This window comes from Glutamicibacter nicotianae, from assembly GCF_002797775.1.
GTDB classification, from domain to species: Bacteria; Actinomycetota; Actinomycetes; order Actinomycetales; family Micrococcaceae; genus Glutamicibacter; species Glutamicibacter nicotianae.
Genome location: NZ_PGEY01000001.1, coordinates 230,686 through 288,187, shown reverse-complemented (window position 1 = coordinate 288,187; position 57,502 = coordinate 230,686). Strand labels below are relative to the sequence as shown.

Annotated in this window: 51 protein-coding genes (2 of these 51 running past the window's edge); 21 read left to right on the top strand and 30 right to left on the bottom strand. The window is 62.1% G+C overall.

Features of this window, described 5'->3' with window-relative positions:
- Both ATK23_RS01275 and ATK23_RS01265 read left to right on the top strand, forming a co-directional pair.
- Positions 1-1,337, top strand: partial view of an ABC-F family ATP-binding cassette domain-containing protein gene (locus tag ATK23_RS01275; RefSeq protein ID WP_066140330.1) — the 3' portion only. The gene continues 454 nt to the left of window position 1, outside the view; only the last 1,337 of its 1,791 coding nucleotides appear in the window; the start codon falls outside the window, past its left edge; it ends in the stop codon at positions 1,335-1,337.
- Positions 1,338-1,911: 574 nt separating this feature from the next.
- A protein-coding gene (locus tag ATK23_RS01265; protein ID WP_100339223.1) for an IS3 family transposase occupies positions 1,912-3,122 on the top strand; the annotation gives its coding sequence in 2 pieces (ribosomal slippage) (positions 1,912-2,158 and positions 2,158-3,122; 1,212 coding nt in all).
- A 152-nt stretch (positions 3,123-3,274) separates the two neighbouring features.
- On the opposite strand, the gene ATK23_RS01260 is transcribed toward ATK23_RS01265, so the two are convergent.
- Complete coding sequence (locus tag ATK23_RS01260) at positions 3,275-3,709, bottom strand: NUDIX hydrolase (protein WP_066139716.1); 435 nt, start codon at positions 3,707-3,709, stop codon at positions 3,275-3,277.
- Positions 3,710-3,817: 108 nt separating this feature from the next.
- Here ATK23_RS01260 and ATK23_RS01255 point away from each other — a divergent pair, with 108 nt between their 5' ends.
- The gene (locus tag ATK23_RS01255; RefSeq protein WP_066139719.1) at positions 3,818-4,096 is read left to right on the top strand and encodes a putative quinol monooxygenase; all 279 of its coding nucleotides are present in this window, start codon (positions 3,818-3,820) and stop codon (positions 4,094-4,096) included.
- On the opposite strand, the gene ATK23_RS01250 is transcribed toward ATK23_RS01255, so the two are convergent.
- The 6 genes from ATK23_RS01250 to ATK23_RS01225 form a co-directional block, all read right to left on the bottom strand.
- Positions 4,083-4,592: a GNAT family N-acetyltransferase gene (locus ATK23_RS01250; RefSeq protein ID WP_066139722.1), complete on the bottom strand. Its 510-nt coding sequence runs from the start codon at positions 4,590-4,592 to the stop codon at positions 4,083-4,085. The genes ATK23_RS01255 and ATK23_RS01250 overlap by 14 nt on opposite strands.
- Before the next feature lie 32 nt (positions 4,593-4,624).
- Complete coding sequence (locus ATK23_RS01245; protein WP_066139725.1) at positions 4,625-5,995, bottom strand: NAD(P)/FAD-dependent oxidoreductase; 1,371 nt, start codon at positions 5,993-5,995, stop codon at positions 4,625-4,627.
- Between the two features lie 154 nt (positions 5,996-6,149).
- Positions 6,150-7,082, bottom strand: coding sequence for a 4-(cytidine 5'-diphospho)-2-C-methyl-D-erythritol kinase (locus ATK23_RS01240; protein ID WP_066139728.1), 933 nt, complete (start codon positions 7,080-7,082; stop codon positions 6,150-6,152).
- 2 nt (positions 7,083-7,084) lie between these two features.
- Positions 7,085-7,969, bottom strand: a complete 885-nt coding sequence (rsmA, locus tag ATK23_RS01235; RefSeq protein WP_038989867.1) for a 16S rRNA (adenine(1518)-N(6)/adenine(1519)-N(6))-dimethyltransferase RsmA — start codon at positions 7,967-7,969, stop codon at positions 7,085-7,087.
- A 100-nt stretch (positions 7,970-8,069) separates the two neighbouring features.
- Positions 8,070-9,236, bottom strand: coding sequence for a resuscitation-promoting factor (locus ATK23_RS16660; protein ID WP_066140337.1), 1,167 nt, complete (start codon positions 9,234-9,236; stop codon positions 8,070-8,072).
- A 259-nt stretch (positions 9,237-9,495) separates the two neighbouring features.
- Positions 9,496-10,452, bottom strand: coding sequence for a TatD family hydrolase (locus ATK23_RS01225; protein ID WP_066139731.1), 957 nt, complete (start codon positions 10,450-10,452; stop codon positions 9,496-9,498).
- A gap of 209 nt (positions 10,453-10,661) precedes the next feature.
- Here ATK23_RS01225 and ATK23_RS01220 point away from each other — a divergent pair, with 209 nt between their 5' ends.
- The 3 genes from ATK23_RS01220 to ATK23_RS01210 are packed head-to-tail and all read left to right on the top strand — an operon-like array spanning position 10,662 to position 15,377.
- Entirely contained in the window at positions 10,662-11,624 is a 963-nt protein-coding gene (locus tag ATK23_RS01220) for an AAA family ATPase (protein ID WP_066139734.1), read from the top strand.
- 10 nt (positions 11,625-11,634) lie between these two features.
- A complete protein-coding gene (locus ATK23_RS01215; RefSeq protein WP_066139738.1) occupies positions 11,635-12,951 on the top strand; it encodes a DUF58 domain-containing protein in 1,317 nt (438 codons plus the stop codon).
- Positions 12,951-15,377 (top strand): transglutaminase TgpA family protein, encoded by a 2,427-nt coding sequence (locus ATK23_RS01210; protein WP_167550494.1) that lies wholly within the window; start codon positions 12,951-12,953, stop codon positions 15,375-15,377. Before ATK23_RS01215 ends, ATK23_RS01210 begins: the two co-directional genes overlap by 1 nt.
- A gap of 520 nt (positions 15,378-15,897) precedes the next feature.
- Here ATK23_RS01210 and ATK23_RS01200 read toward each other — a convergent pair.
- From ATK23_RS01200 to ATK23_RS16655, 3 genes are all read right to left on the bottom strand, one after another.
- Positions 15,898-16,875: a DUF2599 domain-containing protein gene (locus ATK23_RS01200; RefSeq protein ID WP_157066350.1), complete on the bottom strand. Its 978-nt coding sequence runs from the start codon at positions 16,873-16,875 to the stop codon at positions 15,898-15,900.
- 293 nt (positions 16,876-17,168) lie between these two features.
- Positions 17,169-17,690 carry a hypothetical protein gene (locus ATK23_RS01195; protein WP_066139751.1) on the bottom strand — a complete coding sequence of 174 codons (522 nt, stop codon included), beginning with the start codon at positions 17,688-17,690 and terminating at the stop codon, positions 17,169-17,171.
- Between the two features lie 641 nt (positions 17,691-18,331).
- On the bottom strand, positions 18,332-18,457 hold the full coding sequence (locus tag ATK23_RS16655) for a hypothetical protein (protein ID WP_255209560.1): 126 nt from the start codon (positions 18,455-18,457) through the stop codon (positions 18,332-18,334).
- A gap of 224 nt (positions 18,458-18,681) precedes the next feature.
- Here ATK23_RS16655 and ATK23_RS16760 point away from each other — a divergent pair, with 224 nt between their 5' ends.
- Positions 18,682-19,014: a DUF4129 domain-containing protein gene (locus ATK23_RS16760; protein WP_157066351.1), complete on the top strand. Its 333-nt coding sequence runs from the start codon at positions 18,682-18,684 to the stop codon at positions 19,012-19,014.
- Between the two features lie 84 nt (positions 19,015-19,098).
- Here ATK23_RS16760 and ATK23_RS01185 read toward each other — a convergent pair whose 3' ends face one another.
- Both ATK23_RS01185 and rsmI read right to left on the bottom strand, forming a co-directional pair.
- Entirely contained in the window at positions 19,099-20,586 is a 1,488-nt protein-coding gene (locus ATK23_RS01185; RefSeq protein WP_066139762.1) for an NAD-dependent succinate-semialdehyde dehydrogenase, read from the bottom strand.
- Positions 20,587-20,724: 138 nt separating this feature from the next.
- Positions 20,725-21,585 carry a 16S rRNA (cytidine(1402)-2'-O)-methyltransferase gene (rsmI, locus tag ATK23_RS01180; protein WP_052253577.1) on the bottom strand — a complete coding sequence of 287 codons (861 nt, stop codon included), beginning with the start codon at positions 21,583-21,585 and terminating at the stop codon, positions 20,725-20,727.
- A gap of 68 nt (positions 21,586-21,653) precedes the next feature.
- Between rsmI and ATK23_RS01175 the strand changes: the two genes are divergently transcribed.
- Together ATK23_RS01175 and ATK23_RS01170 are read left to right on the top strand one after the other, a co-directional pair.
- Positions 21,654-23,264, top strand: coding sequence for a dolichyl-phosphate-mannose--protein mannosyltransferase (locus tag ATK23_RS01175; RefSeq protein ID WP_066139765.1), 1,611 nt, complete (start codon positions 21,654-21,656; stop codon positions 23,262-23,264).
- 78 nt (positions 23,265-23,342) lie between these two features.
- Entirely contained in the window at positions 23,343-25,184 is a 1,842-nt protein-coding gene (locus ATK23_RS01170; RefSeq protein ID WP_066139768.1) for an AMP-dependent synthetase/ligase, read from the top strand.
- Positions 25,185-25,255: 71 nt separating this feature from the next.
- Here ATK23_RS01170 and ATK23_RS01165 read toward each other — a convergent pair whose 3' ends face one another.
- Both ATK23_RS01165 and ATK23_RS01160 read right to left on the bottom strand, forming a co-directional pair.
- Positions 25,256-26,599: a TIGR01906 family membrane protein gene (locus ATK23_RS01165; protein ID WP_157066352.1), complete on the bottom strand. Its 1,344-nt coding sequence runs from the start codon at positions 26,597-26,599 to the stop codon at positions 25,256-25,258.
- A gap of 284 nt (positions 26,600-26,883) precedes the next feature.
- Positions 26,884-27,285, bottom strand: a complete 402-nt coding sequence (locus ATK23_RS01160; RefSeq protein ID WP_073706627.1) for a DUF3499 domain-containing protein — start codon at positions 27,283-27,285, stop codon at positions 26,884-26,886.
- A gap of 91 nt (positions 27,286-27,376) precedes the next feature.
- Here ATK23_RS01160 and ATK23_RS01155 point away from each other — a divergent pair, with 91 nt between their 5' ends.
- Positions 27,377-27,835 (top strand): metallopeptidase family protein, encoded by a 459-nt coding sequence (locus tag ATK23_RS01155; RefSeq protein WP_038989879.1) that lies wholly within the window; start codon positions 27,377-27,379, stop codon positions 27,833-27,835.
- Positions 27,836-27,847: 12 nt separating this feature from the next.
- On the opposite strand, the gene ATK23_RS01150 is transcribed toward ATK23_RS01155, so the two are convergent.
- The 4 genes from ATK23_RS01150 to ATK23_RS16650 are packed head-to-tail and all read right to left on the bottom strand — an operon-like array spanning position 27,848 to position 35,347.
- Positions 27,848-28,777 carry a COX15/CtaA family protein gene (locus ATK23_RS01150; RefSeq protein ID WP_066139779.1) on the bottom strand — a complete coding sequence of 310 codons (930 nt, stop codon included), beginning with the start codon at positions 28,775-28,777 and terminating at the stop codon, positions 27,848-27,850.
- A gap of 26 nt (positions 28,778-28,803) precedes the next feature.
- Positions 28,804-31,347 (bottom strand): DUF5719 family protein, encoded by a 2,544-nt coding sequence (locus ATK23_RS01145; RefSeq protein ID WP_066139782.1) that lies wholly within the window; start codon positions 31,345-31,347, stop codon positions 28,804-28,806.
- Complete coding sequence (locus ATK23_RS16510; protein WP_255209566.1) at positions 31,347-34,811, bottom strand: glycosyltransferase family 2 protein; 3,465 nt, start codon at positions 34,809-34,811, stop codon at positions 31,347-31,349. The genes ATK23_RS01145 and ATK23_RS16510 overlap by 1 nt, the downstream gene beginning before the upstream one ends.
- Positions 34,812-34,822: 11 nt before the next feature.
- Positions 34,823-35,347 carry a WhiB family transcriptional regulator gene (locus ATK23_RS16650; protein ID WP_083515535.1) on the bottom strand — a complete coding sequence of 175 codons (525 nt, stop codon included), beginning with the start codon at positions 35,345-35,347 and terminating at the stop codon, positions 34,823-34,825.
- Positions 35,348-35,635: 288 nt separating this feature from the next.
- Here ATK23_RS16650 and ATK23_RS01125 point away from each other — a divergent pair, with 288 nt between their 5' ends.
- The gene (locus tag ATK23_RS01125; RefSeq protein WP_066139788.1) at positions 35,636-36,364 is read left to right on the top strand and encodes a TIGR03089 family protein; all 729 of its coding nucleotides are present in this window, start codon (positions 35,636-35,638) and stop codon (positions 36,362-36,364) included.
- Here the strand turns inward: ATK23_RS01125 and ATK23_RS01120 are convergent.
- Positions 36,361-36,930, bottom strand: a complete 570-nt coding sequence (locus tag ATK23_RS01120; protein ID WP_066139790.1) for a GtrA family protein — start codon at positions 36,928-36,930, stop codon at positions 36,361-36,363. The genes ATK23_RS01125 and ATK23_RS01120 overlap by 4 nt on opposite strands.
- A 176-nt stretch (positions 36,931-37,106) precedes the next feature.
- On the opposite strand from ATK23_RS01120, the gene ATK23_RS01115 reads away from it, so the two are divergent.
- The 4 genes from ATK23_RS01115 (at position 37,107) to manA (ending at position 41,783) form a co-directional block, all read left to right on the top strand.
- Entirely contained in the window at positions 37,107-38,267 is a 1,161-nt protein-coding gene (locus ATK23_RS01115; RefSeq protein ID WP_083515506.1) for a 5-(carboxyamino)imidazole ribonucleotide synthase, read from the top strand.
- 71 nt (positions 38,268-38,338) lie between these two features.
- The gene (purE, locus tag ATK23_RS01110) at positions 38,339-38,869 is read left to right on the top strand and encodes a 5-(carboxyamino)imidazole ribonucleotide mutase (RefSeq protein ID WP_066139796.1); all 531 of its coding nucleotides are present in this window, start codon (positions 38,339-38,341) and stop codon (positions 38,867-38,869) included.
- 17 nt (positions 38,870-38,886) lie between these two features.
- Complete coding sequence (locus ATK23_RS01105) at positions 38,887-40,506, top strand: LCP family glycopolymer transferase (RefSeq protein ID WP_066139799.1); 1,620 nt, start codon at positions 38,887-38,889, stop codon at positions 40,504-40,506.
- Positions 40,507-40,574: 68 nt separating this feature from the next.
- The gene (gene manA / locus ATK23_RS01100) at positions 40,575-41,783 is read left to right on the top strand and encodes a mannose-6-phosphate isomerase, class I (protein WP_066139802.1); all 1,209 of its coding nucleotides are present in this window, start codon (positions 40,575-40,577) and stop codon (positions 41,781-41,783) included.
- Positions 41,784-41,870: 87 nt separating this feature from the next.
- Here manA and glpX read toward each other — a convergent pair whose 3' ends face one another.
- Entirely contained in the window at positions 41,871-42,905 is a 1,035-nt protein-coding gene (glpX, locus tag ATK23_RS01095) for a class II fructose-bisphosphatase (RefSeq protein ID WP_066139805.1), read from the bottom strand.
- Between the two features lie 156 nt (positions 42,906-43,061).
- Here glpX and ATK23_RS01090 point away from each other — a divergent pair, with 156 nt between their 5' ends.
- The 3 genes from ATK23_RS01090 to ATK23_RS01080 all read left to right on the top strand — a co-directional run bounded on the left by ATK23_RS01090 (position 43,062) and on the right by ATK23_RS01080 (position 45,975).
- Positions 43,062-43,736, top strand: a complete 675-nt coding sequence (locus ATK23_RS01090; protein WP_066139808.1) for a DUF4245 domain-containing protein — start codon at positions 43,062-43,064, stop codon at positions 43,734-43,736.
- Between the two features lie 81 nt (positions 43,737-43,817).
- Positions 43,818-44,432, top strand: coding sequence for a carbonic anhydrase (locus ATK23_RS01085; protein WP_100339307.1), 615 nt, complete (start codon positions 43,818-43,820; stop codon positions 44,430-44,432).
- 130 nt (positions 44,433-44,562) lie between these two features.
- Positions 44,563-45,975 carry a class II fumarate hydratase gene (locus ATK23_RS01080; protein ID WP_066139813.1) on the top strand — a complete coding sequence of 471 codons (1,413 nt, stop codon included), beginning with the start codon at positions 44,563-44,565 and terminating at the stop codon, positions 45,973-45,975.
- Positions 45,976-46,108: 133 nt separating this feature from the next.
- On the opposite strand, the gene ATK23_RS01075 is transcribed toward ATK23_RS01080, so the two are convergent.
- The 3 genes from ATK23_RS01075 to ATK23_RS01065 all read right to left on the bottom strand — a co-directional run bounded on the left by ATK23_RS01075 (position 46,109) and on the right by ATK23_RS01065 (position 47,700).
- Positions 46,109-46,627 (bottom strand): GNAT family N-acetyltransferase, encoded by a 519-nt coding sequence (locus tag ATK23_RS01075; RefSeq protein ID WP_245858266.1) that lies wholly within the window; start codon positions 46,625-46,627, stop codon positions 46,109-46,111.
- A gap of 97 nt (positions 46,628-46,724) precedes the next feature.
- Positions 46,725-47,192 (bottom strand): NUDIX hydrolase, encoded by a 468-nt coding sequence (locus ATK23_RS01070; RefSeq protein WP_066140340.1) that lies wholly within the window; start codon positions 47,190-47,192, stop codon positions 46,725-46,727.
- A gap of 4 nt (positions 47,193-47,196) precedes the next feature.
- Positions 47,197-47,700: a prepilin peptidase gene (locus ATK23_RS01065; protein ID WP_066139819.1), complete on the bottom strand. Its 504-nt coding sequence runs from the start codon at positions 47,698-47,700 to the stop codon at positions 47,197-47,199.
- Positions 47,701-47,782: 82 nt separating this feature from the next.
- Here ATK23_RS01065 and ATK23_RS01060 point away from each other — a divergent pair, with 82 nt between their 5' ends.
- Complete coding sequence (locus ATK23_RS01060; RefSeq protein ID WP_066139822.1) at positions 47,783-48,601, top strand: hypothetical protein; 819 nt, start codon at positions 47,783-47,785, stop codon at positions 48,599-48,601.
- Here the strand turns inward: ATK23_RS01060 and ATK23_RS01055 are convergent.
- The 5 genes from ATK23_RS01055 to mca all read right to left on the bottom strand — a co-directional run bounded on the left by ATK23_RS01055 (position 48,598) and on the right by mca (position 54,401).
- Complete coding sequence (locus ATK23_RS01055) at positions 48,598-49,914, bottom strand: RNA 5'-3' helicase PhoH2 (RefSeq protein WP_066139825.1); 1,317 nt, start codon at positions 49,912-49,914, stop codon at positions 48,598-48,600. The two genes, ATK23_RS01060 and ATK23_RS01055, sit on opposite strands and share 4 nt — an antisense overlap.
- Before the next feature lie 267 nt (positions 49,915-50,181).
- Positions 50,182-50,943, bottom strand: a complete 762-nt coding sequence (locus ATK23_RS01050; RefSeq protein WP_066139828.1) for an isoprenyl transferase — start codon at positions 50,941-50,943, stop codon at positions 50,182-50,184.
- Positions 50,944-51,061: 118 nt separating this feature from the next.
- On the bottom strand, positions 51,062-53,176 hold the full coding sequence (locus ATK23_RS01045; RefSeq protein WP_083515509.1) for a thioredoxin domain-containing protein: 2,115 nt from the start codon (positions 53,174-53,176) through the stop codon (positions 51,062-51,064).
- A 32-nt stretch (positions 53,177-53,208) separates the two neighbouring features.
- On the bottom strand, positions 53,209-53,490 hold the full coding sequence (locus ATK23_RS01040) for a hypothetical protein (RefSeq protein WP_066139833.1): 282 nt from the start codon (positions 53,488-53,490) through the stop codon (positions 53,209-53,211).
- Positions 53,491-53,534: 44 nt separating this feature from the next.
- Positions 53,535-54,401: a mycothiol conjugate amidase Mca gene (mca, locus tag ATK23_RS01035; protein ID WP_066140344.1), complete on the bottom strand. Its 867-nt coding sequence runs from the start codon at positions 54,399-54,401 to the stop codon at positions 53,535-53,537.
- A gap of 239 nt (positions 54,402-54,640) precedes the next feature.
- On the opposite strand from mca, the gene ATK23_RS01030 reads away from it, so the two are divergent.
- Together ATK23_RS01030 and greA are read left to right on the top strand one after the other, a co-directional pair.
- Complete coding sequence (locus ATK23_RS01030; protein WP_052253530.1) at positions 54,641-55,060, top strand: DUF4307 domain-containing protein; 420 nt, start codon at positions 54,641-54,643, stop codon at positions 55,058-55,060.
- Between the two features lie 290 nt (positions 55,061-55,350).
- Positions 55,351-55,848, top strand: coding sequence for a transcription elongation factor GreA (gene greA, locus ATK23_RS01025; RefSeq protein ID WP_038989900.1), 498 nt, complete (start codon positions 55,351-55,353; stop codon positions 55,846-55,848).
- A gap of 72 nt (positions 55,849-55,920) precedes the next feature.
- Here greA and ilvA read toward each other — a convergent pair whose 3' ends face one another.
- Both ilvA and ATK23_RS01015 read right to left on the bottom strand, forming a co-directional pair.
- Positions 55,921-57,192: a threonine ammonia-lyase gene (gene ilvA / locus ATK23_RS01020; RefSeq protein ID WP_066139836.1), complete on the bottom strand. Its 1,272-nt coding sequence runs from the start codon at positions 57,190-57,192 to the stop codon at positions 55,921-55,923.
- A gap of 3 nt (positions 57,193-57,195) precedes the next feature.
- Positions 57,196-57,502: the 3' portion of an AI-2E family transporter gene (locus ATK23_RS01015; RefSeq protein WP_066139839.1), read on the bottom strand. 1,013 nt of this gene lie beyond the right edge of the window; the window shows 307 of its 1,320 coding nt (coding positions 1,014-1,320); the start codon falls outside the window, past its right edge; its stop codon occupies positions 57,196-57,198.

Sequence of the window (57,502 nt, the reverse complement as noted above, 5' to 3'; positions counted from 1 at the left end):
ATTTGGACGTCGAGGGCATCTCCTGGCTCGCCAAGCACATCAACAACCGCTGGTCCAAGAACTCCGGCGGCCTGATGGTCGTCACCCACGACCGCTGGTTCCTCGACGCGGTCTGCACCACCACCTGGGAAGTGCACGACCGCCTGGTCGAGCCGTTCGAGGGCGGCTACGCCGCCTACGTGCTGCAGCGCGTGGAACGCGACCGCATCGCCGCGGTCACCGAATCCAAGCGGCAGAACATGATGAAGAAAGAACTGGCCTGGCTGCGCCGCGGCGCACCGGCCCGCACCTCCAAGCCGAAGTTCCGCATCGAGGCGGCCAACCAGCTGATCGCGGACGTTCCGCCGGTGCGCAACCCGCTGGAACTCAAGCAGATGGCCACCAGCCGGCTGGGCAAGGACGTCATCGACCTGCTGGACACCGAGGTCTCCTTCGGGGACAAGCAGGTGCTCAAGCCCTTCACCTGGCGCATCGGGCCCGGCGAGCGCACCGGCCTGCTGGGGGCCAATGGCGCCGGCAAGTCCACCCTGCTTGGCCTGATTGCCGGCACCGTGGCGCCCACCAGCGGCAAGATCAAGCGCGGCCAGACCGTCAAGCTGGCGGTGCTTGACCAGCAGTTCCGCGAGCTGGAGCAGATCGGCGAGGACCTGGTCCGCGAGGTCCTCGGACGCTTCAAGACCACCTTCAATGTGGACGGCAAGGACCTGACCCCGGCGCAGCTGCTGGAACGCCTCGGCTTCTCCTCCGCGCACCTGTCCACCAAGGTCCGCGAGCTCTCCGGCGGCCAGCGCCGCCGCCTGCAGCTGCTGATGATCCTCATGGGCGAACCGAACGTGATGATCCTCGATGAGCCGACCAACGACGTCGATACCGACATGCTGGCCGCACTGGAAGATCTGCTGGACTCCTGGCCGGGCACGCTGATCGTGGTCTCCCACGACCGCTACCTGCTCGAACGCGTCACCGACCAGCAGTACGCCATCCTGAATGGCACCTTCCGCCACGTGCCTGGCGGTGTGGACGAGTACCTGAAGCTGCGGGCCGCCCAGGGATCGCCCGGCGGATCGAATCCCACCCAGGCTTCTGCCCAGGCTGGCGAGAAGCCTGCTGGCCCGTCGGGGGCCGAGCTGCGTGCCGCGCAGAAGGAACTGAATGCCAATGAACGCAAGGTAGGCCAGCTGGAGGAAAAGATCGCCAAGGTCCATGCCAAGATGGCCGATCATGACCAGAGCGACTACGAGGGCCTGGCCAAGTTCACTGCCGAGATCAATGACTACCAGTCGCAGATCGATGAGCTGGAAGAGCGCTGGCTGGAACTGTCCGAGCTGCTCGGATAGCTTCTGCGCACGTTGACTCATCGGCAGGGTCCGGAAACGACCTTTATTGGTTCAGGCGTATGCTTTGACGCATCAAACGTGGTTGGCGGCTGAATTGACTAGCTCAACGAGGTCGCTGGGGTAAAAAGTCACTGGCTGTGTCTCTAGCTCTTCCGTTGACCACCAGCGGTATTGCGTCATCGCTGCGCGTTCCACCTCCGTCCATCCGTTGTGGTTTAGAGACAGTTGGTCGGTGCGGGCTGCGAAATAGTGCACGGTCTGAGACAGTAGCACTCCGTGATTTAAGAAGGTGGCATCGCATCCTCACTCCGACATACCGACGCAGCTGATGGAAGCTTGAAAGGGGGCTCGCCTGGTACTCCCTGATCCATGTGCCGCCAATGGAACTCCCCCCAATCCTTTCCGAGCTTTCCCGCGTCCTTACACCGCAATGACATCGACTCATCGGTTTCTTTGAGGGTAATTCCGCAGAACCCTTTGATCATGCGATCACGACTGCTTACTACTGGTCAGTAGAACAGATGACTGAGCTGTCATGAAGTTGTGAGACACGCGTTCGTAGGAGAATGAGTGCATGTCCAAACGTCAGCAGTTCACTCCGGAGTTCCGAGCCGAAGCAGTCGAACTAGTGATCTCTTCCCAGAAGAGCCTGGTCGAGGTCGCAGCCTCTCTAGGCATCAACGAAGGAACCCTGGGCAACTGGGTCCGCACTTATCGCACCGAGCACCCCGAAGCGGAAACCGAGGAACGCGGACCAGTGGAATGGGCCCAGTACAAGAAGCTACGCAAGGAATTGCTGCAGGTGAAACGGGAGAACGACTTTTTAAAAGATGTCAGCGCCTATTTCGCCTCGAACAGCAAGAAATAAGCGCAGTCTTCACCTTCATCAAAGCCCATACCGGCCAGTACCCGGTGAAGTGGATGTGCCAGAAACTGCAGGTTTCCAGGGCATCCTATTACCGGTGGCTTAACCCCTGCGAGGAGCTGAGCGAAGCCCAAGTACTGCGCATGCGCCGTACCGAACTGATCCACACCGAATTCGAAGCGTCCAACCAGGTTGCTGGGGCCGGGCAACTGGTGGACCTGCTCCGCAACAACCAGAACATGCAGATTCCGAAGTCCACGGTCCTCTCGATCATGAAAGACCTGGGAATCCAGGCCAAACGGATGAGCGCGTTCAAAACCACGACGGTGCGTGACCACCAAGCGCGAACAGCGCATATCAAGAACCATATGGTCGACAAGCTCGGCCGGCGGGACTTCCGCTCTTGCCGGCCTGGGGCGAAGCTGGTTGGCGATATCACCTACCTTCTCACCGGAGAGGGCTGGCTGTACTTGGCGACGGTCATCGATTTGTCTTCGCGTCAGATCGTGGGCTGGTCAATGGGCGAAAACATGCAAACCCAGCTGGTCATCGACGCCATGGAGCTTGCCGCGTCGCGGGGCTTTATCCAGCCTGACAGCGTGTTCCACTCGGACCATGGCACGCAGTACACCTCGGACGCGTTCCAGGGGTGGTGCGCTGCCCACGGCGTACGGCAATCGATGGGGCGCACCGGGGTGTGCTGGGATAATTCCGTGGCCGAGTCAACGTTCTCGACAATCAAGAACGAAATGTACCATCACCGGGCGTTTACCAGCAGCGTGGCAGCGCGGACCGCGGTGATGGAATACATCGAAGTCTGGTACAACCGGAAACGACCGCATACAGCCAATGGAGGGCTCAGCCCCCAAGCAGTTCTGGACTCGTATTGGGAAAGGAATTCTCTGGCCCTTGCGGCTTGAGAATATTTAGAAAAGATCAAAGATCGTGTCTCAGAAACTTGACCAGCTCAGTCTATGAAAGCACGTATTTTAGGGTGTTCCGTGTACCCTTCCCGCTAAAATACCCGGTCAAGGTGCCCTGTACGGAAGTCAAAACGACCTTCTTTGATTCGTCAGATTCCGCCGTTGATACGTCCAATGAATGCCGCCTGCCCACCAGCAAGTACGTGAGACTGCTTAAGGCCAATCCAGTTAAGCTCAAACGGTGTTGGCTCCCCAACACCGTCGTGGGTCTCTTGCCATTCCCACTTTTCAGGTACTTTGTCATCGTCGACAGTGAGGTGGAAATAGTGGCGCACATGAATTGCATCAGCGTATGGGCGCATATCGTATTCACCCGCACCCAAGTAGCTCACGATCCGAAGGTTCTTCAGCCCTGTTTCTTCGTAAGATTCACGCAGGACGGCTTGGTCAGGCCGCTCTCCTGGCTTGATAGTTCCGGCAGGAACCTGCAAACCGGTCTGCTCTAACGGGAAGTCAGCATGACGAATTACCAAAACACGGTCATTCTTGACGATGTACGCTATGACTTTCTGCGGACGATCCATATTCGGCTTTCGTTTAGACTTATCAGAACTCAGTAGTAATGCTATCCGGCCCCAGCATCACTGAGAATTTTCTCCCAGTCTGCCACCGATCGTGGCAGACTTGCTGGTATGGGAACCGTGATCTTGGAGGGCCGGCTGCTGTGCAAGGATGCGGCCGAAGCTGAGGTAGTGAAGAAATTGCTGCCGAAGCATATCCTCCTGACCAAGGCCGAGCCCGGCTGCGTCTCCTTCTCTGTCACGCCAACCGAAGATCCCTGGGTCTGGCTGGTCCACGAGGAATTCGAAAACAGTGGCGCCTTTGAAGCCCACCAGCAACGGGCCGCGGCTAGCAAGTGGGGCCAGGCCACCTCCGGCTTGCAGCGGATCTATACGATCAAGAGGCTATAGCCAGCCTCATCTTGAATCCCACATGCGACGCGGTGAAGCCCAGCGCCTCGTAGAATCGGTGCGCATCGGTGCGCTGCGCATCGCTGGTCAATTGGACCAGCTGGACATTCTTGTTCTCGGCTTCGGAAATAGCCCAGCGGATCATTGCAGTTCCCAGTCCCCTGCCGCGCAACGCGGAGGACACGCGCACTGCTTCGATCTGCATCCGCGTCGCTCCCCTGCGTGCCAGTCCCGGCAAGAGGGTCAGCTGCATCGTGCCGACCAGTGTTCCGTCCTGGGCTTCCACCACCATCAGCGAATGCGCCGGGTCCGCATTAATTTGGTTGAACGCGTGGAGATACTGTTCCATATCCTCCTCGGCGCCCTGATGCTCCGCTCGGCGAATGTCATCGTCTGCCATCAAGGCAATGATCTGATCGAGATCCGCTGCTTTCGCTTCGCGCAGCAGGTAGTCCTGGCCGCCGGCCCACAAGCTTCCGCGCTTTGCCGTTTCCATGGCCACAGCCTAGGCCTTGCAAGGCCAAGCCCTCAAGGCTTCCCGGTGATCTTGTCGGCCAGTACTGCCAGTGGAGACGAGCTGGCACGCCCCTTCAGCTCGCTTCGATCTGCCGCGCCATAGGCCGCATACAGGCCCTTGGTTGCCAGCCAGCGCAACGGTTCCGGCTCCCATTTGCGCACCTGGTGGTTGACCCACGGCAGGCTGGTCAATTCAGTGGTTTCCCCGAGGATCAAGTCGCGCAAGGTGCGTCCGGCAAGATTCGTCGTGCTGACCCCGGTGCCGACATAACCGCCGGCCCAGCCAATGCCGGTCGCCGGATCCAGTCCCACGGTAGCCGCCCAGTCGCGAGGCACGCCAAGCACCCCGGACCATGCATGGTCGATTCCTGCGCCACGGGTCTGCGGGAACATGCGGTGCAGGATTTCCTGCAATCCCTGGACGGTGCTGTGCGGCGTCACGCCGTCGGTATCCGTGCGCGAACCGTACTTGTATGGGACGCCCCGACCACCAATGGTTATGCGATCATCCGCGGTGCGCTGGGCATACATGTACACGTGGGCGTAGTCCCCCAGCACCTCGCCGTGATTCCATCCCAATTCATCCCACACGGACTGCGCCAGCGGTTCGGTGGCGATCAGCGAAGAATTCATCGGCAGCCACAATCGCTTGTGCCCGGCCAGCCCGGCGGTGAACCCTTCGGTGGCACGGACAATGTATTCGGCGTCCAGCGTGCCGCCGTCGTATTCGACGCGGTGCGGGCGCAACGCGGTGGCACGGGTGTTTTCATGGATCCGGACGCCGAGCCGCTCCACCGCGACGGCGAGACCGCGGACCAGTTTGGCCGGGTGGATCCGGGCGGCATGCGGATGCCACACCCCTGCCCGGGCGTTGGCAACGTTGACCTTGCGGCGCACCGCGTCGGCTTCCAGCAGCTCGGTGTCCGAGTGCTGCCATTGCGCAGCTGCCACAGCGTCGGCACGCAGCCGTCTCTCCTGAGCCGGGGTGTACGCGACTTCAAGTTCTCCGCCTTGCAGGATATCTGCGTCAATCCCTTCGGCGGCACACACCTCGATGACCTCGGCAACGGTACGGTTCATTGCCAGCTGGAAGTCGTTGACCGCCTGCCTTCCATGGGATTTCAGGTAGCGTTCGCGACCGGCGGTGATGGTGTTGGTGAGCCATCCCCCGTTGCGTCCCGAGGCGCCGTAGCCTGCGTGCCGGGCTTCGAGGATCGTGATGCTCAGCTCCGGGTTGGCCTTGGCTAGGTAGTAGGCGGTCCACAGGCCGGTGAATCCGGCACCTATGATGGCCACGTCTGCGCTGCCATGGCCGCGCAGCTGCTGGCGTGGCTCTGGCAGTCCGATCTCTTCCCACCAGTGCGAGACGCGTCCGTTGAGCATGTTGTGTTCCGCCCCAGAGTCATAAATGAATAGTCTTCAATAATTGATTTGGGATTCAGCCTAGGGCCATGCCGAAGCCGCAACAAGGGGTCGGGAGCAAATGATGAAAGCTCTCCCTGCCCGGCTCAAGGCCAGACAGGGATTTTTCGGAGGATTATTCTGCGAGGGTGATGTGTGCTCCAGGTGCTGGTGCGGTCACCGGGATGGTAGCCACACCCACCTCGTCGCCCAGCTGGGCCATGACCTCCTCGGCATGCTCGGCGTCCTTGACCAGCAACGCCAAGGTCGGGCCTGAGCCGGAGACCATGGCGCGCAGCGCGCCGGCGCCTTCTGCCATATCGCGCATGGTGCCCAGCTCCGGGGCCAAAGCCAGGGAAGCCTGGGTCAGGTCATTGGCCAGCACCCGGGACAAGGCTGGCGCGTCCGAGGCCATCAGCGCCTCGATCACCGCAGGATCGATTTCCTGCGGAACTTCGATTTCCATGCCCGCACGCAAGCGATCGAGCATGCCATAGACGCGCGGAGTCGACAGGCCATAGCTGGCCGGAATCAGCACCCAGTGGGTCTTGGCGCGGGTCAGCAACGGGGCCAGCTTGTCGCCGATGCCCAGTCCAATGGCGGCCCCGCCCATCAAGGCGAAAGGCACGTCGGCACCGAGCCGTGCGCCCAGGCGGCCGAGTTCCTCGCGGTCCAGCCCGGTGCCCCACAATTCGTTGCAGGCCACCAAGGTGGCCGCGGCGTCGGCGGAGCCGCCGCCCATGCCGCCGGCGATGGGAACGCGCTTGGTGATGTGCAGGTCCGCGCCGAGGCTGCAACCGGTGTGCTCGCGCAGCAGCTGGGCCGCCCGGTGCACCAGGTTACCGGCGCCCAGTGGGAAATTCTCCGGTTCGGAAACTACCGGGGAATTCGGTTCCAGGCTCAGCTGCAGCTCACCGTCGGTGCGCAGCCTCGCTTCGATCTGCTCGGTCAAGGACACCGCGACGTAGAGGCTGGCCACCTCGTGGTAGCCGTCTTCGCGCGGAGGGCCGACCTTGAAGTAGCAGTTGATCTTTCCCGGTGCGGTTGCAATAACGCGCTGCTTGGACATGCCTAGGCCTCGCTCGCCGGAGCTTCAGCCGGAACATCCTGAGCGGCCCTGGCAATGTCGATGTATTGCTCGATGTCCAGTTTCTCGCCGCGTTCCTTCGGATCGATGCCGGCGGCCACCAGGATCTGTTCTGCGCGCGCACCGGATCCGGCCCAGCCGGACAGGGCCGCGCGCAAGGTCTTGCGGCGCTGGGCGAAAGCCGCATCGATGATGGCGAAGACTTCTTCGCGGTCCGGGGCATCGCTGCGGTCCTTGTCGCGGGTGAAGCCCACCAGGCCAGAATGGATCTTCGGAGCTGGCCAGAAAACATTCATGCCGATCACGCCCGCCTTGCGCATGGTTCCGTACCATGCGCCCTTCACCGAAGGTACGCCGTAGATCTTGCTGCCTGGGGTGGCGGCCATCCGGTCGGCCACTTCGTCTTGCACCATGACCAGGCCGTTGCGGATGGACGGGAAGTGCTCCAGCAGGTGCAGCACCACCGGGACGGCGACGTTGTAGGGCAGGTTGGCGACCAGCGAGGTGGGTTCGCCGGGAAGTTCGGTGACCTTCATGGCGTCGGAAAGGATCACGGTCAGGTCGTCTTCGCGGCCCGGGCGGAATTCGGCCATGGTCTGCGGGAGGCGCTTGGCCAATGGCGGATCAATTTCCACGGCCACGACCTTGGCGGCGGCGTCCATGATGCCCAGGGTCAGGGAGCCCAGGCCCGGGCCTACTTCCAGCACCGTTTCCGAGGGGTCGACCTTGGCGGCGGCGACGATGCGGCGGATGGTGTTCCCATCAATCACAAAGTTCTGCCCCAGCGTCTTGGTAGGGCGGATTCCCAGCTCTTCGGCCAGACGACGGATTTCGGTGGCCCCAAGCAGCGGCAAAGATTCCTTAGACATCACAGATCCAATTCTAGTTCAGCTAGATTCATCCAAACATAACAACGCGACGCGTCCACCGTGATGGTGGACGCGTCGCGTTGCTGCTTGGCTTATGTCTTTAGCGCAGGCCCAGCTTGGCCGAGCATGCTGGCCAGTGGCCCCAGCCACCGGAACGGCGCAGTACCTCAGCCGCGGCGATCTGCTCCTGCGGGGTTGCCTGGTGCGGCAGCGGTGCGTACTGGGTGCCTCCGACTGCACGCCATGAGGAAGCGGAGAACTGCAGGCCGCCGTAGTAGCCGTTGCCGGTGTTGATCGACCAGTTGCCACCGGATTCGCATTTGGCCAGTGCTGCCCAGGTTGCGGAGATGCCGCCCGGGGTTGGCGTGTTCTTGGAGGAGGAGGATTCCTTCTTCTCTTCCTTGGTGCCCACGCGGATTTCCTCGGCCACTGGGTTCTTGGTGACCTTGGACTTGAGGACTTCTTCCTCGCCCTTCTTGCCGTTGCGGGTTTCCTGGCGCAGGGTCAGCTGGCGCTCGCCCTTCTTACCTTCGGTCTTGACCTCGGTGTCGCCCTTGTCCAGCGAGCTGTCCTTGATCTTCTTGGTCTCGAAGTCGATGTCGCGGGTTTCGTCCCAGGTCTTCACGGTGACGTCGATGACCTCGACGGTAATGCCGGCTTCCAGCTTGACGCTGTCCTTGACGTTCTTGTCGGTTTCGTCCTTGATCTTGACGTTGATCTCGTCGTTGCCGTCGACCTCGATCTTTTCCTCGGCAAGCAGTTCCTTGACGGTCGAAGCGGTCGTTGCGACCTTCTTCTTCTTATCCTTGACGACCAGGGTCATTTCCTTCGGCGTGATGACTTCCAGGTCATCGCTCAAGGCGGCCAACTGCATGTCCTCGTCCAGAGATACCTCGGAACCCTTTTCCAGGTCGAGCTGCTCGACAACGTCGGCAACGGTCATGCCGGTGGTGTGCACTACACGCTCGGTGCCATCCACGGTGACTTCAATCGACTTGTTGCGCTTGATGTCAACCAGCTGCTGGTCGACAAGTTCGGAATCCAGTGCTGCGGAGATCTCATCGCGCTCAGCCAAGGTGACATCCTGCTGTTCCAGCAGTGCGCCGACGGTGGCGGCACGGGTGGTGATTTCCTGGCGCTGTCCGTCAACCGACATGACAACCGACTTCTGTCCGGAAATGTAGAAAACAGCGCCGGCGATAACCACGGCTACGGCGAGCGCCTGCGCCAGGTATTTCACCCAGGTCTTCTTGAGCAAGTGAGTCACGGTAATGAGATCCCCATCGTTTGTAGGCCCGCTTCCGCCGATTCCGTCCAGAATCATCGGTGGGCCCGGCAGTGTTCGCTGCCTGTCCTTCAATCAAAATTGCGCCGTGTTTCCACCTGCTGCAAAGCGTTGAGGATCAGGCTGTCCCGAACACGCCTTGCCGAAAACAGGCAGGGGCGGTACCGGACATCTCATCCACCGTAACCGAATTGTTATATTTGTGGCAAGTGTCCTGTAACGAGACACACAACCGGCGGGTCTAGAATTCTCCGTACACTTCCCGGGTATTCGCATCGATCAGGGTGCAGAATTCTGCCAGCTCGATTCCCTTGTTTTCCGCCAAGAACCTAGTCGTGTAGGGAATCATGTAACTGGCGTTCGGGCGGCCACGGAAGGGGTGCGGGGTCAAGAACGGCGCATCGGTTTCCACGAGCAGCAATTGCGGATCCGCCAGCGACAAAGCCTCGCGGAGATCGTGGGAATTCTTGAACGTCACGGTTCCGGAGAACGACATGTACCAGCCGTTGTCGTTGCAGACCCGGGCCAGTCGGGCATCACCCGAGAAGCAATGGAACACCACTTTCCCAGGCAATGGCGCATCCTTGAGCACCCGCACCACATCCTCGTGGGCATCACGGTCATGGATCTGCAGCGCCTTGCCCTGCTCCACCGCAATGCGCAGGTGCTCGCGGAAGGAATGCTCCTGGGCGCCCCGTCCGTCTTCGCCGGTGCGGAAGTAGTCCAACCCGGTTTCGCCAATGGCACGTACCCGCGAATCCGCGGCGAGCTCCTCGATCCGGGCAATTGCCGCTTCCAGCTCTCCGCGCTCGGCCAGGCGCGCGGCATCGTTGGGGTGGATGGCCACCGCGGCCAGGATATTCGGGTACTGGTTGGCGACTTCGACCGCGTACTCGGATGATTCCACGTCGCAGCCGACTTGGATCAGCCCCTTGACACCTACGGAGGCCGCCGCGGCCAGCGCATCGGCAGCCTCGACCTTCACGGTTCCATCCAGGAAATCCAGATGCGTATGGTTATCGACCACGGGCACCGGCAGCGGCTCGGGCGCTGGCGGGTAGTGCAGGTTGCGCTGGCTTCCGCCATTTTCGTTGCCCGTGGCGCGCGCCCGCTCCCCCTGGCCTGCTGCTGTAGCTTGCTCCGCGGGGCGGTAGGCCTCGGGAACCAAGGTGGGATCAGTGTGCTTCTTCTTGGACACGATAATCCTTTGCGCGTGGGTACTGGGATGGAATCTGTGGTTAATTGTGGCACCACTAGGCGCATTGGCAACAATCAGGCGCTCATCCCGCGGCAGTTAGGCTCTGTTACTGGATAAAAGAACCCCATATGATGTGATGCAAGACCCAATTGAATGCATCCCGGGACGGTGGATCTTGTCCCTGGTTCATTCTCCAGGAGGAACTGCGCATGAGTGCTAACCGAACAGTGCCGTCGCTCGATTCGGCATTCCAGTCCAATTGCCAGCGCATTTTCGACGCTGTCCAAAGCGTCATCACCGGAAAGCCCGAGGCTGTGACCAGCGCGTTGACGGTCCTGCTGGCACAGGGCCACCTGTTGCTGGAAGACGTTCCCGGTGTCGGCAAAACCATGCTGGCCAAGTCATTGGCCCGCAGTGTCAACGGTTCGGTGCACCGCATCCAGTTCACCCCGGATCTCTTGCCCAGCGATGTCACCGGCGTCTCGGTGTACTCCCCGCAGACCCACGAATTCACTTTCCATCCCGGGCCGGTCTTCGCCAATATCGTCATCGCCGATGAAATCAACCGCGCGAACGCCAAAACCCAGTCGGCACTGCTCGAATGCATGGAAGAGCAGCAAGTCACGGTCGATTCGATCACCCATCGGCTGGAGCAGCCATTCATGGTCGTGGCCACGCAGAACCCGGTGGAGTCCGAAGGCACTTTCGCTTTGCCCGAGGCGCAGCGCGACCGATTCATGGCACGGCTGTCACTGGGCTATCCGCAACGCGACGCCGAAATCACCATACTGACCGGCCGGCATGAATTCGACCCCTTGGAAGCGCTGCAGGCAGTGGTGCAGCTGGAGGATCTGGGGCACATGATCGAGCAGGTGAAAGCGGTAACGGTCACCGAACGGCTGGGTGCCTACGTGGTGGACCTGGGCCGGGCCACCCGCGAGCATCCGCAGATAGCGCTCGGCGCTTCGCCCCGCGCGCTGATCCAGTGGGTTCGCGCTGCCAAGGCCCACGCAGCGATCCATGGGCGCGACCATGTCTTGCCGGAAGACGTCCGCAGCGTCGCCGAGATGGTGCTGAACCACCGTCTGATCCTGACCCGGCGAGCGGTGGCGGACGGGTTGGGTGCCAGTGCGGTAATCCAGGAGCTGGTTGCCAGCACCCCGGTGAACTAGCGCCGCAACCATGGAGAAGATCCCCCGCTATGATTCGCGCGACGCGCTGTCCTGGACGCGCACCGTAAGCGCGGATACTGCATTGCGCCGCTGGCACCTTGACCTGTTCACGGTGCGCGGCTGGTGCACCGCCGGGGCAGGCGGGCTTCTGCTCTTCCTGGCCTATCTGCTAGGCCGGCACGAAATGATGGCCTTGGGCCTGAGCCTTCTGGCCTTGGCTTTGGCCAGCTGGGGTTTGGCCATGCGCCTGCGCGGCCGCACCAATATCCACCGCGAGCTGCTCTCGGAGGTTCCCACAGTCGGCGAGGTCAGCAAGTTCCGCTTGTCCTGTGCTGAGCGGTCCACCATCCAAGAGCGATTGCCCGAAGATTTCGGTCCCGGCCCACGGCTCCAAGCTCCGGGATCCATAGAGTACGAATTGGTGTTCCGCACCCGCGGGATCCATCTCATGGGCCCAGCCCAGCAGATCGTCGTTGACCCGCTGGGGCTGATCCAGGGCATGGTGCGCACCGGTGAGTCATTGCAGGTTCCGGTGCGCGCGCAATTGCATGAGCTGGATCGTTTCGCCTCGCTCGGAGAGCGAACGCTCACCGGCGATGCGAAGTTCTCCCGGAGCACCACCGCCGATTACTACGATGTCGCGACCCGCGACTACCAGCAGGGCGACTCCATCCGCCAGGTGCATTGGAAGGCCAGCGCCCGCCACGCCAAGCTCATGGTCCGCCAGGAGAACCATGTGGCAACCGCCCAAGCCCTCCTGGTCTTGGATACCTCCTTCGAGCATTGGAACCACAGCGGATCGGATCTGCGGATCTCCCTGCCGCAGGCTCACGCTGAAGCGCTGACCAGCAGCCGCCGCTTTGAAAACGCGTTGTCCTTGGCCAGCAGCATCGGCCTGAGATACGCCACCAGCGGCTACCAGCTCGCCTTCCGCAACCTCGCCGGGACCTCCTTGGCCCAACGGGACCCGCATAGCATCTCCGAGCTTGGCGCACTGAACAGTTTCGAGGATTTCCATGCCGCGACCACGGAGCTGTCCTTGGACAACGGCAGCGTTGAAGCCAACGGTCCCGAGATCCTGGGCAGCACCCTGCACAAGGAGCTGCTGGGATTCCGCGAAGAACCGGTCATCATGATCCTCGGAGAACTCGATGCCCCGCAGGCAGCCTGGCTGGCGACGCTCTCACGCACCGTACGCCATGTTGAAATTTTCCTGCTGGTCAGCCACCCTGAACGCTATCTGGCGATCCAGCATGAACTGGCACGCACCAGCTGGAAGGTGCATATCCTTCCCGGCAATATGGCAATAGACGAGATGTGGGGATGATGAGCGCTAGCCTTGCTGTGGCTCACGGTCAATCCCTGGAGCCCGAAAATCACGTTCCGCGCCCCGGTCCTGCGGCCGCGATGCGGCTCTTGCTGCTGCGGGTGGCCGCTGCCTGCTGCCTTGCAGTCGCAGTCTTGGCCGGGACCGCCTCGCTGTCCGGGGTCATCGAAGGTTCCGGCTGGTTCCCGGCCATCGTCGCACCGGTCTTCGCCGTGCACCTGTGCGCCGGGCTGCTGCGCGCAGTCCGCGGCGTGCGCTGGGCCGCCCTCCCTGCCGCCGCTGGCATCGCCGTGGCATCCATCGCGCTCAGCCCTGCCAGCGAAATCAACATCTATGGGGTGCCGTTCGCCCAATGGGTCTGGTCTGCGCTGGCTGAAGCGGGCATGCAATTCGCTACGCAGGTTCCTCCGGTAGCCAATTCCCGTTATGTGGCGTTCAGCATCTTGTGCTTCACCCTGGCCATCAGCCTGCTCGTCGAGCTGCTGGCCAGCTTCCGGCGCACCGCCATGCTGATCATCATGCCCTTGTCCCTGGCACCTGTCATTGCCTCGCTGTTCAAGCAGGAAGGTGCGGGAATCGGCTATCTCTCGCTGCTGGTGCTGGGAGTTCTCGGCTACATAGCGCTGATTCCCTATCTTTTCGCCCCTGCATCGTCCAAGCACTCTCAGCCGAAGCTTCCCACGCCCAGGTCGCTAGGCATTCTCGGCATCAGCGCGATGACCTGTGTCGGTGTGCTCTTGGCAGCCAGCTTCTGGATGCCTGGTTTCCGCAGCGGCATGTTCCCCGAGGGGCAACGGCCATCCGGCGACCTGCTGGCCAGCAATGTCGATCCGCTGATCAACCTCGGAAGAGACCTCCGCTCTAACAGCGGAGCTCCCATCCTGGACTATTACACCACCGCTGGAGAAGCGCCCTACCTGCGCACGCAAGTGATCAAGGATCTTTCCACGGACCGCTGGGAACCAACTGAGGGCCTGATGCAGCACACCCTTGACGGCACGTCAGCGGTGACACGGAATTTCAGCACGTTCAACAGCACCAGCGAAGTACTGCGCATGAGTTGGCCCGAAGGCATCAGCAGCCCCGTGCTCCCCCTGCCCAATCAGACCTATTTCGTGCAGGGCATCGTCGGAGACTGGAACTGGACCCACGAAACCTCGGTGGCCAGGCTCACTGGCGACGCCATGGCAGCCACCAACGACATTTCAGTGGCCTACTCGGATCTGGACATCAGCACGCAAATGGTCCGCAATATCGGGCACTTCGGAATTGATGCCGGGGACCAGCTGGCCGGTGAATACCTGCGTCTTCCGCAAGATCCGGACGACACCCTGGAACCGCTGTTGCAGCAAACCCTCGATGAGGCCTTCGGCGACGAGGGGAAACCGGCCAATGACATCGATGCCGCCGTGGCCTTGCAGCATTTCTTCCGTTCCGGGAATTTCGTGTATTCCGAACGCACTCCCCTGCGCGAAGGCTACGACGGGGCCAATCGCCGCGTCGTTGAAGCGTTCCTGACCCGGCGCCAGGGGTACTGCGTGCACTTCGCCTCGGCCATGGCCCTGCTGGCCCGTGAAGCCGGCATCCCATCGCGTATTGCCGTGGGGTACGCACCGGGCGAAGCCAACGGGGAAACCCTCGAAATCACCGGGGACACAGCCCAGAGCACGCCGGAACGCCGTCTGGCAGAAGGTACCGAGCTCACCGGCTACACCGTCAGCGGAAAGCAGTCCCACGCATGGCCAGAACTGTATCTGAACGGGCTGGGCTGGATTCCCTTCGAACCCACACCTGGGCGCGGCTATGCCCCGAGCTACGCGCCGGAACCAACGCGCACCGCGGCCCCGCAGGAAAGCACGGCACCGGATGTCCCCACCGAGCGCAGCAACCCTAGCCTGCCTGCCAGTGACAGTCCTTCCGCCCAGGCGCAGCCCGCAGAGCCCGTGGAACAAGGCGCGCAGGCTGCGTGGCTGGTGCCGGCCATCGTGCTGCTGGCCGCCGTGGCGCTGGGGATCGCCCCGTGGCGCCGCCAACGCCTCCGCGAAGAACGGCTGGGACGCGTGCGCCAAGGCGGGGATGACGCCGCGCCAGCGCTGCTGGCCGAGCTGCAGGCCATCGGGGCCGATTACCGGGAACCAGCCGGCAACCACGAGTCAGCCGGCGACTACACCACCCGGCTGGGCGAAGACCACCCCCAGATCGCCAAGGAACTGCAGTCCTTGAAAACTGTCATCCAGGAAAGCTTCTACGCCAACCGGCATCTGGGCGCTGATGATGCCGCCGCGTTGCTGGATGCCTTGCATGCGGTCCAAGCCAATTTGCGTGGCGAGCTGACGGTGTTGCAGCGAATCTCGGCGTTCTTGTTCCCTGCTTCGGTGCACCCGCGCCATTCCCGCGCGGTCAGGTCCACGCGAGCCAAACTGTAGCACCTGAGTTGCATCACCCGTTAGTGCACACCCCGCAACTGCGCTAACACTTCCGCAGCTCAAGTCAGAGGCTTAAGGCGAGAGGAGCTGCGAAGGTGGCTCATATAGCGGCAAATAGCAAGCCTCAGCCTTAATCGCCGTTTCAACCACGTCGGCGGCTTCGCTGCGGGAATAACTTATCCCAGCCGAAGCAACGATGCGCAGTGGGCGCACAGAAAAGGCTGACGGAGGACACCTGAGTCGTGCTTCTCCGTCAGCCCTAGATCTAACTATCTGCTGTTCCGCCGAGTTGCAATCCAGGCTGGAAGTGAGATTACGGTCCCAACGATTCCAAGTCCGAAGATAACCCAAAGAGGCGTGCTCATGACGTTTTGCACGTTATTCTCGTCGATCATGACACCTGCATTGAACAGGGCCACACCGCCGCATACAAGGGCAGTCAAGCTGACCCCAAGCGCTGTTAGCCAGTAGTACTTTGTTTTTGCCAGCATATTTGCTCCTTAGTGGCTTCGGATGACGGCTAGTTGCAAAGGTTCTTTACGTAATCTAGGTATGTGTTTCGAATCTTGCTTGGTTCGAGATTCCAGGAGCTTTTGGTGAACGCTGCAACCTGGTGACAGCGGTACTGCCAGTACATGCGAGTGGTGTTCGCCTTGGCCCGATTGTACTTCTTTTTGTTGAGAGTCTTGGTCGGAGTCTTGGCGAGCGTTTCCTTCCAGCCAGCAGAGATCGCGGGCTGGAACCCAACATTGAATCGATTCCACCCAGTAGGGACGACTGACAAGGACACGACGCCAGACCGGCTAATCCACTTGACGCTCTTGATGAGGTCCTTACCCCACATCGGATCCGCCACAATAGGGTATTCGAACCCTTCGTGATCGACTACCTGGGTTACCGTTGAACCTGCAAATTCAAAGTGCGTTGGTACTTTCGCACCGGTAGCGTCGACGGCCCATGCCGGAGCAATTCCACCAAGGATCTCGCCGTCAAGACCAACAAAATGGGCACCGCCTTCGTAGGCCGAAATCTTAGCTCCTTCCGGCAAGGAGAACTTGTATTCGTATTCCGACGGCGCACTCGCATCTTCAATGACGGTGCTCACTTGAACCGAACCATCCGACTTGACTGCGGGAATAGTCGTTGATCCGTCGCCATTATCGAATGCGGTCATTCCGTTATCAAGAGCTGTTCCCTGCACTGCCGACTGGTCGTTAGGCAGGGTGAGCCCGATTTCCAGTCCATCTGAGCTTGTGAGCGTGAGCTCCTCATCGAGCGATGTGGGAAGCTGGATTTCTGTCTCGTTGACGCTGAACAATGAACTTGAGTCGTTCGCAGGTACGGCGTTGGCTTCAAGCGGATGTACGCCATCCTGAATTGCTGAATCGCTTACCTGCTCCAGCGCATCAAGAGTTTTCCCGGCAGCGTCTTGAGTCTGCGCGTAAGCCGGTGACGAGCACAGTCCTGCAACAAGTCCTGCTGTAATGCCGATGCTCAAGAAGGATTTCCGTTTCACGGTTGCTCCCTTTTCCAGTAGTCGAATCTCTAGACTAAACGATTTGAAAGAAAATTCAACTTAATGGGCATACTAATTCAGATCAGGTCGACGGGCGCGCTTAGAGAGGGCCCTAAACCTATCGAGCCCGAAAACTCGCTGGCAGAACGACATTGATGAAGCTGTCTGCACCCGTGTCAAAATTCAGTTCACGTACGAAGTGCGTACCCCTGCAGGACACGAGGCATCGGAACGCAGCTAAGGCCCGAGCCCATGTGGGAACCGAGCTTCACGCCTCAGAGTCTTGTGACGACAATGCTAATAATCGTGGCTACAAGGGTGGCACCCGCAGCGACCAACGTCCAGACGAGAACTCGCTTGTTGAACTTCTCGCCAGCAATGTTCGCTACCATCTGTTTTCGCGTGAGCTCATTTTGCGCGGCCATGAGTTCAGCAATTTCGATTGTCACCTTCGCTGTTTCCTCATTCCATTCGGTCTCTTCCGCCCTGAATTCCGCCATTTCATCAACGATCTGCTCGGAAAGTGACGCAATCGGCGGCCAATGGAGCTCAGGATACTCTGGACGAGCCGACATTTTTTTGATCCAGGATTCATCTGCGTACGGCTTACCCTGATCCAGACCGAAGTTGCCCCTTGGGGTTTTTCGCTCAAAAATATCCGCAACCGCATTTTTCCAAGGTTTCGCCATATTCAACGAGATGTGCGGGGCTATGGCTTTGAACCCTGTTTGAATCGATATCATATCCTGCATACGCTGCATAAAAGCCTTGGCACTGGCTAAGTGCTCGGCGGTCACTGCTTTTACTACTGTAGCTTCTTGTTCGGCATTTCCGTCTGAGTCCGGTTCGTCCGCTGCGGCCTTGACTTCCAGATAGCGTTCAGAGGTCAGCCCATGCTTCGGCTAGTTCAGTCATTTCCTCTTTGGCCCGTTCCTGGATTTCACTCAGTTTTATTGGCTGACACTTCTGGTATTTTTTGGCTCTTCATTTTCAGGAGTTTCAGTCATAGCCTAATCCTAGGTCTCAAGGTCGAATAAGGAATCCGAATTACAGCGACACTATCTAGTGACTTCAGCATTCCATTCTCGGTGTTGTTGGCGGTAGTATCCGCCGGCGTGGCCTAGGTGGATGCCGTAGCAGTGTTGGCACCGGTTGGGCCTGGACCCTGCGTCTTTGTAGTACTCCCTGTTCTGTTTGGCTGCTCGGCGGCTCACGAAGATGACTTTGCCGGTGGTCATGCAGCGGCCAGCGTAGGAGAACTTGTTTTCCCTGGCGGCTCGTTGCGTGGTGTGCCGGCGCCTACCCACCTTGTCCTCATGACCCTGCTCGGTGATTGGTCGGTTGAGGTTCAGCTCGGTTGGTGTGGGTGTGGCTTCGATGATGACGAGGCCGCTGTATCGGGTGCAAATATTGGCTCCGGCACCACGGATGGTGAGGGTCACCCCCGGGGGGTGATGTAGTCGAGTCCGCCGGCGACGGTGCGCCCTTCGGTGCGGCAGGTGGCGGTGATGGTTTTACCGAGGTCGGCCCCGAACAGATATTTGGCTTCGCGGGTGGCGGTCATTCTTGTTCCAGGATTTGGGTTCCTCAATTTTCGACGATTTGAACTGCGGTGGCACCGCTTTTTGTTCGTACGGTTCTGATGAAAACGCTCATGGTGGCAAGAATATCGGGGGTTCATGCCCGCTGTTAGTGCACACTTTCATGATTACCCAAGGGTAGGTGTACTAGTCACGAACGATGGGGGAAACCGATCAGAAAAAGTGATACAACTCAGGAGCGCCGGCACTGCTTGCCGAGCTACAGGCGATCGGGGCCGATTACCGGGAACCAGCCGGCAACCACGAGTCGGCCGGCGACTACACCACCCGGCTGGGCGAAGACCACCCCCAGATCGCCAACGAATTGCAGTCCTTGAGAACTGTCATCCAGGAAAGCTTCTACGCCAACCGTCATCTGGGCGCTGATGACGCTTCCACGCTGCTGGATGCCTTGCACACGATCCAGTCCAATCTGCGCGGCGAGCTGAGCCTGATCCAGCGCATCATGGCTATCTTGTTCCCGGCCTCCATGCACCCGCGCCATTCCCGCGCGGGCAGGTCCACGCAAGCCAAACTGTAGCAGACCGATGTAATCGGGCGAGGGTTTAACCGGCCAACGCCCAACCGGAACGATCCGGTTGGGCTTTGGCAGGAGCTGGAGAATCTACTTCTTGGCTGCGTATGGATCGGCAATGCCGATGTACTGCACGGTGGTGTATTCCTCCAGGCCTTCGGCGCCGCCTTCGCGGCCCAGGCCCGATTGCTTCACGCCGCCGAAAGGCGCCGCGGCGTTGGAGATCACGCCAGCGTTGAATCCAACCAGGCCGAATTCGATCTGCTCGGAAACGCGGAACATGCGGTTCAGGTCCTGCGAGTAGATGTAGGAAGCCAGACCGTATTCGGTGGAGTTGGCCAGCTTGATTGCCTGGGCCTCGTCCTTGAAGGTGGTCACTGGTGCCACTGGGCCGAAGATTTCCTGGGACAGGATCTTGGCGTCGTTAGCGACATTGGCCAGCACGGTTGGCTGGTAGAAGTAGCCCGGACCCTCAACTGGGGCACCGCCGGTGACGGCGGTCGCGCCGGCGGCCACGGCGGCCTCGACCAGCGAGTGGACTTCGTCGCGGGCCTTTTCCTCGACCAGCGGGCCCACGGTGGTGTCGGCTTCGGTGCCGCGTCCTGGCTTCAGCGCCTTCATCGCGGCGGCGAACTTGGCGGTGAATTCCTCGGCAACATCCTCGTGAACCAGGAAGCGGTTGGCCGCGGTGCAGGCTTCGCCCATGTTGCGCATCTTGGCGGCCATGGCGCCCTCGACAGCGGCATCCAGATCGGCATCCTCGAAGACGATGAATGGAGCGTTGCCGCCCAGTTCCATCGAGGTGCGCAGAACCTTGTCAGCCGCGTCCTTCATCAGCTGCTTGCCCACTGGGGTCGAGCCGGTGAAGGACACCTTGCGCAGGCGGTCATCGGCCATCAGCGGGCCAGAGATCTTCGAGGCCGAAGCGCCGGAAACCACGTTCAGCACGCCAGCTGGAAGTCCTGCTTCCATCATGGTGGCAGCGAACAGCTGGGAGGTCAGCGGGGTCAGTTTGGCTGGCTTGAGCACCATGGTGCAGCCTGCTGCTACTGCCGGACCGACCTTGCGGGTAGCCATGGCCAGCGGGAAGTTCCATGGGGTGATCAGCAGGCAGGGGCCAACCGGCTTGTGCTGGACCAGAACCTTGTTCTTGCCCTCAGGGGTGGTGATGTAGCGGCCGTAGTGGCGTACGGTTTCCTCGGAGAACCAGCGCAGGAATTCGGCACCGTAGGTCACTTCGCCGTAGGCCTCGGCCAGCGGCTTGCCCATTTCCAGGCTCATCAGCAGCGCGAAGTCGTCCTTGCGCTCGGTGACCAGGTCGAAGGCGCGGCGCAGGATCTCTGCGCGTTCGCGTGGTGCGGTCAGTGCCCATTCGGCCTGGACAGCGTCGGCCGCATCCAGGGCTGCCATGGCATCTTCGCTCGTAGCGCTGGCCAGGGTCAGCAGCTTCTCGCCGGTAGCCGGGTCAAGCACGTCGAAGGTGCCGCCGTCGGAGGCATTCCTCCATTCGCCATTAATCAACAGGCCGGTTGGTACCTTGGCAAGCAGCTCTGCTTCGCGCTGGGCAGTAATCGACATACGAGCATCTCCTGATAGAAAATAATGAAAACTGATCGTCTTTGATGTCTACGCTATTCCTGGCAGGTGGCAGCTGTAAATCGCCGTCTGCACCATGAAAGCGAGCATTCATTGTGCATTTAGCCTATGCGACTGCGGCTATTTTTCCGCTTCATGACGTGCTGCCAAAACCGCCTCGTAGAGCTCGCGTTTCTTCACGCCGGATTTTTCTGCCACTTCGGCCACGGCCTGCTTCATCCGCATGCCTTCGTCAACCAGTGCTGCAACCTTGGGCAGCAGGTCCTCGATCGAGGCGGCCTCGGCTTCCGGGGCGCCGTGGATGACCACGACAATTTCCCCGCGAACACCATCTTCTGCCCAGGCGCGCAACGCCGCCAGCGAATCCCGGCGGACTTCCTCGAACTTCTTGGTCAGCTCGCGGGCTACGGCGGCCTGGCGATCTGGGCCGAACGCTTCGATGGCAGCGTCAAGGAAATCGTTCAGCCGGTGCGGAGCTTCGAAGAACACCATGGTGCGGTCCTCGGCGAGCAGGGAATCCAAACGCTTGCGACGTTCGCCTGCCTTGCGCGGCAGGAAGCCTTCGAAGGTGAAGCGGCCGGTGGGCAATCCGGACAGGGCCAGCGCGGTGAGCACCGCCGAAGGCCCAGGTACCGCGGTGACCCGGATGCCAGCGCTCATAGCGGCTGCCACCAATGGGTACCCGGGGTCCGAGACCGCCGGCATGCCTGCATCCGAGACCACCAGCACGGTAGCGCCCTCGGCGGCCAGTTCAATCACCTCGGAGCGCTTGTGGGCCTCGTTGTGCTCATGCAGGCTCATCACCTTCGCGGTGATCTTGATGCCCAAGGCATTGGCGAGGTGATGGAAGTTTCTGGTGTCCTCCGCGGCGATGATATCGGCGCTGGCCATGATCTCCCGCAGACGCGGGGAAGCATCGGACAGGTTGCCAATCGGGGTGGCACCCAGGACGATTACGCCCTCATTATCTGAGTTCTGCACATTCTTAACCCTACGCGACGCAGGAAAAGCCCACTTTCTGGACTTTCCACCGGTAGCATGAACTGGTGATGGGCACCTCGGCTTTAGACACTCCGCACACCGGCCACGTACGCTCGGCGCGACAGGCCTTCACCTTCGAGAGCCTGAAACAGCGGCTCCTGCCCGTGGTGGCGCCTGGCGGCCCGCTGATGTGGATCGTTCCGCTCGTCGTAACAGCCATTGCCGGCCTGCTGCGCATGGTCAATCTCGCCCACCCGCACCTGCTGATCTTCGACGAAACCTACTACGTCAAGGATGCTTTCGCGATGCTGCAAAGCGGCTATGAGGGCGAATGGGCCGACGACAGCGACGAGCAGTTCATCGCAGGCAATCCGCAATTGGAAAATGAATCTTCCTTCGTCGTCCACCCGCCGCTGGGCAAGTGGATGATCGGCGTGGGAATGCTCCTGTTCGGCGACTTCAACGGCTTCGGCTGGCGTTTTTCCACGGCCCTGATCGGCACCCTTTCGGTTCTGCTCGTCACCCTGTGCGCCCGCCTGCTCTTCGGTTCCCACCTCCTGGCCGGCATCGCCGGGTTGCTCATGGCCATCGACGGGCATTCAATTGTCATGTCGCGCACCGCATTGCTGGACATCTTCTTGATGTTCTTCGTGCTTGCAGCGTTCTATGCCTTGCTCAAGGACCGGATCCATGGCAGAACCGCGCTGGCACGGAAGCTCTCGGTGCCCGAGGGCAATCGCCCCGATGATTTCCTGCTCATGCATGGCCCCATGCTCTGGTGGCGTCCTTGGCGGCTGATCGCCGCAATCATGCTCGGCGGTGCCGTTGGCATCAAGTGGTCGGCGCTGTCCTTCGTGGCAGTCTTCTGCCTGATGGCGGTGCTCTGGGATTTCGGCGCGCGGCGCACCGCAGGAATCCACAAGTGGCAATCGGCGGCATTCATCCGCGACGGCGTGTATTCCTTCTTCACCATGATGCCGCTGGTGCTGCTGACCTATTTGTCCACCTGGACCGGATGGCTGGTAACCCAGGGCGGACGCTACCGCCAGTGGGCCGAGGAGAACCCCGGCGAAGGCATCAGCTGGCTGCCAGCTCCACTGCGTTCCTTATGGCACTATCACCAGGCCGGCTACGAATTCCATACCGGGCTGAATTCCGAGCACGGCTGGCAGTCCTCGCCGTGGACGTGGCCGTTCGCTGGACGTCCCGTGCTGTTCTACTTCGAAGGCTACGACAAGGGCGTCAACGGCTGCGAGCTGGACCGCTGCACCGAGGTCATCACCGACCTGCCCAATCCGCTGATGTGGTGGGCCTGCACCATCAGCATGTTCCTGCTGATTCTCTGGTGGATCGGCGCCCGGGACTGGCGCGCCGGAGCGATCCTCTCCTCGGTGGCGGCCGGGTTCCTGCCGTGGCTGATGTACCCGGAACGCACCATGTTCTTCTTCTATACCCTGCCGCTGGTCCCGTTCATGGTGCTCGCATTGACGTATATGATTGGCAGGTTCATTCCACGCCATCCGAATTCCGGTGCCGTGTACCGGTCACGCGTCATCGCGGTCACCGCATTCATGGCGCTGCTCCTAGTCACATCGGCCTTTTTCTGGCCGATCTGGAGTGGGGAAATGATCGCGGATGACTACTGGCGCTTGCACGTGTGGCTCCCCAGCTGGGGCTAGGCCGCCCGTGGCTTGGCCACCTGTTTCCATGAAATAGGCCACTAAGACGACCATCGATTTCCAAAGGATAATTCCTCAATGCAAGAAGTGACCGTCGAGCTGCTGACTGATCTGGCACCAGAGGTCAACACGACGAACCTGCTCCTTGATCGCGTAGCACGCGGCGCACAACGCCCGCTGTTCAGCGTGCAGCGAGACGGCACCTGGCATGATCTCAGCGCCGGTGATTTCCTCATTGACGTCAAGCGCTTGGCAATGGTGCTGATCAATGATGGATTGCAGCCCGGCGACAAGGTCGCCATTATTTCCCGCACCCGCTACGAGTGGGCCTTGGCCGAGGAAGCCGTGTGGTTCGCCGGCGGCGTGTCGGTGCCAATCTACGAAACCTCCAGCGCCTTCCAGGTCGAATGGATCCTGCGCGACTCCGGTGCGCGCGTGGTGTTCGCCGAAAACCATGAGCTGCGCGCTACCGTCCGCCAGGCGGCGGCTCAGCTCGGCGAACCGGTGCGCACCCATATCTTCGAGGGCTCCGACGCGGACGATACGACGCTCATCCCCTCCGCCGGTCTGCACCAGCTGATGGTCCCGGCCGATCAGATCGACGAGCAGCTGATCGAGTCACGCCGCGCATCCATGGCTCTCAAGGATGTGGCCACGATGGTCTACACATCGGGCACTACCGGACGCCCCAAGGGTTGCAATATGACCCATTCGAACTTCGCCATGGTGGCGCACAACCTGGCCGGAAACATGCTCGAAGTGCTCGGTGAAGAACGCCGGACGCTGATGTTCCTTCCGCTGGCCCACGTATTGGCTCGTGCCGTCCAGCAAACCTGCATCCGCGGCGGATCGGTGATTGCGCACTCCAGCTCGATGGCCAACCTGGTCGAGGACATGTCCGCGGTCAAGCCCGGCTTCCTGCTGGCCGTGCCGCGCGTCTTCGAGAAGATCCGCACCAGCGCCCTGGCCACAGCTGAACGCGGCGGCAAGGCTGACCTCTTCCTCAAAGCCGAGCAGGCGGCCATCGAGGTCTCCAAGATCCGTGATGCGCGGTCGCGTGGCCTCAAGGCGCGCATGCCGTTGGGCTTGCGTGCCCGCCATGCCATCTTCAGCAAGGTGCTCTACCCGAAGCTGCAGGCGGTTTTCGGCGGCCAGTGCGGTTACGCGATCTCCGGAGCCAGTGCGCTGAATCCGGATCTGGCGCACTTCTTCCGCGGCGCCGGCATCCAGCTGCTGGAGGGCTACGGCCTGACCGAAACCACCGCACCGGCCACGGTGAATCAGGCATCGCGAAACCGCGTGGGCACCGTGGGCCGTCCGATTCCCGGCACCTCCATCAAGATCGCGGATGACGGTGAAATCCTGGTCAAGGGGATCGGAGTTTTCGCCAGCTACCACAACAACCCTGTAGCCACGGCCGAGGTTTTCGACGAAGACGGCTATTTCAAGACCGGCGATACCGGTGTCCTGGATGATGGCGGATTCCTGCAGGTGACCGGTCGCAAGAAGGAACTGATCGTCACCGCCGGGGGCAAGAATGTCTCGCCAGGCCCGCTGGAAGAGATGGTCCGCGCCGGACGCATCGTGGCCCAGTGCGTGCTGGCCGGCGAACAGCGCCCATTCATCACGGCCATGATGACGCTCGATCCCGAAGAGTTGGCAGTGTGGGCCAAGGCCAAGGGCCTTGGGGCAATGACCCTGGCTGAGGCGGCAGTTGATCCTGCTGTGATCGCCGAGGTCCAAGGCTACGTGGATACCGCCAACTTGACCGTTTCCAAGGCCGAGTCCATTCGCAAGTTCGTGGTGCTGGAAGAGGAATTCACCGAAGCTTCGGGGCACCTGACGAACTCGCTGAAGCTCAAGCGCCAGAGCGTTCTCGAGGAATTCGAAGACCGGGTGGAAGCCCTCTACCGCAAATAATTCTCGCTGGAAATAGCCAAGGGGAGCAGTTCATGGTGAACTGCTCCCCTGCTGTTTATGGCCTGTGCCGGCTAGTTGCCAATGCCGAAGGCGCGGGCCTCCTGGCGCAGCCGGGCTGCCTCGCGACGGCGCCCGGTAGGCCAGCAGCTGATGATCACGGCGATGATGGTGGCCAGCACCAGCACGGCAATGGCGATCGCGCTATCGAGCCAGAACTGCTCCGGGTACAGGCGGATCAGCGTATCGCTGACGTTGAAGGTCCAGGTGCCGTCTGAGAAGAACAACGCGTGGAACTGGGTGAAGAAGTTATCCCATCCCATGATCGCAAAGACTGCCAAGGCTGCAATGCCGACCAAGGCCAAGATGGCTCCGGAGAACAACGCACGGCGTACGCCGCCTGCATAGCGCTTGGCCAGATACCAGATCCCGATAATCAAGATGACCGCGAGCACCGCTCCGAGGATGTAGGCGAACCCGATGAGGTTCTTCACGTCCACCATGTGCTGGACCTCCCCCTCGGTGAACATGCTTGAACCGGTGGAAAGCTTCAGCCCGGACAGGTATTCCGGTCCGGCGAAGTTGTTCAGGTAGTCCACCCCGTAGCTGCCGTAGGTCAGGCGCTCTGCATCGGTGAAGCCGAAGGAATCGCTAGGGAATCCAGGGCGGCCGTAGGACAGGGCAAGGAACGCCGGTGTAGCGACCAAGCGGATCGCGGCAATCAGGGTCAGCAACGGGAAGACCAGCGCCACAATCACCTGCGCCGTGCGCCCGAGGGCAGGCTTCGAGTTCAGCGCCCGTTCACGTGCAACCCTGCGCTTCATCGCCGCTTCGGAGGGTTCTGGCTCTGGGGCGTAGCTGCCGAAGACGCGATTGCGCGCTTGGGCGACGGCTGCCTTGGTTGTCGGCAGGGATCCGGTCTTCGGAGCGGCGGACACCGGCGGCACGCTTTGCGCAGTGGAGCTCTTCTCGTCGGCTTGCGGCTCTGCGGTCTTTCCGGCTGTTGCCTTGGCTTCGCTCTGCGCACGCTTCTCGGCTTCGATTTCGTGCGGCAGCTTGATGGCGCGGATGACATCTTCCACCGGCTCTTTGGCTGCCGGCTTGGCGGCGGCCGGCTTGGCCGCAGCTGGCTTCGCCGCGGCCGGCTTGGCCGCAGCTCGCTTCGCCGCGGCCGGCTTGGCTGACGGGGCCTTGGCTGCGGCTGGCTTTACCGGGGCAGGCCGCGCCTTGTCCGCTGGTGCTGGAGCAGGGTCCTTGGCATCGGCTTCGGTCTTGCCTGACATCGCGCGGCGGATAGCCTCCTTGCGAGCCTTTTCCCGTTGGGCAACGGCGTCGGCTTGGGCCTGGTTCTTGTGCTGTTCCAGGCGCGCAGTGAGCTCTTCAGCTTTTTGGCTCAGGCTGGCCTGTGGGCTTGGCACGTTGCCAGTGGCAGCCGGTGCCGGCTGGCCCGTAGATCCTTGCCCTCCAGTAGGGTTCTTCGCCGCCTCAGCCATGAGGAGTCCTCCTGCAATTCGCGCGATGGTGTGCTGTTTTAGGGTCGCATCATGGGCCGAACACGGCCCATGCGCCTTTAGCATATCCAGCACGCCCAGCCATCCGGCGGATTACCACACCAAAAACGGGTTTCAGCTAGGACACAAAGCCGTGGGGGCAAATGCCGCCAACGAACGGAGGCAGCTTCAAGAATTCGTGGGAAAGAGGTCTAGGATTCTTCGTCGGCCGCCGGAAGAACAGCCAAGCGGACCCGGGAGTCGAAGCGCTGGGCACTGGTTTCGCGGGTACGGACCGAATCAATGGGCGAATTCGATGCGTGGCGTGGTTGGCGAACCTTCGGTTCCCGATCGCGGACGGCATTCACCAAGGCGTTCAGTTCGTCCTCCGGTTCCAGCACGTCCGGGATGGCTCCACGGATCAGGTTCCAGCCGCTGGGAACCGTCAGGCGGTTGGCATGCTGGGCACACAGGTCATAGCAATGCGGTTCGGGGTACGTCGCCAAAGGTCCAAGAACAGCAGTTGAATCTGCGTATACGTAGGTAAGAGTAGCGCGGGCCGCTTCACGGCAGGCAGGGCGAGAACAAAGACGAAGACCTTCCACGCTTCCCATTCTACTTCGCCGGCCAGCACATCTGTGGGATCTTCGCCCAATTGCGGGCTTATGGGCATCGGCACAGCGCCCGACGCGCTAGGCTGAATCAATGAGCTCCAAGTTGCCTGATCGTCCCAGCGGTCCGCGGCGCGGCCGCCACGGACGCGGGCGGCGTGGCCCGCTGATGCCCATGCATCTTCCCGCCTACCGTTCGCGCCCGGAAAGATTCGATGATGCGGTGATGGCCAGCGCGCAACGGCTGTCGCAACGCTGGCCCGGAGAAATCGAGAAGATAGATTTCCTGATCGATCCGGTGCCCAGCGGAAAGTTGCTGGAACAGGCTGCCGCGCTGGGCGAGCGGGTGCCGCTGGCATCCTCCAAGCCGGCTGCGCCCGGCCGGCCAGCGCGCATCGTCATTTACCGGTTGCCCATCGAGCAGATTGCGGAGAACGCCGGCGAACTCCTGGACCTGGTCCACCAGTGCGTGGTGCATGAGGTCGCCCAGCTCTGGATGAAGCCGATCTCGGAAGTCGATCCCATGTATTTCCCTGAGGATCCTGACTTCTAAGCGGACATTTCCCTAGCTGTTTTGGGGCTGGATGCCACGTGCCGTTGCATGGGAGGCCAAGCCAACGCGCACGGCGCCGATCCAGACCAGCGCAGAACCTACCAAGTGGGCCACCACCAGCAGCTCTGGCAAGCTGGTCACGGCCTGGACCACCCCGATCAGCCCCTGCCCGGCCAATACCCAGATGAATAGCTTGGCCTTGTGCGCCACAACCGGAACTTGCTGCTGTCTTGCCTGATGCCACAGCACCAGGGCAACAACCAGCGCGCCGACAGCTGCGGCGGCATGCACGATGGTGATCTGCAGCCAGTCGAAGCCCATCCGCGGGACTTCGGCCGAGTCCCCTGCATGCGGGCCTGATCCGGTCACCCCGGTGCCGATGATGACCAGCAGTGCGCTGATCGCCACGAGCCAGGTTCCCAGCGACTTGAGCGAATCATTGCTGGCCGCCTCGCTGGCATTGCCCAGATTCTGGACCTCGTCCCAAGTTGCCGCCGCGGCGGTGAGCAGCAAGGTTGCGGCCAGGAAATGCGCGGCCACGACATAGGGGTTCAGTTTCACCCAAACGGTGATTCCGCCGATGACCGCATTGAGCACGACAAGCCAGAATTGGAACCATGCCCATCGGGTGATGCCCGGAACCGGCTCGCGTTGCAGGCGGGCGGCAATGATGACCCAGCCGACGGCCGCGCACAGCACAAAGGTGAGCAGCCGATTCACGAACTCGATGGTCGCGTGAATTCCCATTTCAGCGGTTGGGGCGATGGAACCGCCGGTGCAGGTTGGCCAGTCCGGGCAGCCCAGTCCGGAACCGGTGACGCGCACGACACCGCCGCCGACGATAATCAGGATCGCCGCGATCATCGCCGAGAGCGAGGCCGCCTTGAGCGAGCGTCGCTCTAGCCTGATCCGCTGCGCCAGCCACGCGAAGGGAGTCGTCAAAGTTCCAGTTCCTTAATGGCGCGTTCCTAGCCGCCGATGTTCACCACAATGCCGTCGCGTCCGGCATTCGCCTGCGGCATGGCAGCCCAGGCGATGGAACGGTCCGAGCCGAGCACCAGCTGGGCCAGGTAGGCGTTGGCATCCGTCGAGAAGATGACTGCCTGGGCGTCGTCGGAGACCGACTTCGGATCAAAGACAATGCTTTGGCCGGCCTTGATCTGCAGTTTCTCTGGGTCCTCCAGCTTGCCGTCCTTATTGACGACCACTGCTTCCACCGCCGAGTCCGCCGCGACGGCGGCGATGGCGAATTTGCCGGTGCCGTTAGCCGACAGCGGCATGGCTTGCGTCCCGGCGAGCACATTGGAGCTGGCCGCCCACGCAGTGTCCGAGGAATCCTTGGGATCAGCGCCGCGGACCATCTTCACCGCTGCGGTGACCGGGGCATCGGATTCGACGACCACCGTGTAGTACCCGCCAGCCAACTGGTTCAGGTTCACGACCTTCGTGGCGTCCGAATCAACGGCAAGGTTCTCGTCGAAGCTGGCAGCAACTTCACCGTCAGCCCCCAGGACCTTCACCTTGAACCCGGCGCCCGAGGAGCCGGTCGCCGAGACATGCAGCTGCGGAACCAGGGATTTGTCGTCCTTGCTCAGCTTGGAAACATTTTCCTTGCTCTCGATCCACACGCCCGGAATCACCTGGCTGTTGGATGCCGTCGCGTTCGCGCCGACCAGTTCAACACCCGATGGGGTCAAGCCGCGCAAGGCGGCCTGCTGGACCGAGGCGGTGATCTTTCCGCCGAGGCTGGTGACCTCGGCCGAAATGGAATTCAAGTCCTGCGCATAGCCGCCGAGCACGATCGCCCGGCTCTCCCCCGCTGCCAGGACAATGTTCTGCAGCGTGGAGGTGTCGATCAGGCCGTCCGGGCCCCGAAGACGCAGGGACACCTGGGCCGTGGTGTGCGTTGGGTTGGCCAAATGCATCACGCTGGTGGATCCGGTGCTGGTCTGCAGGCCGGTGAAGCGCCAGTTGGATGCCGGAGCCTGGCATGTTGCGGCGGCAAGCCCGGCGAGGTCGCCGTCCTTGGCCTGGTAGCTGCGCAGGGCGCTGCCCTTCGAAGCGAGTTGGCCCAGCGGCTGCAACGTGTAGACCTGGGTGTCATCGATATCGTTGGCAGTTGAGATCTTGCTGGCGCGCCCGGTCAGCCCCTCCTCATCGGCGCCACGGGCCTCGGCAGCTTCATCCTCGGCGATGCGCTCGGTCAGCTGACGCGCATCGCTGCCATCAAGCTTGGTGAAGGATGAACCGGGAATGCGTTTGGCCAGATCCGATACGGCAATGCTGCGCAGGTTGCTGGAAACGTCCTTGGCACCGGGGGCGAACTGCGCGTCGGTGCCTTCCACGCCCTTGAGCAGCTGCGGGGTTCCCGGGCAGACGCTGCTGGAGTCGCCGGCGGGCAGGTTCGTCACGGCAGCCGGCAACGACTTCTCGGCCGGTGCCGGGGCAAAAATCGATCCGGCGCCTACGACAGCTCCGGCGGCCACCACCGCAGCCAGGCTGAGCAGTACCGCGCCGGTTTTCTTCCGCACCGGCGCGGACACCGCATCCTTGGAAGCCGCGGTTCGGGCCTTGTCCAGCTTGTGGCGGCGCTCGGCGACCTTGCCGTCTGCAGGCTCCGCCTCCGGCTCGGCTGCCGGATGAGCAGCCGTGCTGGCAGCCGCAGGGGCAGCTTTCGCGGCTTTCCGTGCGCGGACCTTCTCCAACTTCTGGCGGCGCTTGGCGGCTTTCGGATCTTCCGGTTCTTGTGCCGTCGCGGCTTCTTCTCCGGACTGTGAATCGCCGGCTTTGGCCTTCCCTGCGGCAGCAACGGCTGCCGCGGCGGCACCAGCTTCTGGATCCTGGGCGGAGGAGGTCTTCGGCTCAGCCTCGCGCGCAGGTGCAGAATCGGCATTGCCGGCTACTGCCGTTGCGCTCTCCTCCTTGGCAGGCTCCGCCTCGGCGACGTGATCCGGCTTGGCAACCGGTTCTGGGTTGGCTGCTGCATCGGTCTTGCCGGCAGCGGACTCACCAGCCGTTGCCGGCTTGGCGGGCGCGGCTTCGGGGGCCACCGTGCTGGTCTTGTCGGAGTCGTCCTTGGCTGAGCCGTCCTGAACGGAATCAGGCTTGGGTGCCTGTTCCTGTGCTGCGCGCTTGCTTTCAGCCTGCTCGTCGGCCAGAACCGCAGCAGGCGAGGTTACCTTGCTGTCCTTTGCCCCGGAGTCCGCCTCGGGCAGCTGTTCTGGCTTTGGATCTTCCTGCTCAGCGGCCTTGGGCTCAGCCTTCGCGGCCTTAGCCGCCTCCTTCGCCTCGGTCTTGGCCCGGGCTTGGGCCTCCTTGGCGCGAGCCTTCTCCAGCTTGGCGTCGACCTTGGCCCTGGCCTTGGCGGCCTTGGCCTCGGCACGCGAGAGCGTCGCCGACACCGGGGTGGCGTCCTTGGCTTCCGGCTGTGCCGAGACCGGCTTCGGGGCCGGGGTCTGTGCAGTTGGCTGGTCAGCAGAATCCGCTGAGTCCACGTTCTTCTCGTCGCTCACTACTTCTTCTCCTGCTCGGCATCAGCATCCGAAATCCGGTCGCTGAGCTTCGGGGTCAAGTTCTCACGAATCTCGCTGGCGCGTTCGCGTGCCTCTCGGCGGCTCAATGGCATGGACCCTGTGGCCGTCGCCGGGCTCTGGACTTCGGCCGCTGCCAGAACTGCCGAACCATCGGCAAGTTCTTCTTTCTCGCCGCGTGGTTCACGGAAGCGGTATTCGATGTTCCGGTAGTTGGCCAATCGGCGCGAACTTGGCACTGGAATGGCCAGCAACACCGTGATCAGCAGAACTACTGCACTGAGCAGCAGCACCGGAATGGCCATGGAGTCCTTGTGCGACAAGGTCAGCTTGCCGCCCTCGGCAGGAAGCTCGTAGGCCTGGGCCCAACGGGTTTCCGAATCCTCGGGATAGGCCACCGAACGCAGGGATTCGCCATCGACGCTGGCGCGCAGCTTCGGATCCGACGCGGTAGCCAGGACCAGCGTGCGCTCGGAATCCGCGGACGGGATCTGCAGATTGGTGATCTTGCCACGCTGGGTCGACAAGACCGTCACGTCTCCATCGGCGGAGACGATCCGGGCAAAGCCAGCGCTTTGCTGCTCGTCATCGGCTTCGTAGTCCACGCGCCACAGCCAGCCGCTGTCGGTCTGGCCAACCGACGCCAACCCCGTTGCCGCATCCAAGGTGCGTACGGTCGCCGGGACGGATTCGCCGGTTTCGTTCAGCACCACGAAGCCCACGCCCAAGTCGCGCAAGTACTCGCGCGAGTCCAACGCGGATTCGGACAGCAGCATCGCTACGGCATTGCTCTGGACCTTTGCGGTGGCGGAATCTTCATTGCGCTCAGGCTCCAGCAGCGGACCGGCCAGCTGCTTGACCTGCGAGTAGCGGCTGATGCTGTCCAGCGTCTCGCCGGAACCCGAGACCAGCTGGCTGTCGATCTCGCCGGAGGACCGCGGGCTGAGCACCAGGGTGCGCTTCTGGAACTCGGAGCGGCCTGCATCGGCTGCGGTTGCCGGCAGGGTGCGCGGCTGCGAGCCGTGGACCTGCTGGGCCGAGTTCATCGCGGTCAGCGTTTCGGATTCGGCTGCCGGATTCAGCTGGGCGCCGAGCAGCACGCAGCCCGAGGCCAGCACGGCAAGCACACTGAAAGCGGCCATCAAGCTCATCGCCGGACGGGAACCGGCGGCACGCATTGAGCGCGGCTGGTCCTCGTGGCGCAGGGCGGCCAACGCGTTGGCGGCAGCTGCCAGCAGCGCGAACATGGCGAAGGAAACGTACGGGCCGGTGTAGGCGCTCACCGCGGTATGCGAGTCCAGGGTGAAGGGCACAAAGCCGACGGCCCAGCCCGCTGCCAGCGACAGCACCGCGCCCCACAGCAGGCGGCGGGAGTTGCGGCGCATGCTGGCGCTGTGGCTGAACGAAGAACTCAAGGTTCCGAAGACCGCCAGCGCGACGATCGGGGCACCGACCAGCAGGGCTGCGACCAGGGCCCACGGTCCGGCAGGCAGGAAGTCCCAGCCCACCAGAGAGGCGTTGGCGTTGAAGGCTTCCGGGAAGCCCAGCAGCATCTGCCACGGGGCAGCCGGCGTGAACGCATTCGCGGCGCCGGGCTCGGTGAACAGCAGCCGTGCATCGCCCAGGCCGGCGAACAGCAGCGGAAGGTTCCACACGATCGCAGGCAGCGGGATCCACCACAGGCTGCGTGCGCGGCGCACAGAGAAGAAGGCCAGCACGTAGACCAGGATGCTCGCGGTCAGGAAGAAGGAGACGGAGCCGGCGGAGATCACCCAGAGCAGCAATGCGGCGCTGGCCGAGGCGGTCCACGCGGAAACCGACTGCTGCTTCGCGTTCTTCGGCTTCGCGCCCTCGATCGCCACATGGGCGTTCATGGCGCGGATAATCGCCAGGAAGAACAGCGGCAGCAAGATGTGGATCAGCACCGAGCCGATGCGTCCGGAGGCCAGCGAAGAAATCAGTGACGGCAGCAGCGCCCAGATCAGCGCGGCAAGGAACCGCACCGCGCGGGAGCGGCTGACCGCGCCAATCCCCCACCAGGCGGTGAGTGCTGCCAGAGGCATCGCGGCGAAGAAGAGATAGACGGAGGCTTCATTGGCATGGTTGAAGGTCACCAGCGAGAAAAGCCAGAACAGCAAGTCGGAATTATCCGGCGGGGCGCTCAAGCCGGTGGTGATGTTCTGCCACCAGGACAGGGCGTTGGCGCCGATTTCCCGGCTGCTGTTGGACAGCGGGCGCAGCGCGCCGCCGGACAGCGCGGTGGAGCCGAACAGGCTGCGCCATGCGATCAGGGAGGCCGCCGCGGAGAGCAATAGAGCCAGGATCAGCGAGAGCACCGCGGTGGTGCGCGGCGGACGGGCGATCCGCACGAAGTCTGAGAAGTTGTCGCCGCTGGGTTCAACCATGGCGTCGGCGCCACTGCCATCGCCATAGACTTCGCCATCGGCGCGTCCGGTATTCACATTGCGGCGGTACTCGCGCACCTGGGCACCGGAGACCATCAGCTTGCGGACCTGGCGGCGCGGGATCTCGCGGATCTGGGCGACATTGCGGCGCGATGCCGCCAGCTTGCCCGGGGAGAACAGCCCGCGCAGCACCGATCCCAAATGGCCGAACCCGTGGCCCGGATCCTTGGCCAGCAAGGCCACGAGGAAGTGGCCGATGCCGCCGAGCAGCAACCCGATCCACAAGAAGGGCAGCACCGCTGGCGAAGCGAACTTCAGGCGCTGGAAGACCTCGGAGCGCTTGGCTTCGCGCGGACCAGCCAGCGAGTCGACAACTTCGACCTGGTGGTACATCTTGGCGCTGGGCACCACGACCACGCGGTGCCCGGCCAGGCGGTTGCGCCAGCACAGGTCCACGTCGTCGCCGCGGCCCGGGATCGCCGGGTCGAATCCGCCCAGCTGCTCGAAGACCTCGCGGCGGATGAACATGCCGGCGGAGGACACGGCGAAGTAGTCGCTGCGTCCGTCGTACTGGCCCTGGTCGACTTCGTCGATGTCGATCATGGTCAGGCGCTGGGCCTTGCGGTCGACGCTCAGGCCCACCTCCACCAGGTGGCGGGGGTTGTCGATGTCCAGCAGCTTGCATCCGGCAATGGAGACGGACTCGGAAGCCTCGACGGTCCGGGTCAGCTGTTCCAGCGCGTCGGGAGCAGGCATGGAGTCATCGTGGATGATCCACAGCCATTCGTCGCGGTCCGCACGCGCTTCGGGCAGCTGCGACACCGCCACTTCCAGCGACAGTCCCAACGACCCCTCATCGGCCACCAGCAGGGCGGCGTTCGACGGCAAGTTCGCCCGCAGGACCTCTAGCGATGCGTCGGAGGACGATGCGTCGACTCCGACAAAGCGTTCGATAGGCCGCGACTGGTTGCGCAGTGCGGCCAAAGTGCGTGGTAAAAAGTCAGCGCCATCGTGCGAAGCAACGATGGCGGTGACGTGAATTGGCGGACGAATTAGATTGCTCGTTTCCGTAGACGGCGACGTTCACGCTCTGAGAGCCCTCCCCAGATTCCGAAGCGCTCATCATTGCTCAAGGCATATTCTAGACATTCCGAACGGACAACACATGCGCCGCAGACACGTTTCGCGTCGCGGGTCGAGCCGCCCTTTTCAGGGAAGAATGCCTCGGGGTCGGTCTGTGCGCACAGGGCACGGGCCTGCCAGCCCAGCTCACCCTCGTCAACTTCTCCGCCAACACCAAGCCATACTGCCTTGATGGTCTCGCGCACTTCGTCATCTTCATCGAGCTCCGGCGCCCAGGATCCAACCGAGGAGATTCCTTCGGTGTCGGATAACGTGTCGTGTTCTTGCAAGAAGTTGTCGGCCGCGGTCTCCAGATCGGCTGCAACTGCAACCCGTGCGGACTCACCGGCTTGAGGATCGACAAACCAGTCGGATGGTGCGTCCTCCAGCCCGTATTGAGCCGACGCAACAGCCGAGGTCGAAAATTCGGAGTACCCCTGCTCCAGATTCGCCATGGTGATGTTGACCTTTCGATTGGTTTGAGAAGATCGGACCATCACTGCTCCCGATCCATCCGGCAGCATTTATTCCATCGAACTAGCGAAAAGTGATGAACCTGCCGGGACTCACCATCTAATTACAGCCGTGTAACTCCGCTAGAGTCAAGTGGGGAGGTCATTCTAAGAAGACTTCTCAGGAAACTCCCGGCACAACACGCCGTCAAAAGATGCAGATGAGACGGGCATGTCCCGTCTTGGCTGAATTCTCGGTGAATTCTCAGTAATTAAATTTAAGGACACCCAATGAGCAACACCCTGCAATCAGGAACCTTTGTGGAGAATCTCCTCGCGCCGCGGCGCGCTTCGGCCTCGCCGTGGCTTACCTGGTACTCCACCAGCGGGGAACGCATCGAGCTCTCCGGACGGGTATTCGACAATTGGGTCGCGAAAAGCGCCAATCTCCTGGGCGAGGTTTTCGACCTCGAAGAAGACTCGCTCGTGGTGCTTGACCTGCCAGCGCATTGGAAGTCCCTGGTGGTGGCCCTGGCCGCCCTGCATCATGGCGCCACGCTGGTTAATGCCGAGCATGATGATGCCCAGCAGGCAACGCTTTGGGTTACCGCCCAGCCGAATGATGAGCGCATCCCCAACAGCTGTGAAATCCTCGCCGTGAACCCGGCAGCTCTCGCGCTGTCCTTCGGCTCGGATCTCGGCCCGGTCGCAGAAGACTTCAATGCCTCCGTGCGTTCCTATGGCGACCAGTTCTATCCCTCGCCGGTTGCTGGTGATGCAACAGCCATCGCAACCAATGGCGGCGCCCCGATCAGTCTTGCCACGCTCTTCGGTGCCGAGGCGAAGAGCCAAGGAACCATTCTCGTGCGTGCCCAGCTGCCTGTGCTCGACTTGCTGCCTTATGCCATCGGCCAGTGGGCGGCAGGAGATGGAATTGTGCTAGTCGAAGATGGAGTGGAAGTGACCGCGCGCCTGCGCGACGGCGAACGCATCAGCTTCGACTATTCGTCTCAGGACTAGCGAACCACCGTCGGCACGGTGCCGGTATCGCCCTGGCCACCGGAACCCGCTGGTTCGGTGTCGGTATCGGCCTTGTGCTTGCCCAGAACCTCGTGGTCATGGGCAAAGGCTTCTTCCTGGTCCATCTCCTTGCCGAAGACCCAGAAACGGTAGGCGAAGAAACGGAAAATCGTGCCGAGCACCAGGCCGACGACCGAACCTGCGATGAACACCGAGGTCGGATCGGTCAGGCCCAACCAGTATTTGGTGACCCACACGCAGGCCGCTGCAATGCCCAGGCCGATGGCATTCATGATGATGAACATCACCAGTTCGCGCAGCACATTGGCCTGGCGGCGGTGGCGGAAAGTCCAGTAGCGGTTGGCTACCCAGGAGAACATCGTGGCGACGACACCAGCGACGATCTTTGCCTTGACCTGCGAATCGCTCATGGGACCATGCAGGAGCCAGACGTAGATCCCCGAGTCGATGACGAACGCAACGCCACCGACCACGCCGAACTTCGCCACCTCACGCCACAGCAGCGAGATGAGTCCGGCTATTTTGAGTTTGATGCGCTCGAGCAATTGTCCTCCAGGGAATGAAGTTCCCGTCTGGCTAGCAGTAACAAGGCGCGCTCAGCACTGGGAAAAGCGCGCGGTCCTGCCATTTTATCGGCACTTTCTGGAAATTGGCCGAATTCTGAGAGTAATCAGACATCGCGCATGCGATTCTCCACGCCGCTTTCGTTACCCTTGTAATCGTGAGCTTTCCAAAAATTGGTGTGATTGGTGGCGGGCAGCTGGCCCGAATGATGGCCCCCGAGGCCTTGAACCTAGGTTTTGAACTGCATGTTCTCGCCGAAGGTCCGGATGTTTCGGCTGCGCGCTGCGTTCCCGACGCACCGGTAGGCGATTACAAGGACCTCGATACCCTGCGCGAATTCGCCGAGGGCAAGGACGTCGTCACCTTCGACCACGAGCACGTTCCCAATGAATTCCTGACCACCCTGATCAATGAGGGCGTGAACATCCAGCCGCGTCCGGCAGCGCTGATCCATGCCCAGGACAAGCTGGTCATGCGCGAGGCCATCGAGCGCCTCGGCCTGCCCAACCCTGCATGGGCCAAAGTCGACGACGTCGAGGCGCTGATCGCTTTCGGCGAGCAGACCGGCTGGCCTATTGTGCTCAAGACCCCGCGTGGCGGCTACGACGGCAAGGGCGTGCGCATGCTCGACGGCATCCAAGATGCCAAGGATTCCGCCGACTGGTTCGCCAACGGCCCGCTGCTGGCCGAAGACAAGGTTGACTTCTCCCGGGAGCTGTCCGCATTGGTGGCCCGCACCCCTTCGGGCGAGGCCAGGGCGTGGCCGGTGGTCCACACCATCCAGGTCGATGGGGTCTGCGACGAAGTGATCGCGCCCGCCCAGGACATCGACGAGGCTACCGCTGCCACCGCGGCCGAAGCCGCCCTGCGCATCGCCGAGGAATTCGGCGTCACCGGCGTCATGGCCGCCGAGCTCTTCGAAACCCCGGGCGTCGGCGCCGGCTTCGTGATCAACGAATTGGCCATGCGTCCGCACAACACCGGGCACTGGACGATGAACGGCTCGGTCACCAGCCAGTTCGAGCAGCACCTGCGTGCGGTGCTGGATCTGCCGCTGGGGGAAACCCGAGAGCTGGGTGTGACCGTCATGAAGAACTACCTCGGCGGCGCCAACCAGGACCTCTACTCCGCGTTCCAGGCCGCGCTGGCCGCCGGCCCGGAAGTCAAGGTGCACGCCTACGGGAAGTCCGTGCGACCGGGCCGCAAGATCGGCCACGTCAACGTCGTGGCAAACGCAGGGCAAAGCGTAGATGAACTTCGTTCGCAGGCGAACAAGGTGGCCGCGCTGATCCGCGACGGCGCCGGCACCGCCAACTAGCATTTATATTGATCAAGAGCCGCTGCCTGCCGGGCAGCGGCTCTTACTGAAGCACTGCAAGGAAATATCTGATGACTCAAGCACCACTTATCGGCCTCGTAATGGGTTCTGACTCCGATTGGCCGGTGATGCGCCTGGCCGCGCAGGCGCTGGCCGAATTCGGCATCCCCTTTGAAGCGGATGTCGTTTCGGCGCACCGCATGCCCGAGGAAATGATCGATTACGGCAAGAAGGCCCACGAACGCGGGCTGCGCGCAATCATCGCCGGCGCAGGCGGCGCAGCGCATCTTCCCGGCATGCTCGCAGCTGTTACACCGCTGCCAGTGATCGGAGTTCCAGTTCCACTGGCTAAACTAGATGGAATGGACTCCCTGCTCTCCATCGTCCAGATGCCTGCAGGAGTCCCCGTGGCAACTGTTTCCATTGGCGGAGCACGCAATGCCGGCCTGCTGGCCGTGCGCATGCTCGCAGCGGGAACCGATGAGCTAGCCGAGTCGTTACAGGTAAAGTTGCTTCAGTTCGCAGATTCGCTGCGCGAGCAGGCCCATGCCAAGGGCTCGGCTCTGCGCGATGAAGTTGCCAACGAGAATTTCGCCTCCTAGGGAAAGTCCAAAAGTACATGGGTTCTGCCAGTCACCGCGCACCAAGTCCGTTGCGCCAGCCGGAGACCATCAGCTCTCCGCAGCGCAGCAAGCGTGCCCTGATCCTGGTCCTGCTGACCATCTTCTTCCCCGGCGGCGCCCAGCTGGTTGCCGGAAATCGCAAGCTCGGACGGATCGCGGTGTCCATCACCATGCTCTGTTGGGTGGCGGTGCTGGCGCTGGTGGCCCTGTACTTCATTGACCGCTCGATCCTGCTCGGCTGGGCGGCCCACCCGAACTTCCAGCTGTTCCTGATCATCGTGCTCGGCACGCTGGCGCTGGGCTGGCTGATCATGTTCATCAACACCTTGGTGATCATCCGGCCCAAGCTGCTGGCCCCGGGCATGCGTGCCATCGTCACCGTCTTCACCCTTGCAGCCGTGGTGGCCACCAGCGGCCTGTTCGTCTACGGCGCCTCGATGCTGAATACCGGACGCGAAACGATTCAGGCAGTTTTCGACGAGGGCCCGGCCTTCGATCCCATCGACGGCCGCTACAACATCGCGGTGTTCGGCGCCGACTCCGGTGCCAACCGCGACGGTGTGCGCACCGACGTTGCGGCGTTGCTTTCCGTGGATGCCAAGACCGGTAAGAGCCTGCTGATTTCGGTGCCGCGCAACTTCCAGAGCGCACGCTTCGCCCCTGGCTCCCCCATGGAGAAGATCTGGCCAGACGGCTACAACTGCGGTGATGAATGCATTTTCAATTCCATCTACCGCAACGCCGAAATGGAGCATGCCGATGCGTTCCCCGACTCGGTGAAGAACGTCGGTGCGCAGGCGGCCATGGACGCGCTGGAAGGCACCACCGGCCTTCCGGTCCAGGGCTACGTCATGGTCAACATGGCCGGCTTCGAGCAGTTCGTCGACGCCCTGGGCGGCGTCACCATCAACTCCGGCGGCTGGGTTCCGTACAACGGCAAGTACTACGAGAACAGCACCGTGCGCACCCACTGGTTCGCCCCGGGAACCCATGAATTCACCGGCAAGCAGGCCCTGTGGTTTGCCCGCTCGCGCGACTTCACCGATGACTACCACCGCATCAAGCGCCAGCAGTGCTTGCAGCAGGCAATCATCAAGCAGTTCACCCCGCAGACGATCCTGACCAATTTCACCTCCATCATGTCCGCCGGCGAACAGCTGGTGGAAACCGACATTCCTGCCGGCCAGCTCGGTTCCTTCGTCTCCCTGGCCGAAAAGGTGTCCAAGGAGCCGATGGCCCGCCTGACCCTCGGTGCACCGGACTTCGAACGCAGCTTCTCCACCTACCCGGACTTCGACAAGCTGCAAGAGCGCATCCAGTCGCTGATCGCGAAGCAGAACGAACCGAAGAAGGAAAAGAAGAAGGACAAGGCCGAGAAGAGCGAGGATTCCTCTAAGTCCTCGGCTCCGGAAGAAACCACCGAGGCATCTGAAGAGACGTCGGAAACCACCGACGTGAACAATGCTCCGAAGCTCTCCAACAAGGAGGAGCAGGAATTCACCCAGCCAGATGGCAGCCCGATCACCGAGGAATACCTGGTGAATCTCGAAATGGCTGGCTACCGCACGTTGATTTCGGAGATCGCTGCCAACAACGACGAATGCTCGGTTCCATAAACGGTTAAGACCCCCCCCGACCGCCATGCGACCCACTTACCGCTCTTGAAAGGCTATGGTCAAAAGACGTGTTCGAGTTGAAAAACGCGATTAGGGACTACCACTGGGGATCTGCTTCGCAGATTTCCGATCTGCTGGATCTTCCGGCGGAAACCACCCCGCAGGCCGAAATGTGGCTCGGCGCCCACCCCGGGTGCCCGAGCCGGCTCTCCGATGACGGCACCGCGCTCAAAGATTTCATTGCCCAGGACCCGGAGCGCATTTTGGGTTCCGCGGTTGCCGAGCGCTTCGGACGCCTGCCGTACCTGTTCAAGGTGCTCTCTGCGACGCAGCCGCTGTCGATCCAGACGCACCCGACGCTGCAGCAGGCGCAGGAACGCTTCGCCCACGAAAATGCCCAGGGCAAGCCGTTGGATGCCGCCGACCGCAACTACCGCGATGACAACCACAAGCCGGAAATGCTGTTCGCCTTGACCGACTTCGTGGCGCTCTCCGGGTTCCGCCAGCCAGCGCAGATTGCCGAGGACCTGCAGCTGCTGGCAGCGCACCTGCCGGATTCGGCCCAGGCCCCGGTCAGCCAGCTGATCGGCCTGCTGCAGGGCAGCGATCCACTGGCCGCGATTTTCAAGCATGTGCTGACCGCCGGGGACGAAATCTCCCAGCTGGCACGGCAGATCTGCGACGCAGTGGCGGCCAGCGGCGAGCTGCAGCGCAACGTGCATTTCGCCGAACTGGTGTCGATCAACAAGATCTATCCGGGTGACCCGGGGGTCCTGGTGGCCTTGTTGCTGAACCTGATCTTCCTCGAACCGGGCCAGGCCATCAGCCTGGGTGCGGGCAACGTCCACGCCTACCTGCGCGGTTTGGGCATCGAGGTCATGGCCAATTCGGACAATGTGCTGCGCGGCGGGCTGACCAGCAAGCATATTGATGTTCCCGAACTGCTCGATGTCACCATCGCCCAGCCCTCCCCTGCCCCGTTATTGGAGCCGGTGGCGCTGGATACCCACGACCGGCTGTACAAGCCGGACTTCGAAGAGTTCCAGCTGCAGGTTCTCGATCCCACCGAACCTGGCCTGGCTGCCGACCTGCAGTTGCACGGTGCCGCCGTCCTGCTGTGCACTGCCGGCGAATTCCTGGTGGCCACCCGCGAAGGCGAGCACCACATCAGCCGCGGCCAGTCGCTGTTCGTCACCGCGGCCGAGCTGCCGGCCACCGCCACGCTGCAGGGCATCGTGCCGGGCCAGCTCTTCGCCGCCAGCGCCCAGATCGACTAGCCGCGCTGCCGCAAGTCCCCAAACGAAAACTGCGAGCCATGGACTTGTTTCAAGTCCATGGCTCGCAGTTTTGCAAGCAGCTAGCGGCTAGCGGGTGTAGGCTTCCCACTTGTCCTGGTGGTGCTCACCATCGACGAAGCGGATGGTGCCGGACTTGGCACGCATCACGATCGACTGGGTGTGGATGCGGCTGTTCTTGTAGCGCACCCCGCGCAGCAGATCGCCATCGGTAATGCCGGTCGCCGCGAAGTAGCAGTTGTCCGAGGTCACCAGGTCGTTGGTGGTCAGCACGCGGCCCAGCTCGTGGCCTGCGTCGATGGCCTTCTGCTTCTCATCGTCGTCGGTTGGCCACAGGCGGCCCTGGATCACGCCGCCCAATGCCTTGATGGCGCAGGCAGTCACGATGCCCTCGGGGGTGCCGCCGATACCCATCAGAGCGTCAACGCCGGTGCCTTCGCGGGTTGCGGCAATGGCGCCGGCAACGTCGCCGTCCATGATCAGCTTGGTGCGCGCACCAGCCGCGCGGATCTCTTCGATCAACCCGGCGTGGCGCGGGCGGTCAAGGATGGTCACGGTCACCTGGCTGATCTTCTTGCCCTTGGCCTTGGCGATCAGGTGCAGGTTCTGCTTCACCGGCAGGCGGAGGTCGACAAGCTCGGCTGCCTCTGGCCCGGTGACCAGCTTCTCCATGTAGAACACTGCCGAAGGGTCGAACATCGAACCGCGGTCGGCAACAGCCAGCACGGACAGGGCGTTGTTCAGGCCCAGGGCGGTGAGCCGGGTTCCGTCAATCGGGTCAACTGCGACGTCGCACTCGGCGCCGGTTCCATTACCAACCTGCTCGCCGTTGAACAGCATCGGAGCTTCGTCTTTTTCGCCTTCGCCAATCACGACAACGCCATTGAAGTTCACGGTGGACAGCAGGCCGCGCATGGCGTCGACTGCGGCACCGTCTGCGGCGTTCTTGTCACCGAAACCAACCCATGGCGAGGAAGCGATGGCTGCCGCTTCGGTTGCGCGCACCAGCTCCAGTGCCAGGTTGCGGTCCGGCTCCGCGTCGGAAACCGACAGTCGCGGAGAAAGGTGGGCAAAATTGTTCTTTTCGGTCACGAAAGATCCCATCACTGAGTCGTAGTCATTGCGCCTATGCAAACAAGGCCATTCTATCCCCTAGGGTTTTCCCTTTACAGTTCGTGTCGGGCGCGCCTGATCATCGGTGGACGTGCGATTGGGCACTCCAGTTCGAATTACACAGAATCTTCGGGGAGAATGGAAGGCGTGGAACCTGAGAACAACACCGAGAACAACGCCCAGGCAGCCGCCAATGCGGCAAGCGGTACGCAGATGCCTGCCACGGCTCGTCGAAGCCTCGACGATCCCAACGCCACCTTCGAGGACCTGCCGTTCAAGCCGCAGCTGACCGAGAAGCAGGCCAAGCGCGCGAACCAGACCTTCAAGGGCATGGTGCTGTCCATCGGTTTCACTATTGCCATCCTCATTCCGGTGCTCATGCTCAACCCTGCGCCCAAGGACGACGCGTTTGAAAGCGACGTCAACCTGCAGGCCACCGCAGAACAGACGGAGAAGATTTCAGGCTTTGAGATCTTCGCCCCGGAATTGGGCGAGAAGGAATATGCGAACTTCGCCCGCTGGCAGGCTAATACCGCACAGGGCGTCCCCTATTGGGAATGCGGACTGGTTTTCGAGAACAAGGACTTCGTGTGGGTTCGCCAAGCCGCTGAAGCCAACCCGACCTGGATTGCCCTGATCACCGATGCGGCGGTGCCAACCGAGACTCGCACCATCGGCGGAGCCCAGTGGGAAGTGCGCACCAAGGACCAGGGCACCTACCTGATCTCCGAGTTCAAGGACTCCACCGTAGTGCTGTCCAGCGACACCTCTGACGAGCAGCTGAACGTTGTTGCTGAACAGGTTGCCAGCGAACTGGGTTAAGTCACGTTAACGGGGATAGCCAGTCACATATTCGATATTCGAATACATTCCCGTAGAATCTGAGTCATGCACCCAGAATCAATAAAACCATCCATGACTCCTCAAGAGGCGTGGGAAAAGCTCAGCGCAGGAAATTTCCGTTTCGTCAATGACGATACCCAGCACCCTAACCAGGACAGTGCACGACGCGAGAAGCTGATTTCCGGCCAGGAACCCTTCGCTGTCATCTTCGGCTGCTCGGATTCCCGGCTTGCCGCTGAGATCATTTTCGACGTGGGATTGGGTGACATGTTCGTGGTGCGTACCGCGGGCCACGTCCTGGACCCGGCTAGCCTCGGTTCGCTGGAATTCGCCGTCGACATCCTCAACGTCCCATTGATCGTAATCCTCGGGCACAACTCATGCGGTGCGGTCACCAGCGCCATCAAGGTCAAGGAATCGGGCAACATGCCCAAGGGCTTCGTGCGCGACCTCGTTGAGCACATCACCCCATCGGTCCAGGCCGCCGAGCGCAAGGGCATCACCGACGTGAACGGCACCGTCGTCGAGCACGTCAAGCAGACCACCGACCGCCTCGTCGATTTGTCCAGCATCATTGCGCTGGCTATCGAAGAAGGCCGGACTGCAGTCGCGGGCGTGTCCTACCACCTGCACGATGGCCGTGCCCAGCTGGTCTCCAGCCTGGGCCTCGACTAAGAACTCGCAGTTCTCGGGAAAAGCCTTGTAAAACGGCTTTTATTCCCATTTCGGCGAAGCGTCACTGTTGGTTGTGATGTTTACGTCAGAGCCCTGTCCTTTGATTGCGGTTCGGGCGTACTCTGGGCTCATGACTAACAGTGACGATTTCCGCATCGAACATGACACCATGGGCGAAGTCCGGGTTCCGGCTCAGGCCCTGTACCGCGCGCAAACCCAGCGCGCCGTCGAAAATTTCCCGATCTCGGGCAAGACCCTGGAATCCTCGCATATCAAGGCCCTGGCCCAGGTCAAGAAGGCCGCCGCCCAAGCCAATCTGGCGCTGGGGGTGCTGGATGAAGAACGCGCCACCGCCATCGTGGCCGCGGCCGATCAGGTCGCTACCGGCCAATACGATGAGCATTTCCCGATCGACGTGTTCCAGACCGGATCCGGAACCAGCTCGAACATGAACACCAATGAGGTGCTCGCCGAACTGGCAACCCGCGCCCTGGAATCCAAGGGCAGCGGCACAGAGGTCCACCCGAACGACCACGTGAACGCGTCGCAGTCCTCCAACGATGTCTTCCCCACCTCTGTGCACGTTGCCGCTACCGGAGCGCTGATCAAGGATCTGGTCCCGGCGTTGGGCACCCTGGCTTCCGCACTGGAAGCGAAGTCTGCCGAGTTCAAGGATGTGGTCAAATCCGGCCGCACCCACCTGATGGATGCCACCCCGGTCACCCTTGGCCAGGAATTCGGCGGCTATGCAGCACAGGTCCGCTACGGCATTGAACGCATCGAAGCCGCGCTGCCGCGAGTTGCCGAAGTTCCCTTGGGCGGCACCGCAGTAGGCACCGGTATCAACACCCCGGATGGCTTCCCCCAGCGGGTCATCGAATTCCTCCGCGAAGACACCGGGCTGCCCATCACCGAGGCGCGCAACCACTTCGAAGCCCAAGCCAACCGCGATGGCCTGGTCGAGGCATCGGCTGCTTTGCGCACCATCGCGATCTCGTTAATCAAGATCGCCAACGACCTGCGCTGGATGGGCTCCGGCCCGAATACCGGATTGGGCGAAATCGCGATCCCAGACCTGCAGCCCGGTTCCTCCATCATGCCCGGCAAGGTCAACCCGGTCATCTCGGAGGCAACCATCCAGGTGGCAGCCCAGGTCATCGGCAACGACACGGCCATCGCCTGGGCCGGGACCAACGGAGCCTTCGAGCTGAACGTGGGCATCCCGGTCATGGCCTCGAACCTGCTTGAATCCATTCGCCTGCTGTCCAACACCTCGACGGTGATGGCTGAGAAGATGATCGACGGCATCAAGGCCAATGTGGAACGCGCGCGCTTCCTGGCCGAGGCTTCCCCATCGATTGTCACCCCGCTGAACAAGCTCATCGGCTACGAGAATGCCGCCAAGATCGCCAAGAAGGCTGTGGCCGAGGGTCTGACCGTCCGCGAAGCAACCATCGCGCTGGGCTTCGTCGAGCGCGGCGAAGTCACCGAGGAGCAGCTCGATGCGCTGCTGGATGTTTCCACCATGGTGGGCAAGCACTAGCACCGAGCTATTCCAAGCTCAGCTACCGCGGACAGTTGCCGGCAACTGGCCGCGGTAGCTTGCTTAATCAGTTGGTTCGCAGCTAAATGAGCGGCCATGTCTCGTGCAACTACCGCGGGGTGCCTCCAGCGAACTAGCCCAGTTCAATCCAATAGCGTCGCAGGTCCTCCGGGGAGCCGAAGCGAGGACCGATTTCGGAAACCGGAGCGATGCTTTCGAGGACTCCTCCGCAAGCTTCAATAGTTCTCGCCGAAGCAATATTGGAGTCGTTGCACGTGAGCATGACTCGTGGCAGGCCCAGGTTGCGCGCTTGTTCCAAGGATCCGGCGAGCGCGATTCTGGCCAGGCGGTTTCCGCGGGCGCTCGGGCGTATTCCATAGCCGATGTGCCCGCCAACTTCGCGGAGGAAATCATTGCCCAGCTCGTGACGCAAGCTGGCCGCACCCAAGTATTCATCGCCATGCACTAGCCACCGTGTGCTTTGCGCAACGAAACCTTCTGGTGGCGTGAAGTCCGGCTTTTCCAGATCCTTGATCAGCTGGACCCATTGAGCGAAGTCGTCCGCGTTGTGCAGATCCCAGCCGTATGTGGCGGCGAAGAAGACCGAGGCGCCGTCTTGATCCGCTCCCGCCCATTCAGCAGTGCTCCGCATGAAGGAAGCGTGGAGTACGGCAGAGGGTTCAATCAGTTCAATTCCGGTCATGGAGCAAGCCTACGCTCATGCCATTGGCACGTGATTGCAGGAATCATCAGCTGGCGAAGTATCCGCCGGGCCGCGGGTCCAGTGCCCACTGCACAGCCCGCTCATGCAGCGGCGGGAGCTCTGGCCGCTCAGCGAGCTCGAAATATCCCACTTCCAGGTTCTCGTCATCGTTGACCCTCGCATCGCCGGAGAGGTGGCGGGCTTTGAAAACCACATCGAGGTACTGGGCGTGATCCCCATTGGGATAGACCGTTGGCGCGGTCACTCCGACACCCAACAGGTCCGTGATCTCGCATTCAACGCCGGTCTCTTCCAGGACTTCGCGATGCGCAGTGTGCGATGGTTCTTCGCCAGGGTCGACAATCCCCGCCGGCAGGGTCCATTGCCCATTGTCGGCACGGCGCACCAGCAGCACTCGGCTGTCCCGGAAGACAACAACTTTCACCCCGGAGAGCCACAGCGGTTCATGTCCGATACGTTGCCGAAGATGGGTGATGAATTCAGGAGTTGCCATGATTTCATCGTGCCACAAGCAGCACTGCCAATGCTCCAACCAGCATGAAGGGGCCGAAAGGTACAGCTGATTTCAAGGTCAATTTCCGCACCACCATTCCCCCGATCACCCAGCAGGTCGCCAGCACGAAGGTGAGCACGGTTGCGAAGAACAAGCCGGGCACAGAATAATAGCCCAGGTTCAGTCCCAGCACTCCGGCCAGCTTCACATCTCCCATGCCCATGGCGCCGGCGAAGATCAGCGTAATGAGCAGATATCCTCCGCCCAGCAGCAGCAACCCCAGCAGGCCCATGAGCACGCCGTGAGCATCAGAACGGAGGATGCCCAGCAGCACGACCACCACGGTGCTGGCCGCCAGCCAGTACGCGATAAGCCGATTGGGCAGGCGATGCGTTGCGATGTCTTGCCTGGCCAGGAGGAACCCGAAGCCGGCAAAGCAGGCCAGCTGGACAACGACTGCTGCCGCGACCCCCGGGCCTTCCTGGGCTACGTTCCAAATTTCTGACATATGTAGAGCATAGGCATGTCCACGCCTGTGCGGCAGAGGGTGTTCCCCTTGTGAATAATTCTTCCGCTTCTACAATTAGGGTATGGACGTTCCTGCAGTTCCACTTCTTTTCCCCGGGCAGTCTGCCCCTGAATCCGCTGCTCGGCGCCGTTTCCGCGCCCTGGCCCGTTCAGCCCCTTGGCTGAGCACCTCGCTGCAGTTCCAGGTCCAGGTCCCGGGCGAATACGCCAAGCCGGAAGATGGCTTGGAAGGAACGCTGACCGCCATCATCCGCCAGCGCGAAGCCATTGCCGTGCGTTCGGCAGATGGGCAGCTGGTGTACCAGCAGGAGAAGTTCACCGCGGACCGCAGCCGCGGCTATGTCGCTGCCACGAATTCCTCCTGGAAGCTGCCTGCCTCGCTGACCTCCCCGGTGTACACCTCGGACCAGTTGATATTGCGCCGTCCAGATATTTCCGGCTTCAACGGGCTGCTGCCACTGGAGCATTGGGAATCGATGCTCGATCCCGTGGAGCTTGCCGGAACCGAGCCCGCCTCGCATGATCTGGCATTCGACCACCCCACCTACATCCACGAGCTGGCCGAGATCACCCACGACGGCCGGCCAGCGCTGGCCGCCGTCCTCACCGCGGGGCATACCTACCAGCCCACGCTGGCCAGCGCTCCCCTGGTTCCCGAAGGCGCTCGGACCCTCCTGGTCCTGGATCTGGCAACCGGCGTCTGCCTGAACCGCCGGGTGCTGGCCGCCCCTTCCGGAATGCCGCCGGCCCCGGAACTCTCGCTCCAGGTTCTCGCGCACAACGAGTACTACATCGATTCGCTGTTCACGGCCCCAGCTCCCACGCTGACCGATGTCCGGGCACCGATTCCGTGGGAGCTGCGCAGCGAACGCCGGTCCTAGGCCAGCGTCGGAGTATCCAGCAGGTTGGTGACCAGCGCGGCGATGGCAGAGCGTTCCGATCGGGTCAGGGTCACATGCCCGAACAGCGAGTGCCCCTTGAGCTGTTCCACCACCGCGGCGACGCCGTCATAGCGTCCCACATGCAGGTTGTCGCGCTGCGCCACGTCATGGGTGAGCACCACCTTGGAATTCTGCCCGATGCGCGAGAGCACCGTGAGCAGCACATTTCGTTCCAGGGACTGGGCTTCGTCGACGATGACGTAGGAATCATGCAGCGAACGCCCGCGGATGTGGGTCAGCGGCAGCACTTCCAGCATCCCGCGTTCCACCACTTCATCGATGGCGTTCTTCGACACGATCGACCCGAGGGTATCGAAGACCGCCTGGGCCCACGGTCCCATTTTCTCCCCTTCGGATCCGGGCAGGTAGCCCAATTCCTGGCCGCCGACAGCGTACAGGGGACGGAACACGGTGATCTTCCGGTGCTCCCTGCGTTCAAGCACCGCTTCCATCCCTGCGCATAGTGCCAATGCGGACTTGCCGGTGCCGGCGTTGCCGCCCAGCGAGACGATGCCCACGGAAGGGTCCATCAGCAGGTCCAGGGCGATGCGCTGCTCGGCGCTGCGGCCGTGCAGTCCGAAGGCCTGCTGGTCTCCGCGCACCAGCTTCACGGTGTTCGCATCCACCTTGCGGCCCAGGGCGCTTCCGCGCGGCGAGGTGATCACGAAGCCGGTGTTGATCGGTTCATCGGCTGCCGCAGGGTGGTTCAGCAGCTGCTCGTGCTCGTAGAGCTTGGCCATGGTCTCTTCGTCCAGTTCCAGCTGCTGGGTGCCGGTCCAACCGGTTGAGGCGATCAGCTCATTGCGGTACACCTCGGCAAGGATCCCCATGGCCGAGGCCTTGATGCGCATCGGCAGATCCTTGGTCACCAGGGCAACGTCGAGGCCTTCATCCAGCAGGTGCTTGGCGACAGCCAGGATGCGTGAATCGTTATCGCCTGAGCGCATGCCCACCGGGAGGACCTCTGGGGCAATATTATTCAATTCGATGCGCAGCGTTCCACCGGTCTTGGACACCGGTACCGCCTGGGCCAGCCCGCCATGGCTGGCGATCAAGTCATCAAGCAGCCGCAAGGCCTGGCGTGCGAAGAAACCCAGATCCGGGTCCTTGCGCTTGTGTTCCAGCTCGGTGACTACGGTCAGCGGAATCACGACATGGTGCTCATCGAAGTGGAACATGGCTTTCGGATCGGAAAGCAAGACCGACGTATCAATGACGTAGGTTCGTACACCCTGTTCGGCTGTTCGTGTCATGGCAGCGCACCCATTCTCGAATCCGGCGTGGGGACTCTCCCCACGCGTCAGTGGGGAATCCCGGCACCGGATGCCCAAGGCGATTCCGGATAGCAATCCGGCTGGCGCTGCATTTGGTCATCTAGTGTGGAACCCTTCGCTCAGCTGGGACTTGATGCCCCGGCCTTATGATCACCTTAGACCCCGAAACGCCACCAAGAGACGACGCACACACTACGTTCAGGTAACGATTAGTTGAACAGCCGAGCCTGGCGCAACGCGCTCGGCTCAGGTTCCGAAGCGGCGCTGGCGGTCAGCGAAGTCGCGCAGGGCGCGCAGGAAGTCGACGCGGCGGAAATCCGGCCACAGCGCCTCGCAGAAGTAGAACTCCGAGTAGGCGCTTTGCCAGGTCAGGAAGCCGGACAGGCGCTGCTCGCCGCTGGTGCGGATCACCAGGTCCGGATCCGGCTGGCCCTTGGTGTAGAGGGCCGATTCGATGTCTTCGGTAGACAGGCCCTCGGCCAGCTCCTCGATCGTGCGCCCATCCTCGGCGGCCTTGCACAGCAACGCCTTGAACGCATCGAGGATCTCGCGGCGCCCGCCGTAGCCGATGGCTACGTTCACATGGACGCCGGTGCGGTTGGCAGTCACGGTTTCCAGGGCGGCGAGCTTCTGCGCCAAGTCCTCGGGCAGCAGGTCCTTCGCTCCCACCTGCTGGACCTTGACCCGGTTGGTCTCGCCCAGCCGGTCCAGGGTCGAGCCGATGACCTCCAGCAGGTCGCGCAGCTCGCCGGCTTCCCGGTTGAGATTGTCGGTGGAGAGCATGTACAAGGTGACCATCTTGATATCCAGGTCCTCGCACCAGTCGAGGAATTCCAGGATCTTGTCGGCACCGGCCTGGTGGCCCGCCATCGTCGGGGTGCCGGCCAGCTTGGCCCACCGGCGGTTGCCGTCGACCATCACGCCAATATGGTGCGGAAGCTTGTCGGCAGGAAGGGACTTCGCCAAGCGCCGTTCGTAGTAACGGTACGCAAGGTTCGGTAGCTGCACCTTGTCCCTTCCTTTCGGTAGATTCCAAAACTCTAGGTTCTAAATCTACCGCTAATTATCACGAAGCGCGGGCATCTGCCCGCCGCACCGCGTCCACGGCGGGCTCTTCGCCCTGGGCTCAGGCGTCCTTTCCCGAAGCGAACAGCGAGAAGAATCCGTCCATCCCGGCCACTGGCATCTGGCACAATTCCTCGCGGCACGGCTGGATCTTGAGGCCGTTCTCCGCGCCGGGCAGCGACGGATCGTGACGCACAATCATCCCCAGGCTCAACGCCACGGAACGCACGCGCTTGGCTTCTGCCGAATCCCACTGCGACAGCGCAAGATACTGGACGGGGCTGGAAACGATGCATTGCACTTCCAAGGCGGTCGCCACCTGTGTCGGCGCATCGCTGGCCAACGCCAGCGCATGGGCCGAAACCACGCGGGCGCTGTCCAAGGCCGCCGCATCAGCTTCGCTGTACTCCCCTGCAGCCATGGACTGCAGCGCCTGCATTGCCAACGCCTTGGCGTAGAGCGCCCCCGAAGCCGGCAGCGCGTCATCAAGCACCGTGACCGCAGCGATGTTGCCGCGCTGGGCGGCGATCCGCGCATCTGCGCCCACCGCGTCGCGCGGCACCCCGGTTTCCGGATCCACGAAGTCGGCTGCACGTCCCAGCAACTGGCTGGCCCTCGCTGCCCACTGCTTCTGGCCGCTGGCCTGGCCCAACGCCAAGAAGCCCAGGGCCAAGGCGGCATAGTCCTGCAACGTCCCCTCGTTGCCGTGCTCGGCACGGTTGGAGAAGCTCACCCGAGCCAGCCGTCCGGCACGCTCATCCCACTGCATCTGCCACACAGAATTGGCCGCCTTCTCGGCGAGCTCCAGGGCCCTCGGCTGGTCCAGCAGCAGCGCGGCTTCAGCCAGGGCTTCGATGGCCAGGCCGTTCCAGCCGGCGATCACCTTTTCGTCGCGGACCGGCATGATCCGCGAGCGGCGCAGCGCCCGCATTGCCTCGCGCAGTTCCTGCAGGACGCCAAGTTCGCTCGGCTCGGGCGCCCGCAGCAGCGAGAAGCAGAAGTTCTGCGGGTCCTCGGCCACCGGCGCGAAGCGCAGCAGCCCCTTGGGCAGGCGATGAATCAGCGGGTCGGAAACCAGCGCCATCTCCTCGCGGTTGAAGGTGTAGTACGCACCTTCGATCTGCTTGCCATCACGGGATGAATCGGCATCCAGCGACGCGGCGAAGGCCGGAGCTGCGGACGACGAGGTGAGCAGTTCCTCGTTGAGGAAATCGATGATGCCTTCGGCGCTGCGCCGGGCCAGTCCGGCCAGCGTCTGCGCGCGCTGGGCCGCTTCCCCTTCGGAGGTGCTGGCGAATTCGGCGGCCAGCACGCTGGTGCGTGCCGCCAGCGACAGCAGCCCGGCATTGTCGTAGAGCATCTTCTCGAAGTGCGGGACCGACCAGTTCTCGTCGACGCAGTAGCGGGCGAAACCGCCCTCAACGTGATCCTGCAAGCCGCCGAGGAACATCGCTTCGAGGTGGGTGGCCGCGGCGGTGAAGGCCTCTTCGGCCCGATCAGGGGTGGTGATTACTGCACGCCACAGTGTTTTCAGGGCCCAGGTCGGAGGGAATTTGGGTGCAGGGGTGAAACCGCCTTCCGGCTTCGTGCCGGCAATCCACCGGTCCAGCGCTGCCCCGAAGGCCTTGTCCGCTGGTTCCTGGGATTGCAGGGACAACAGCGAGCTTTGCCGGCTTCCGAGTTCGGCCAGATGCCCGGCGAGCATCTGGGCCTGCTCCTCCAGCGATTCGCGCTTGGTTTCCCAGGCTTCATGGACCGCATCGAGCACTTGGCGGAAGCTCGGGGTCTTGCCGCGGGGCTCCTTCGGATAGTACGTGCCGGCATGCACGGTTCTCCCGTCGGGCAGCGCGAAAATGGTCATCGGCCAGCCTCCGGCACCGGTGAGCGCCTGGGTGGCCAGCATGTAGGTGTCGTCGACGAGCGGATGCTCTTCGCGGTCGACCTTGATGGCGACGAAGTTCTCGTTCAGCAGCGCCGCGATCTCGGGATCGTCGAAGGACTCGTGGCTCATCACGTGGCACCAGTGGCAGGCCGCGTAGCCGATGGAAAGCATCACCGGTACGTCGCGCAACCGGGCCTGTTCGAAGGCTTCGTCCCCATAGGGGAACCAGTCGACTAGTTGATGCGAATGCTGTCTGAGGTATTGGCTGGATGAGCCAGCGAGTCGTTGTGCCACGCAATCATGCTATCGCGCAGCTCACAAAGCTCCTACTGCTGCTCGTCGGTCTTCGGGTCGTGCGGCTCATCGGGTTCCTGGAGCTTGCGCTCTTCGCCCTTGGACACCATCTCCTGCTGCTTTGCCTCTGCTTCCGAGGTGTAGCGCACGCGGCGGACACGGCGGATCATGTCGCGGATCAGGAAGATCACGGCAACGACCATGGCTGCGGTGAAAATGAATCCGAGGAATCCTGGACCGTAATCGCTGGCAGTCTCCGTGCCGAAACCCATGGTCGAGGAAGTCAGAGCCAAGGATTCAAAGATCGTATTCACGATGTAAAGACAACTCATTTCTAGTACTGGAAAAGCGCTTAGTACTATCTTAGTCCGGCAAACAGGTCGGTCTCGGGCAACTCGGTGGCTACCTTGGAGGAGATCAGCGTGTAGTCCTCCCACGGCCAATGCTCCGCGTAGACGTGTTCCGGCACGGCGAAGAAGAAACCTTCCGGATCAATCTGGGTTCTATGCGCCAGCAACGCCTGGTCGCGCTGCGAGAAGAAGTCCGCGCAGTGGATCTGGGTGGTCGTGGTGTGTGGGGAAACCCACTTGAACATCTGGTTGCCTTCGTCCGCTTCCCACTGCTCAACGCGCTCGGTGTACGGGGATTCGTACCCGGCTTCCAGCATCGCGTAGTGCAAGGTGCGGAAGCGATCCGAGGCGAAGGCACGGTCGTAGTACAGCTTGCTGACCGACCACGGGGCGCCCAGCTCCGGGTACATTTCAGGATTGGCCGCATGCTCGAAGGCAAAGGTGGAAACCTTGTGGCAGTGGATATGGTCCGGGTGGGGGTAGCCGCCATTTTCGTCATAGGTCGTGATGACATGTGGACGGAATTCCCGGATCAGCTTGATGATCCCGGCAGCGGCGATTTCAACTGGCTGCAAGGCGAAGGCACCAAAAGGCAGCTCGGGCAGCGGATCGCCTTCCGGCAGGCCGGAGTCGACGTAGCCCAGCCAGCGGTGCTTGACGCCCAGGACCGCAGCGGCCTCGGCCATTTCGGTGCGACGAACGCCCGCGAGGTCGCGGTGCGCATGGGCGAGTTCGCCAGCGGCGGCGTTGAGGATATCTCCGCGCTCTCCGCCGGTGCAGGAAACGACCATGACCTCGGCGCCGGCATCGACATAGGCGGCCATCGTTGCGGCGCCCTTCGAAGATTCGTCATCCGGGTGCGCGTGAATAGCCATGAGCCGCAGACCCTGCGAAGGAGCAATTTTCTTCACGTCGTGAATCTCCACTTATCTTCTTTCCTTATGCCACGTTTTTGGACAGCCCGAAGCCTCAAATCTGCCCGTCATCCATAACAACTCATAGCCGACCACCGGTTATTCCCCCATGCCGAAAGACGGTAAACTTGAGCAGGGAACCTCTATACGGCATTCCCTATTCGAATTCCGCCAGGCAAGAGAGTGGTGCAAGGCAAGTAATGTCTGATCCAAGCTTAACGGCTCGCTACAACAACCCCAAGAAACGCAGTCTTCCTAAGAAAACGCGTAATTGGCTGATTGCTGCCGCGCTCTCCGTCGGCGTTGCCGGGGCCGCTTATTTCGGCTTCAGCAATTACACTGCCATCCAGGCGCAGGACATCGAGTTCGAGGTCGTTTCCGCAACCCAGGCCAAGGCCATTGTCGCGGTTGAATACAACGCCAAGCACCGCGTGCAGTGCGACATTCGAGCGATGAATGAATCCAAGGCGATTGTCGGTTACGAAACCGTCTTGCTTGATCCAGGAGAAGCTACCGGGCACATCACCCAGCGCCTGGATGTCGACCTGCACACCGATAACCTTGCGACCACGGTTGGCGTGGAGTCCTGCTACGAGGTTCCGCAAGAATACAAGGGTTAACATTTCAGCTTGTTCATCCCCTAATAGCTGAATCTATTGGGCTTAAAGCGTTTTGGCGACTACTATCGTTGAAAAGATACGTTTCGCCCCGCATCGGCGCATGGTTCTAGCAAAGCAAAAGGACATGAGCCTAGCGGGGTCTTTGCTTGCATCTCCAATAACGTGCGAGCCCGCAGATCCGTACCGAATCCGACTTCGTCGACGCCACCGTTCCGGTGGCGTTCGGCTTTAGGACCTATTGCAGGTTCCCAAGGCAGAGCGAAGTCCCTACTGACCAAAGGAAGTACAACGTGAGCACCAACAGCAACGAACCTGTCGTTTGGCTGACTCAGGAAGCCTACGATCGGCTCCAGGACGAACTGACTTTCCTCTCAGGCCCGGGACGTGCCGAGATCGTTGCCCGTATCGAGCAGGCACGTTCGGAAGGTGACCTGAAGGAGAACGGCGGTTACCACGCCGCTCGTGAAGAGCAGGGCAAGGCCGAAGCCCGCATCCTGTACCTGAAGGATCTGCTGCGTCGCGCCGACGTAGGCGAAGCTCCTGCCGATGACGGAGTTGTCGAGCCTGGCATGCTGGTAGTCGCCAATATCGCAGGCGACGAAACCACCTTCCTGTTCGGCTCCCGCGAAGTTGCCGGCGACACCGACCTCGAGGTCTACTCCGAGCAGTCCCCTATCGGCGTTGCCGTGCACGGCGCCAAGGTGGGCGACAAGCTGTCGTACCTGGCACCAAACGGCCGCGACATCAAGGTTGAGATCATCTCCGCGAAGCCTTACCAGGCCTCGTAACAGGATCCACAGAACAGCGCGATGGCCGCCACCCCGCAGGGGGTGGCGGCCATCGCGCTTTGCTGCTCGTGGCTAGGCGACCGAACCGCCTGCCGTGTTGGTGATCTGCGGGTCGAAGCCCTCGGCGCGCAGGTTGTTCAGCACCGTCTTGGAATGCTCATGGCCCTTGGTCTCCAAATCGATGGTGATCGCGACATCGCCCATGGACAGCGAACCGCCGATGCGGGTGTGGTCCAGGCGGGTGACGTTGGCATCTGATTCGGCGATGATGTTGGAGATCTGCGCCAGCGAACCGGGACGGTCCGGAAGCATCATCCGAATGGTCAGGAAGCGGCCGGCCGCAGACAGGCCACGCTGGATCACCTTGAGCATCAGCAGCGGGTCGATATTGCCTCCGGAAAGGATTACAGCGGTGGTTGCCGGGTTGATCCCGTGTGCCTCCAGCTTGTTCTCCAGCAGGGCCGCGACGCCCACCGCGCCAGCGGGTTCCACCACGAGCTTGTTGCGTTCCAGGAGCACCACCAAAGCGCGCGCGAGCGTATCTTCCGATACCGTCACCACGTCGTCGACCAATTCCTTGATGATCGTGAACGGCAGCTGCCCCGGCTTGCCGACGGCGATGCCATCGGCAATGGTGTGCACGGTATCCAGCGGGACCAATGCGTCAGCGGCCAGTGATGGCGGGTAGGCCGCGGCGTTTTCCGCCTGGACGCCCACCACCTTGATCTCGCGGCCCAGTTCGCGGGCCTTCTCCTTCAGCGCAATGGCAACGCCGGCCAGCAGCCCGCCGCCGCCCACGCCCATCAGCACGGTGTCGATCTCAGGCAGTTGCTCAAGCAGCTCCAGGCCGATGGTGCCCTGTCCAGCGATGATGTCCGGGTGGTCGAAGGGATGCACGAAGACTGCGCCGGATTCGTCGGCGAAACGCTGCGCCTCGGCCAGCGCTTCATCGACATTGTTGCCGAACAGAACGACTTCCGCGCCATGGTCACGCGTTGCGGTCAGCTTCGGCAGCGCGACGCCTAGCGGCATGTAGATCCGCGCCTTGATGCCGAGGTGGCTGGCGGCCTGGGCGACGCCCTGCGCGTGGTTGCCTGCCGATGCGGCGACGACTCCGCGCGCCTTCTCCTCGTCGCTGAGCTTGGACATGCGCACATAGGCGCCGCGGACCTTGAAGGATCCGGCGCGCTGCATGTTCTCGCATTTGAGGAAGACTTCGGCGCCAACGTGCTGGGAGAGCACGCGGGAGTGCTCTACCGGGGTGCGGGCAATGACCGGCTTGAGTACTTCGGCCGCGGCTTCGATCTCAGCCAGCGTTACGGGCAACGTAGTTTCAGTGCTCATGGTTTATTCCTCATCTGCGGTGGGCTCAGGGTGCCGGGGCTCCGGCGAAGCTTGTGGGGCGGGGGCGGCGCCTGCAGCCGTTGCGGCTGGGCTTGCCTTCCCCGGGTCGCTGGTTTTGGGACTGTCCGCCGCGATCTGGCTACCGTAGAGCTCAATCACGAATTCATCGGTTTCCCAGGCTCTGCCCGACAGGTATTTCGCGACCGCGTTGATCACTGCCAGCAGCGGTACCGCGAAGAGCGCGCCGGGAATGCCTGCGAGCATCGTGCCCCCGGCGACGGCCAGGACGACTGCCAGCGGGTGCAGGCTG

Excerpts from the sequence above, each read along its gene's own strand:
- ATK23_RS01260 (WP_066139716.1), bottom strand. The coding sequence starts at position 3,709 with ATGGATCGTCCGCAGAAAGTCATAGCGTACATCGTCAAGAATGACCGT.
- ATK23_RS01255 (WP_066139719.1), top strand. The coding sequence starts at position 3,818 with ATGGGAACCGTGATCTTGGAGGGCCGGCTGCTGTGCAAGGATGCGGCC.
- ATK23_RS01250 (WP_066139722.1), bottom strand. The coding sequence starts at position 4,592 with ATGGAAACGGCAAAGCGCGGAAGCTTGTGGGCCGGCGGCCAGGACTAC.
- ATK23_RS01245 (WP_066139725.1), bottom strand. The coding sequence starts at position 5,995 with ATGCTCAACGGACGCGTCTCGCACTGGTGGGAAGAGATCGGACTGCCA.
- ATK23_RS01240 (WP_066139728.1), bottom strand. The coding sequence starts at position 7,082 with ATGTCCAAGCAGCGCGTTATTGCAACCGCACCGGGAAAGATCAACTGC.
- rsmA (WP_038989867.1), bottom strand. The coding sequence starts at position 7,969 with ATGTCTAAGGAATCTTTGCCGCTGCTTGGGGCCACCGAAATCCGTCGT.
- ATK23_RS01220 (WP_066139734.1), top strand. The coding sequence starts at position 10,662 with ATGAGTGCTAACCGAACAGTGCCGTCGCTCGATTCGGCATTCCAGTCC.
- ATK23_RS01215 (WP_066139738.1), top strand. The coding sequence starts at position 11,635 with ATGGAGAAGATCCCCCGCTATGATTCGCGCGACGCGCTGTCCTGGACG.
- ATK23_RS01210 (WP_167550494.1), top strand. The coding sequence starts at position 12,951 with ATGAGCGCTAGCCTTGCTGTGGCTCACGGTCAATCCCTGGAGCCCGAA.
- ATK23_RS16655 (WP_255209560.1), bottom strand. The coding sequence starts at position 18,457 with ATGACCGCCACCCGCGAAGCCAAATATCTGTTCGGGGCCGACCTCGGT.
- ATK23_RS01185 (WP_066139762.1), bottom strand. The coding sequence starts at position 20,586 with ATGTCGATTACTGCCCAGCGCGAAGCAGAGCTGCTTGCCAAGGTACCA.
- ATK23_RS01175 (WP_066139765.1), top strand. The coding sequence starts at position 21,654 with ATGGGCACCTCGGCTTTAGACACTCCGCACACCGGCCACGTACGCTCG.
- ATK23_RS01170 (WP_066139768.1), top strand. The coding sequence starts at position 23,343 with ATGCAAGAAGTGACCGTCGAGCTGCTGACTGATCTGGCACCAGAGGTC.
- ATK23_RS01160 (WP_073706627.1), bottom strand. The coding sequence starts at position 27,285 with ATGGGAAGCGTGGAAGGTCTTCGTCTTTGTTCTCGCCCTGCCTGCCGT.
- ATK23_RS01155 (WP_038989879.1), top strand. The coding sequence starts at position 27,377 with ATGAGCTCCAAGTTGCCTGATCGTCCCAGCGGTCCGCGGCGCGGCCGC.
- ATK23_RS16650 (WP_083515535.1), bottom strand. The coding sequence starts at position 35,347 with ATGGCGAATCTGGAGCAGGGGTACTCCGAATTTTCGACCTCGGCTGTT.
- ATK23_RS01125 (WP_066139788.1), top strand. The coding sequence starts at position 35,636 with ATGAGCAACACCCTGCAATCAGGAACCTTTGTGGAGAATCTCCTCGCG.
- purE (WP_066139796.1), top strand. The coding sequence starts at position 38,339 with ATGACTCAAGCACCACTTATCGGCCTCGTAATGGGTTCTGACTCCGAT.
- ATK23_RS01105 (WP_066139799.1), top strand. The coding sequence starts at position 38,887 with ATGGGTTCTGCCAGTCACCGCGCACCAAGTCCGTTGCGCCAGCCGGAG.
- glpX (WP_066139805.1), bottom strand. The coding sequence starts at position 42,905 with ATGGGATCTTTCGTGACCGAAAAGAACAATTTTGCCCACCTTTCTCCG.
- ATK23_RS01080 (WP_066139813.1), top strand. The coding sequence starts at position 44,563 with ATGACTAACAGTGACGATTTCCGCATCGAACATGACACCATGGGCGAA.
- ATK23_RS01075 (WP_245858266.1), bottom strand. The coding sequence starts at position 46,627 with ATGCGGAGCACTGCTGAATGGGCGGGAGCGGATCAAGACGGCGCCTCG.
- ATK23_RS01070 (WP_066140340.1), bottom strand. The coding sequence starts at position 47,192 with ATGGCAACTCCTGAATTCATCACCCATCTTCGGCAACGTATCGGACAT.
- ATK23_RS01065 (WP_066139819.1), bottom strand. The coding sequence starts at position 47,700 with ATGTCAGAAATTTGGAACGTAGCCCAGGAAGGCCCGGGGGTCGCGGCA.
- ATK23_RS01060 (WP_066139822.1), top strand. The coding sequence starts at position 47,783 with ATGGACGTTCCTGCAGTTCCACTTCTTTTCCCCGGGCAGTCTGCCCCT.
- ATK23_RS01055 (WP_066139825.1), bottom strand. The coding sequence starts at position 49,914 with ATGACACGAACAGCCGAACAGGGTGTACGAACCTACGTCATTGATACG.
- mca (WP_066140344.1), bottom strand. The coding sequence starts at position 54,401 with ATGGCTATTCACGCGCACCCGGATGACGAATCTTCGAAGGGCGCCGCA.
- ATK23_RS01030 (WP_052253530.1), top strand. The coding sequence starts at position 54,641 with ATGTCTGATCCAAGCTTAACGGCTCGCTACAACAACCCCAAGAAACGC.
- ilvA (WP_066139836.1), bottom strand. The coding sequence starts at position 57,192 with ATGAGCACTGAAACTACGTTGCCCGTAACGCTGGCTGAGATCGAAGCC.